The following is a 57,443-nucleotide window of genomic DNA, read 5'->3' as shown; positions in this document are numbered from 1 at the left end:
GTCACCGTCAGCGCCCGCTGACCGGCGAGTCAGGAACGAAAGGCCGAAAAAACCACGACGGGGCCGGGCCCCCAAGGCCCTGCCCCAGTCGCGGTATCCCCGTTTCTGAACGTCCCCCGTGATCCCGGCTCGGGACCCCCTGCCCCCTCACCTGGAATCGGCGCACCCCCCGGGCGCCTGGCTCGGAGCCCCCCGACTCCTCCCCTTCACGGGGTTCATCCTGACCCACTTCGCCGGCAACGCGAAGGGCAGAATGTCCGTTTACCCTCGACCCCAAGGTCCCCACCTGGTCCCGAGGACGTAGGTCCCGACACGCTGGCTGAACGGTCGCCCGCGCGTGTCGCCGGGCCACCTGCTTTCCGCCCCTCAGGAACCCGCCGGATGGACCGTTCGGGAGCGGTAGCGTTGCCCGTCATGGAGAGCCGCCCCTCGCCCGACCCCCGCGCCGCCCTCGACGCGCTGCAGGGGCACGAGGCCTGGGCGGTCATCCGGCTCCGGGACTCCGCGACGGTGACGCTCGTCGGCGGCCGCCGCACCGAGGTCGAGTCGCTGCTCGACGTACCGCTGGAGGAGGGGGCTCCCGAGCCCGGTCGCCGGTTCGACCGGCTCCTCGCCGTCCCGTTCCGCCAGGTCACCGAGCGCGGGTTCGAGGCGCACGACGACGGCGCGCCGTTGACCGTCGTGGAGATCGACACCGAGACCGAGGTGCCGCTCGCCGACCTGCTCGAGGCGCTCCCGGACGAGCCGGTCGAGTTCGAGGACCGCGGCGGCTTCGAGACCACCGACGCCGAGTACGCCGACGTGGTGCGCCGGATCATCGACGACGAGATCGGCAACGGTGAAGGGGCGAACCTCGTCGTCGGCCGCCACTACCGCGCGAAGGTCGCCGACTGGGACGCCGCCAAGGCGCTCACCGTGCTGCGCCGGCTGCTGGAACGCGAGCGCGGCGCCTACTGGACCTACTGCTTCTTCACCGGGGACCGCTACCTCGTCGGCGCCAGCCCCGAGCGGCACGTCTCCGTCCACGGCGGCGACGTGCGGATGAACCCGATCAGCGGCACCTTCCGGCTGCGTGGGGTCCCCGAGCACGAGCGCAAGCAGCGGCTGCTGGAGTTCCTCGCCGACGAGAAGGAGATCTACGAGCTCTTCATGGTCGTCGACGAGGAGCTCAAGATGATGTGCGACATCTGCAACGAGGGCGGCCAGGTGCTCGGGCCGTTCCTCAAGCCGATGACGCACCTCGTGCACACCGAGTACGTCCTCGCCGGCCGCACCTCCCGCGACGTCCGCGCGGTCCTCCGCGACACAATGTTCGCCGCCACGGTGACCGGCGCGCCGGTGGAGAACGCCTGCAAGCTGATCAAGAGGTACGAGGTCGAGGGGCGCGGCTACTACGGCGCCGCCCTCGCCCTGCTGGGCCGCGACGCCCAGGGCGCACCGACCGCCGACAGCCCGATCGTCATCCGCACCGCCGACGTCAGCCCGGCCGGCGAGCTCAAGGTCACCGCCGGCGCGACGCTGGTCCGCGACTCCGACCCCGACTACGAGGTCGCCGAGACCTGGGCGAAAGCCGGCGGCATCCTCCAGGCCTTCGGGCTCGGCGACGCCCCGTCCGCGCCGGCCGAAGGTGTCGCGGAGCTCGCCCGCGACGAGGACGTGCTGATCGCCCTGGCCTCGCGCAACCAGCGGCTCTCGAAGTTCTGGCTCACCGACCAGGGCGGGGCCCCGCCGACGCCGGAGCTCAAGGGGCGGACGGCGGCGATCCTCGAGGGCGAGGACGACTTCGTCAACATGCTCCGCCACGTCCTCGACGTGCTCGGGATGAGCTCGACGGTGGTGCAGCACGACGAGTACGTCGAGGGCGCGCTCGACGGCTACGACCTGGTGATCGTCGGCCCCGGTCCCGGTGACCCGCGCGACGGCACGAGCCCGAAGATCGCGACCTTCCGAGCCGCCACCGAGCGGCTGCTGGCGTCCGAGCGGCCGTTCCTCAGCGTGTGCCTCGGCCACCAGGTGCTCTGCGACCGGCTCGGGATCCCCCTTGCCTACAAGGACATCGTCTTCCAGGGCACGCAGTCGCGGGTGGAGCTCGCCCCACTGGTCCGCGGCCGCGGTGAGGAGGTCGTCGGCTTCTACAACACCTTCGTCGGCCGTCCGGGTCCGTCGCTGCCCGAGGGGGTCGCCGTCGCGACCGACCCCGCCAGCGGTGACGTGCACATGGTGGCCGGTCCGCACTTCCGCGGGGTGCAGTTCCACGCCGAGTCGATCCTGACCGAGAACGGCTTCGAGCTGCTCCGCGGCATGATCCTGGACCTCTTGTCACCTTGACAACCAATGTCGTCGTGGTGGACCACTACGACTCCTACACCTGGAACCTCGTCCACCTCGTCGCCTCGGTGACCGGCGTCCTCCCGACCGTCGTGGAGCACGACCAGGTCATCGTCGAGCAGCTCGCGCCCTTCACCCACGTCGTGCTCTCACCCGGCCCGGGCACCCCCGACGACCCCGCCGACTTCGGCGTCGGCCGGGAGGTGCTGCTCCGGGCGGCCACCCCGGTCCTCGGCGTCTGCCTCGGGATGCAGGGGCTCGTCTCGACGTACGGCGGACGCGTGGTCGCGGTCGAGCCGGCGCACGGCGAGGTGGCGACCGTGACGCACGACGGGGCCGGCCTCTTCTCGGGGATCCCGTCCCCGGTGCGGGTGGTGCGCTACCACTCGCTGGCCGCCGTCGAGGTGCCGCCGGAGCTGCGGGTGACCGCGACGTCCGAGGACGGTGTCGTCATGGGGGTGGAGCACCGGACGCTCCCGCTGGCCGGCGTGCAGTTCCACCCCGAGTCGGTGCTGAGCGAGCACGGGGAGCGGCTGGTGGCGAACTTCCTGGAGCCCCGGTGAACGCGCTCGCGGACGCGGCCGGCGCACCACGGGTCTTCTGGCTGCCGGGGACCTCTGCGCGGACCGGGGCGCCGCCGACGCCCTGGTCCGGGGGGTCGTCCCTGCTGGGCGTGCTCGCCGACGACGACGTGTCGCTCACCTTCGACGCTGGTCGCGGCGAGGTGCTGAGGCACCAGGGCGGCACGGCGGTGCCGGTCGGCCACGACGTCTTCGCCGTCCTCGAGGAGGAACTGGCCCGGGACGCCGGGGACCCGGAGGTGTGGTGGGTCGGCTACGTCGGCTACGGCTGCCGGACCGACCTGCCCGGACGGCCCGCCGACCCGGCGAGCGGCGTACCCGACGCGGTCTGGATGCGGCTCCGCTCGCCTCAGGTGGTGTCGAGCCGCCCCTCGTGGCGCGAAACCGCGCCACGAGGGGCGGCTCAACGACCAAACGCGCGCCACGAGGGGCGGCTCAACACCAAGGTGACCGAGGAGTACGCGGAGGCGTTCGTGGAGGTCCAGCGCCAGCTCCGGAGGGGCAACTCCTACGAGGTCAACCTGACCTACCGGGAGCAGCTCCGCACGAGCACCGACCCGGTCACGGCGTACCTCCGGCTCAGCGAGCTCAACCCCGCGCCCTACGCCGGGTACCTGCGCCACCCGACCGCCGCGGGCAGCGTGCACCTCGTCGGCTCGAGCCCGGAGCGCTACGCCCGGATCGACGCCGACCGGGTGCTCGAGGCGCGGCCGATCAAGGGCACCACACCGCGTGGCGCGACTGCTGCGGAGGACGCGCGCGAGAGGGAGCGGCTGGGGTCGGACCGCAAGTTCCTGGCCGAGAACCTGATGATCGTCGACCTGCTCCGCAACGACCTGTCGATGGTCTGCGAGCCCGGCACGGTGGCGGTGCCGTCGCTGATGACGGTGGAGTCCTACGCGTCGGTGCACCAGCTCGTGTCGACCGTGCGAGGGCGGCTGCGCGACGACGTGTCGACCGTGGAGGCGCTGCGGGCGCTGTTCCCGGCCGGCTCGATGACCGGCGCGCCGAAGCGGCGGACGATGGAGATCATCGACGCGGTGGAGAGCACGCCGCGGGGCGTCTACTCCGGCGCTTTCGGCTGGATCACCGCCGACGGGCGGGCCGATCTCGGCGTCATCATCCGGACGCTGGTGGCGACGCCGGACGGTGGGGAGTGGCGCTACGAGTGGGGGACCGGGGGCGGGATCACCGTCCGCTCCGACCTCGACGAGGAGTGGGCCGAGACGCAGTGGAAGGCCGCCCGTTTGCGGGCGGCCCTCCAGGGGTGAGCGTCAGTCGTCCTCGGAGCCGGGGCCGGTGCCCTGGTCCTGCTGCCCCTCGTCGCTGTCGAGGGTGGCCTGCAGCTCGATGGTCTCGTCGCCGCGCACGACCGTGAGCGTGACCTCGTCGTCCGGGCGGTGGCCGCGGATGGTCGCGACGAGCGACTCCGAGTCGGAGATGACGTCGTCGTCGACGCGGGTGACGACGTCGCCCTCGCGGAGCCCGGCCTCGTCGGCGGCCGACCCCTCCTCGACCCGCTCGACCGCGGCGCCGGTCGCGGAGCCCGGCTCGGTGCCGGAGTTGGACACCTCGACCCCGAGCCGCGCGTGGGTGGGCGTCTCGCCGGCGCGGAGCTGCTCGACGATCGGCAGCACCTTGCTGATCGGGATCGAGAAGCCGAGCCCGATCGAGCCGCCCTCGCCGCCGAGCCCGGAGCTGGCGGTGCGGATCGAGGAGTTGATGCCGACGACCTCGCCGGCGAGGTTGACCAGCGGGCCGCCGGAGTTGCCGGGGTTGATCGCCGCGTCGGTCTGGATCGCGGGGTACGTCGTGTCGCCGGAGTCGCCGGTGACGGTGACCGGGCGGTTCAGCGAGCTGACGATGCCGCTGGTGACCGTCGCCTGGAGGCCGAACGGCGAGCCGATCGCGACGACGTCCTCGCCCACGTCGAGGGAGTCGGAGTCGCCGATGGCCGCCGGCGTCAGGCCGCTGACGTCGTCGGCCTTGATGACGGCGAGGTCGGTGAGCGGGTCGGTGCCCACCACGGACGCGGAGGCGCTGGAGCCGTCGTTGAAGCTGACGGTGATCCGCGGCTCGTCGCCGCCCACCTCGACGACGTGGTAGTTGGTGAGGATCTCGCCGTCGGAGCTGATGATCACGCCCGACCCGGATCCGCCCTGCTGCTCCTCGCCGCCGAGCTGGGGGACGCCCGACGAGCCACCGACGACGGTGATCTTCACGACCGACGGGAGCACCTGCGCGGCGACCGCCTCGGGGGAGCCGTCGGGAGCGGGGGAGTCGTCACCGCCGCTGCGGACCGGGCTGACCGTGCGGGTGCTCGGGGACGAAGAGGTCGCGGGGTCGTCGTCGAGCGCCGCGTAGCCCGCCGCGCCGCCGACGCCACCGAGCAGCCCGAGGACGAGGGCGCCGGCGAGGATGCCCGCGCCGCGGCCGCCGCGCCCCTTGCGAGGCGGCTCCTGACCGGGCGGGGGGCCGAGGGGCGGGAGCACGGCGGTGTTCTCGTGGTCGCCGTAACGGTGGGTGAACTCGCTCATGGCTCCACGGTGCCCAACGGATCTGAAACCGAACTGAGAGGGGCCTAGGACTTGGCTTCCGATCCTGCGGTGTCCGTGACGGGCTCCGTGGCGGCCTCCTCCAGCGGCGGCAGCCACAGCCAGAACGCCGCCCCGCCGCCCTCGGCCGCACCCGCGCGCACCATGCCGCCGTGCCGCTCGGTGATCGCGCGCACGATCGAGAGCCCCAGCCCCGAGCCGGGCATCGTCCGCGACTCGCGGGAGCGGTAGAACCGCTCGAAGACGTGCGGCAGGTCCTCCTCGGCGATGCCGGGCCCCTGGTCGGCGACGTAGAGCACGCCGCGCTCGAGCCGCACGGTGACCGTCCCGCCGGGCGGGCTCCACTTCACCGCGTTGTCGAGCAGGTTGGTCACCGCGCGCTCCAGGGCGGCCGCCTCGCCGGTCACCCGCCACGGCTCGACGTGCACGTCGAGCTGCAGCCCACCGGCCCGGCGGCGTACCCGCGCCAAGGCGTGCTCGACGACGTCGGCCACGTCGACCGGCTCGAGCTGCGAGGGGATCGGCTCGTCGCGCGCCAGCTCGGTGAGGTCGCCGATCAACGTCGTGAGCTCGTCGATCTGGAACAGCACGTCGCCCATCAGCTCCGCTCGCGCAGCCTCGGAGAGCCCGCCGCGCGCGTCGGCCTGGATCAGCAGGTCGAGGTTGGTCCGCAGCGACGTGAGCGGCGTGCGGAGCTCGTGGCCGGCGTCCGCGACCAGCCGCCGCTGCCGCTCCTGGCTCGCCGACAGCGCCGCCAGCATCCGGTTGAACGTCATCGCCAGCGTGGCGACCTCGTCGTCGGTGCCCTCGACGGGGATCGGGTCGAGCTTCTGGGTCCGGGCGATCTCCTCGACGGCGTTGCTGAGCCGGCGTACCGGCCGCAACCCCTGCTGGGCGACCGCCCACCCCGCGAACGCCGCCGCGACGACGCCCGCCAGCCCGGCGAGGGCGAGCAGGAACCCGAGCTGCTTCAGGGCGTCCTGCGTCGGCTCCAGCGACTGCGCGAGGATCATCGCGGTCCCGTCGACCGGCCCCGGCACTGCGACGACGCGGTAGCGGTCGCCCGACGACGTCGCGGTCCGCGCCGACCGGTCGAGCATCCCGCGGGCCACGTCGAGCTCGGCCCGGCCCAGCTCGATGCGGTCGTCACCGCGGCCGTCCTGCGCGATCACCCGCCCCCGGTCGGCGGAGAGCACCGCGTAGTGGATGTCGGCCGCGCCGAGCAGCCACGCCGCCGTCCCGCCGTCGCTGAGGATGTCGACGTCGACGTCGGCCAGGGTCGCGGCCCGCTCGTACAGCGACGCGTCGAGCGACGCGACGAGCTGGTGCCGCACGGTGACGTACGCCGCAGCCGCGACCGAGGCCACGAAGAACCCCACGGCCAGCGTCGTCAGCAGCGCGACCCGGGCGGCGAGGCTCCCGCGGAACCGCATCAGCCTTCCCTGAGCACGTAGCCCACGCCGCGCACCGTGTGGATCAGCCGCGGCTCGCCCTCGGCCTCGGTCTTGCGGCGCAGGTACCCCACGTAGACCTCGAGGCTGTTCGCGGTCGTCGGGAAGTCGTAGCCCCAGACCTCCTCGAGGATGAACGACCGGTCGAGCACCCGCCGCGGACGGCGCAGGAACATCTCCAGCAGCGCGAACTCGGTGCGGGTCAGGTCGATCAGCCGGCCACCCCGGCGTACCTCACGGGTGACGGGGTTGAGCGTCAGGTCCGAGAACGAGAGCTGCTCGGCGTCGAGGTCGTCGCCGCCGCTCGCCGGGGCGCTGCGCCGCAGCAGCGCGCGCAGCCGGGCCAGCAGCTCCTCGAGGGCGAACGGCTTGGTGAGGTAGTCGTCGGCCCCCGCGTCCAGCCCCTCGACCCGGTCGCCCACCGAGTCGCGGGCGGTGAGGACGAGGATCGGCAGGTCGTTGCCGGCGGCGCGGAGCGCCCGGGTCGCCTCGATGCCGTCGAGCCGCGGCATCATCACGTCCATCACGACCGCGTCGGGGTTCACCTGCCCGATCGCGGCCAGGGCCTCGGCCCCGTCGGAGGCGAGCGCGACCTCGTAGCCGTTGAACTCCAGCGACCTGCGCAGCGACTCCCGCACCGCCCGGTCGTCGTCGACGACGAAGACCCGGGGACGGCTGGTGTCGGTCACGGGGTCCAGGGTGCCACCGGACCCTGAAACGGCGCTGAGCGACTCGGGGTCAGTTCACGACGCGGGCGAGCCGGTCGACCAGCGCGTCCGAGGTGCGCCGGACGATCGACATCACGTGGTCGAATCCCTCGTCGCCGCCGTAGTACGGGTCCGGGACGTCGCGGTCGCCGTCGTCCGCGAGCGGGTCGAAGTCGCGGAAGAGCCGCAGCCGCTCCTCGGTGCCGGCCAGGTCGGTGGCGAGCTCGCGCAGGTCGGCGTGGTTCTGCGCGTCCATCGCCAGGACCAGGTCGTGCTCGTCGTGCCAGGACGGCTGGAACTGCTGGGCCCGGTGGCGGGTGGCGTCGTACCCGTGGCTGGTGAGGACCGCGGCGGCCCGCCGGTCCATCGGCCCGCCGACGTGCCAGTCGCCGGTGCCGGCGCTGACCACCTCGACCCGGTCGTCGAGCCCGGCGTCCGCGATGGCGGCCGAGAGCACGACGTGCGCCATCGGCGAGCGGCAGATGTTGCCGAGGCAGACCACCGCGATCGAGTAGCTCCCCGGGTTCCTCGGCGGCGGGAGGTCAGTCATCCTGCAGCACCCCGTTGAGCACCGCGCCGACGATCGAGATCACGATCGAGCCGAGCACGGCCGACCAGAACCCGTCGACGGTGAAGTCGAGCTCGAACGCCTCCGCCAGGCGGCTGGTCAGCAGCAGCATCAGGGCGTTGATGACGAGCAGCAGCAGCCCCAGCGTCAGGATGATGAACGGCAGCGAGACCAGCTTGACCACCGGCGCGACGAACGCGTTGACGAGGCCGAAGATCAGCGCCACCACGAGCAGCGTCACGACGCGGTCGCTGGTGTCGGCCCCGCCCACCTCGATGCCGTCGAACAGCCACGCGGCGGCCGCGAGGGCGAGGGCGTTGACGACGAGACGGACCAGGAAGCTCACGCCCACGATCCTGGCACGGGGGCGGCGACGGGTGCTCCCCGACCGGTCGGCAGGATGTGCCGGTGACCCACCGCCGCCCCGGTCTGGGCTTCGCCCTCGTGAGCCTCGGAGCCCTGCTCTTCATCGTCAACGCCGGGGTGTCGCGCGTCGTCCTCCGCTCGGGGGTCTCGCCCGACGAGCTGACCACGACGCGCATCACCGGGACCGCTCTCGTGCTCCTGCTCGTCGCGCTGCTCTTCCGGCGTACGGCGCTGCGGCCGCCGACCGGGCGGATGGCGCTGCTCCTCCTGCTGCACGGCGTGGTCGGCGTCGCGGCGCTGCAGTGGACGTACTTCGTGGCGATCGACCGGCTGCCGGTCGGGCTGGCGCTGCTGCTGGAGTACCAGGCGCCGCTGCTCGTCGCGTTGTGGGCGCGGTTCGTGCAGGGCGAGACCGTGCGGCGACGGGCCTGGCTGGGGCTCGGGACCGCGATGTTCGGGCTGGCGCTGGCCACCGGGATCCTCCAGGGCGAGCTGGCCTGGGACGGGCTCGGGCTGCTCGCCGGCCTCGGGGCCGCGGTCTGCTTCGCGACGTACTTCCTCGTCGGCGAGCACGGCGTCGCCAACCTCGAGCCGCTCCGCGTCGTCCTCTGGTCCTTCGGGATCGCCGCGGTCGCGATGAACGTCGCCTCGCCGATCTGGCACTTCCCCGAGGGCGTCCTCGACGTCGACGTGTCGCTGCTCGGCCGGCTCGCCGACGTCACCGTCCCGGGCGTCCTCGCGGTCGGCTGGGTCGTGGTGCTCGGCACGCTGGTGCCGTTCGCCGTCGAGGTCGTCGCGCTGCGCCACCTCTCCGCGTCGACGGTCACGATGGTCGCGATGCTCGAGCCCGTCGGGGTGGCGCTGCTCGGGTGGCTCTGGTTCCGCGAGGACCTCGGCACCGTCGCGACCGTCGGCTGCCTGCTGGTGCTGCTCGGGATCATCGCGGCGCAGAGCGGCCGCGCCCCGCACCCGCAGGAGCCGCCGCACCTGGCTGCGCCGTAGCCCGCTCCTCAGGACACCCCCGGGGAGCCGCCGCGGGGAGCCGTAGCCTACGGACGTGAACGCCCCCCGCCCTCGTGCCGCGCTCGCCGCCGTCCCGGCCTACGTCGCAGGGCGGCCGCCGACGCCGGTGGAGGGGCTGGAGAGCTACAAGCTGTCCTCCAACGAGAACCCCTTCCCGCCGGTGCCCGAGGTGCTCGAGGCGGTGCAGGCGGCGGCGCAGACGATGAACCGCTACCCCGACATGGGGTCCACGGCGCTCTATGCCGCGCTCGCCGACCACCTCGGCGTACGCACGGAGGAGCTGGCGGTGGCGACCGGCTCGGTCGCGCTGCTCTACCACCTGGTGCAGGCGTTCTGCGACCCCGGCGACGAGGTCGTCTACGCCTGGCGGTCGTTCGAGGCCTACCCGATCGCGACCGCGGTCTGCGGCGCCACGGCGGTGCAGGTCCCGCTCACCGCGGACGGCCGCCACGACCTCGACGCGATGGCCGCCCAGGTCGGCGAGCGCACGAAGGTCGTGCTGCTCTGCACCCCCAACAACCCGACCGGCCCGGCGCTGCGCCACGGCGAGGTCGAGGCGTTCCTGGCCCGGGTGCCGTCCGACGTCGTGGTCGTGCTGGACGAGGCGTACGGCGAGTTCGTCCGCGGCGAGGACCGGCTGGACGCCCTCGCCCTGCTGCGGCAGCACGGGAACGTCGCGGTGATGCGGACCTTCGCCAAGGCCTACGGGCTCGCCGGGCTGCGGGTCGGCTACCTCGTCGGCTCGGACGTCGTGGCCGGTGCGGTGCGGGCCTGCGCGCTGCCGTTCGGGGTCTCCGGCGTGGCCCAGGCGGCCGCTGCCGAGGCGCTGCGCCACCAGGCCGCGATGGAGGGGCGGGTCGCCGCCCTCGTCGCCGAGCGCGACCGGGTGCACGCCGGGCTGCTCGAGCAGGGGTGGAGCTCCCCCGAGCCGCAGGGCAACTTCGTCTGGCTGCCGCTCGGCGCCGACACCGCGCGGTTCGCCGGGGCGGCCGAGGCCCAGGGGCTCGTCGTGCGGCCCTACGGCGAGGACGGCGTGCGCATCACGATCGGCGAGGTTCCCGCCAACGACCGGTTCCTGCGGGTCGCCGCCGAGTTCGAGCCCAAGGCCTGACGGTCAGCGTTCGGCGACCGCCCGTTCGGCGCCGGTGTCCGGGACGACCTCCTCCGCGCGCCTCCGTTCGGAGGTGATCACGATCGCCACCGAGGCGACCACGATCCCGCCGCCCACCACGGTCGCCGTGGTGATCCGCTCGTCGAGCACCAGGAAGCCGAGGACCACCGCGACCACGGGGTTGATGTAGGCGTAGGTCGCCACCAGCGAGATCGGTGCGTGCGCCAGCAGCCAGACGTACGCCGAGAACGCCACCACGGACCCGAAGACGACGAGGTATCCCCACGCCGTCCAGGTGCGCAGGTCGTGGTCGACCCGGATCGTCTCGCCGGCGAGCAGCCCGGCCACCGTGGCCATCACGCCGCCGAGGAGCATCTCCCACACGGTCACGACGAACGCGTCGTCCGGGAGCCACACCCGCGGCTGGAGGTAGGAGCCGAGCGCCCAGCAGGTGCCGGCGAAGACCACGATCAGCGACGGGCCGAGCGGCGAGCCGTGCGGGTCGTCGCTGCCGAGCAGCACCAGCACCGTGAGCCCGGCGAAGCCGCTGAGCACGCCGAGCAGCGTCTGCAGCCGGGGCACGTCGCGCTCGAGCAGCCGGAACACCACGATCGCCAGCGGCGCGACCGCGATCAGCAGCGCCGCCGTCCCCGACGTCGCGCCCTTCGACTCGCCGACCGCGACGACGCCGTTGCCGAGCAGCGGCAGCATCAGCCCGAGGAACGCGCAGCCGAGCAGCTGGTGCCGGGTCACCCGGAGCCACCGGAACCCGCGGCGGGCGGCCACGATCGCCCCGAGCAGGAGGCCGGCGGCGATGTAGCGGGTCCCCATCGCGGTCAGCGGGTCGGCGTCCTCGGTGACGATCCGGATCCCGAGGTAGGTGGAGCCCCACACGACGTAGACGATCCCGAGCGCGACCGCGACCGCCACCCACGGCGCAGAGGAGCGGGTCGTCCGGGGGTCCGTCATCAGGTTCCTTCCGCTGCGGTGTCCGTCGTCCTTCGACCGACCCGCCACGCTATCCGCGGCCTGCCTCCGGCGTCGCGCGAGTTCCCGTCGGCGTCCGTCGATCGACCGCCATCCGGGCCGTCACCCCGGCTGCAGGAGGGGTTCCGGAGCCGGTACCGTGTGCCTTGACCGGGCGCTGTGGCACCGGTCACACCGATGCGCCGGCGCACACCCACGCCGCGGGGCGGTGGCTCCAGCAAGCCGGTCGCGGAGACCCCGCGCCGACCACCCGAGGAGTGCCATGAGCAGTGCTGTCGACGGCGCCGACACCGGTGCCCTGACCACCGATCCGACCACCGACCTCCACGAGGCCGGCCCTGAGCTGGTCCAGCTCCTCACCCCCGAGGGCGAGCGCGTCGACCACGCACGCTTCACCTTCGGCGCCGGTCTGAGCGCCGAGGAGGAGGCCGAGCGGATCCGCGGCTTCTACCGCGACATGGCCCTGGTCCGCCGCCTCGACGTCGAGGCCACCGCCCTCCAGCGCCACGGCGAGCTCGGGCTGTGGGCGCAGCTGTTGGGCCAGGAGGCCGCCCAGATCGGGGCGGGACGCGCGCTCCGCCCGCAGGACTTCGTCTTCCCGACCTACCGCGAGCACGGCGTCGCCTGGTGCCGCGGGGTCGACCCCGTCGAGCTGCTCGGCCTCTTCCGCGGCGTCGACCAGGGCGCCTGGGACCCCAAGGCGAACAACTTCGGGCTCTACACGATCGTGATCGGCGCCCAGACGCTGCACGCGGTCGGCTACGCGATGGGCGTCCAGCGCGACGGCCACGTCGGCACCGGCGACCCGGAGCGGGACACCGCGGTGGTGGCCCACTTCGGCGACGGCGCCAGCAGCCAGGGGGACGTCAACGAGGCGTTCGTGTTCGCGGCGTCGTACAACGCCCCGGTGGTGTTCTTCTGCCAGAACAACCAGTGGGCGATCTCCGAGCCGATCGAGCGGCAGACCCGGATCCCGCTCTACCAGCGGGCCAAGGGGTTCGGCTTCCCCGGCGTCCGCGTCGACGGCAACGACGTCCTCGCCACCCACGCGGTGATGGAGGCGGCGCTGCAGCGGGCCCGCGACGGCCAGGGGCCGACGTTCGTGGAGGCCTACACCTACCGGATGGGCGCGCACACCACGACCGACGACCCGACCCGCTACCGGCTCTCCGACGAGCTCGAGCAGTGGAAGCTGAAGGACCCGATCGAGCGGGTCAAGGCCTACCTGACCCGCAACGGCCTCGTCGACCAGGCGTTCCTCGCGGAGGTCGACGAGGAGGCCGAGGCGCTCGGCCGTCGGCTCCGCGAGGGGTGCCACGCGCTCCCCGACCCGCACGTCCTCGACGTCTTCGACCAGGTGTACGCCGAGCAGACCGAGGAGCTCGCCGAGCAGAAGGCCGGCTACGCGGCGTACCTCGACACCTTCGAGCCGGAGGCAGCCCGATGACCACGATGACGCTGGCGAAGGCGCTCAACGCCGGGCTGCGCCGGGCGATGGAGGACGACCCCAAGGTGCTGGTGATGGGGGAGGACGTCGGCAAGCTGGGCGGCGTCTTCCGGATCACCGACGGGCTTCAGAAGGACTTCGGCGAGGAGCGGGTGATCGACTCCCCGCTCGCCGAGTCGGGGATCGTCGGGACCGCGGTCGGGCTCGCGATGCGGGGCTACCGGCCGGTCGTCGAGATCCAGTTCGACGGGTTCGTCTACCCGGCGTACGACCAGATCGTGTCGCAGGTGGCGAAGCTGCACTTCCGCTCCGGCGGCAAGATCCCGATGCCGATGGTCATCCGGATCCCGTTCGGCGGCGGCATCGGCGCGGTCGAGCACCACAGCGAGTCGCCCGAGGCGCAGTTCGCGCACACGCCGGGGCTCAAGGTCGTCGCCTGCTCGAACCCGGTCGACGGCTACTGGATGATCCAGCAGGCCGTCGCCTCGGACGACCCGGTGGTCTTCCTCGAGCCGAAGCGGCAGTACCACGCCGACAAGGCGGAGGTCGACGAGGACGCCGTCCCTGACCCGCTGCACGTCTCCCGGGTGGTGCGGGCCGGCGAGCACGCCACCCTGCTCGCCTACGGGCCGACGGTGAAGGTCTGCTACGCGGCGGCGACCGCGGCGGCTGAGGAGGGCAAGGAGCTCGAGGTGATCGACCTCCGCACCCTGTCCCCGCTCGACATGGCGCCGGTCTACGACTCGGTGAGCCGCACCGGCCGCGCCGTCGTCGTCCACGAGGCGCACGTGAACCTCGGGCTCGGCGCGGAGCTCGCGGCCCGGGTGACCGAGCGGTGCTTCTACTCGCTCCAGGCGCCTGTGCTCCGGGTCGGCGGGTTCGACACCCCCTACCCGCCGGCGCGGGTCGAGGAGGAGTGGCTCCCCGACCTCGACCGGGTGCTGGACGCCGTCGACCGCACGCTGGCCTACTGAGGAGGACGAGTGGCTGCCCACGAGTACAAGCTGCCCGACGTCGGCGAGGGGCTGACCGAGGCGGAGATCGTCAGCTGGCGGGTCAAGGTCGGGGACACGATCGCCGTCAACGACGTGGTGGTGGAGATCGAGACCGCGAAGTCGCTGGTCGAGCTCCCCTCGCCGTACGCCGGGACGGTGACGGCGCTGCTGGTGGAGGAGGGGACCACGGTCGCCGTCGGCACCCCGATCATCGCGGTCGACGACGGACAGCCGTCGGACGCCGCCCCGGAGCCGCCCGCCGAGCCGGCCGCGCCCGCGCTCGACCTGTCGAACCCGTCGGCGGGGAGCAGCGGCGGCACGCTCGTCGGCTACGGGCCCCGGTCGGGGTCGGCGCGCCGCCGCGCCCGGAAGGGGCCGGTCACGCCCTCGACCGTCGGGGCGTCGGCCGCGCAGATGCAGGTGCAGGGCTCGTTCGCGCCCGGTGGCGCGGACACCTCCGAGGTGGTGCCGGGCGACGAGCCGCCGGTGCCCGCGACGCCCGCCCGTGAGCCGGTGCGCGGCGTCTGGTCGGTCGGCGGCGTGCTGGCGAAGCCGCCGGTCCGCAAGCTCGCCCGCGACCTCGGCGTCGACCTGGCGTCGGTGACGCCGTCCGGGCCGGGCGGTGTCGTGACCGCCGAGGACGTGCAGGCCGCGGCCGGAGGCGCCGCTGCGCCGGCAGCCCCGCAGGCCCGACGGGCCGCGCCCACGCTCGAGGAGCGGCGCGAGCCGGTCAAGGGCGTGCGGAAGATGATGGCGCAGGCGATGGTGCGGTCCGCCTTCACCGCCCCACACGTGACCGAGTGGGTGACCATTGACGTCACGCGCACAAGAAAGCTCCTCGAGCAGCTGCGGGCCGACCGTGCCTACGAGGGGCTGACGGTGTCGCCGCTCCTGATCGCGGCGAAGGCGGTGTGCCTGGCGGCGCGTCGTACGCCGGAGGTCAACGCGCACTGGGACGACGCGACCGACGAGGTCGTCTACTCCGGGCAGGTGAACCTCGGGATCGCGGCGGCCACCTCGCGCGGGCTCGTCGTCCCCAACGTCAAGGGCGCGGACACGCTGACCCTGCCGGAGCTGTCCAAGGCGCTGAACGAGCTGATCGCCACCGCGCGCGAGGGGCGCACCCAGCCCGCCGACATGGCCGGCGGCACCTTCACGATCACCAACATCGGCGTCCTCGGCGTCGACGCGGGCACCCCGATCATCAACCCGGGCGAGGGCGCGATCCTCGCGCTCGGCGCGGTGAAGAAGCAGCCGTGGGTGCACAAGGGGAAGGTGCGGCCGCGCGACGTCACGACGCTGGCGCTGTCGTTCGACCACCGGTTCATCGACGGGGCGAAGGGATCGCAGTTCCTCGCGGACGTGGCCTCGATCCTCCACGACCCGGCGCGGGCCCTGACCTTCTGAGGTGACCGTGGTGCCGAGGACCGTCCCCGAGGTGGTCGAACGGCTCCGCGCGATCGACGCTGCGCTCCCGGCGGACGACGGGGTGGCGGTGTTCAACCGGATGTACCTCACCGTCACCGAGCGGATCGGCGCGCTGCTGGGCTCTGACGCCTCGGCCTTCGTCGACCCGCCCCTCGTGGCGGAGCTCGACGTGGTCTTCGCGCGGCTCTGGATCGAGGCGTACGACGAGGTGGCCGGCGGGCGCCGCGCTCCGGTCGCCTGGCGGCCGCTGTTCGAGGCCCGGCACGGCGGCCGGTGGCCGGTGCAGTACGCCCTCGCCGGGATGAACACCCACATCGAGCACGACCTGCCGCTCGCCGTCGTCGCCACCTGCGAGTCGCGGGACGTCGCGCCCGAGGCGATGCACCGGGACTACGAGGCGGTCAACGCGGTGCTCGCCGAGGTGGAGGCGGAGGTCCGTCGCGGGTTCCTCACCTCGGTGGGCCAGCGGGTCGACGACCACGTGGGCCCGGTCGTCCACCTGGTCAGCTCGTGGCACATCGACAAGGCGCGCGACCTGTCCTGGGTGACCGCGGAGACGCTCTGGGCGCTGCGGGGGACGAGCCTGCTGAAGGGCCGGTTCCTCGACGCGCTGGCCCACACCGTCGGGATGACCAGCCGGACGCTGCTCGCGCCCTGCCGGTAGCTCAGCGGGCGATCGCGGCGGTGGTCGCGTCGGTGGCGGCGACGAGGTCCTCCGGTGCGAGCTCGATCTCCAGGCCGCGCCGGCCGCCGGAGACGTTCACGGTCGGCCAGTCGAGGGCCGAGACGTCGACGACCGTGCGGTGGCGACGGCGCTGGCCGAACGGGGAGATGCCGCCGACGACGTACCCCGTCGCGCGCTCGGCCGCAGACGGGTCGGCCATCGCGGCGCGCTTGCCTCCGACGGCGGCCGCGAGGGCCTTGAGGTCCAGCTGACCGGTCACCGGGACGATCCCGACGACGAGCTGCCCGTCGACGTCGGCGAGCAGCGTCTTGAAGATGCGTGCCGGTTCGACGCCGAGCGCCTCCGCCGCCTCCAGCCCGTAGGAGGGCGTCGCGGGGTCGTGCTCGTAGCTGTGCACGGTGTGGGCGATCGACGCCGCCGTCAGCGCGGTGACGGCGGGCGTGGCGCCCCGTGCGGCCTTGCGTCCCATGAGGTCATCCTGGTGCCGGCGCCCTTGGAACCGTGAGCGGGGAGTCCTTGACGCACCTGGTGGATCAGGGGCTCCCCGTTGATGCTCGGGTCAGGACTTCATGGCGACGCCGATGCGCCAGTACCCCATGAACGCCACCTGCTTCCGGTCGAGCCCGGCGTCGCGGACCAGGTGGCGGCGGAGCCGGGTCACCATCGCGGCCTCGCCGGCCACCCAGGCGTACAGCCCGCCGGCCGGCTCCGAGCCCGGCTCGATCTCCTCGCCGGAGGAGGAGTACGTCGGCGTCTCCCACAGGTCCGGGTCGATGACCTCGACCTGCTCGTCGGCGTCGTACTGCAGGTTGAACAGCGCGAGGACCGCCTTGCAGGCCCGCTCGCCGTGGCGGGCGCCGTTGCGCGGCAGCCAGGCCAGCTGGACCCCGGCGGGGACGCGGAGGTCGAGGACGTCGCCGTCGGAGGGCACCTCGAGGTACACCTTGCCGGCGGCGTCGTCGGGAAGGTCCTCGAGGATGCTCGCGACCGCGGGGACGGCGGTCTCGTCGCCGACCAGCAGCAGCCGCTGGGCGACGCCGGGAGCGAACTCGATGCCGCCGTAGGGGAATCCCTTCCGCGGGGCGAGCAGCCCGATCCGGTCGCCGATCTTCGCCTCCGCCGCCCAGAGCGACCCGGGGCCGGTGGCGCCCTCGGCGAGGTGGAGGACGAAGTCGACGACGATCCGGGTGTCGGTGCCGGTGCCGACCACGTCGCGGATGGTGTACGTGCGGACGCAGCCGCGGGTCTCCTCCGGCATCGCCTGCCACGCCTGCCACCAGCCCGGGCCCTGGAGCGCCGGGTCGTTGAGGTCGGGGAGCCCGTGGGGGCCGGGGAAGAGCAGCTTGATGCGCTGGTCGTAGAGCGGCCCGTCGACGCCGAAGTCGGCGAGGGCGTCGGCCCCCAGCTCGATCCGGACGAACGCCGGGGTCAGCCGCTCGACACGGCGGACCTCGACCTCGGCGAGGATCAGCGGGAGCACGGGGGTGCCGGTCTCGGAGGTGGTGGCGGTCATTGGGGCGCTCCTCTGTGGTGGCGGCCGATGGGCAGGATCAAGGGGGTCCCGGAGACCGGGTCGACGACGACGCGGCTCTGCAGCCCGAAGACGTCGGAGACCATCGCCTCGGTGACGACCTCGGCGGGCCGCCCCTCGGCGTAGACCTCGCCGCCGCGGATCGCGACGAGGTGGTCGGCGTAGCGGGCGGAGAGCCCGAGGTCGTGCAGGACCATGACGACGGTGGTGCCGCGGGTGCGGTTGAGGTCGACGAGCAGGTCGAGGACCTCGACCTGGTGGGCGATGTCGAGGTACGTCGTCGGCTCGTCGAGCAGCAGCAGGTCGGTCTCCTGGGCTAGCGCGAGGGCGAGCCACACGCGCTGCCGCTGGCCGCCGGAGAGCTCGTCGACGTTGCGGTCGGCCAGGTCGACGGTGTGGGTGAGGGTCAGCGCGTCGACGACCGCTTGCTCGTCCTCCTTCGACCAGCGCCCGAAGACCCCCTGGTGGGGGTGGCGGCCGCGCGAGACGAGGTCGACGACGGTGACGCCGTCGGGGACGACCGGGCTCTGCGGCAGCAGCCCGAGCTTCTTGGCGACCTGCTTGGTGGGGAGCGTGTGGATCGCCTCGCCGTCGAGGACCACCGAGCCGGAGGTCGGCTTCAGCAGCCGGGCGAGCCCGCGAAGCAGCGTGGACTTGCCGCAGGCGTTGGCCCCGACGATCACCGAGACCTGGCGGTCCGGCACGGACAGGCTCAGCTCCTTGACGACGGCGCGCTCGCCGTACCCCAGGGTGACCTGGCCGGCCTCGAGCCTCGAGGTCGTGGTGGGTCGGTGGCGCACGGGCCGGGTCTCGGTCATGCTCAAGAGCCACTCCTTCCGGTGCGGCCGCGGGTCAGCAGCCAGAGCAGGAACGGGGCACCGACGGCGCCGGTGACCACGCCGACGGGATAGTTCCCGCCCGGCATCCAGTAGTCGGCCGCGAAGTCGGAGCCGACGACGACGATCGCGCCCACGAGCGCGGAGCCGAGCAGCGTGGTCGCGCCGGCGTTGACGGCCCGCGCGATCGGGGCGGCGAGGAACGAGACGAAGGCGACCGGCCCGGCGGCGGCGACCGCGACCGCCACCACCGTCACCCCGATCAGCAGGAGCACGTCGCTGCGCACCGGGCGGACACCGAGCCCCGTCGCGGCGTCGGCGCCCAGCTCGACCACCGGAAGCGACCGGGCCGCCCAGGCGACCAGCGGCACGGCGACCACGAGGAGCAGGGTCAGGACCCGGACCGTCTCCCAGTCGGCGGCGCTCACGCTGCCGGTCAGCCAGCGGAGCACCAGCTGGGCGTCGTGGACGTCGGTGCGGGTGAAGAGGTACTGGATCACCGACTGCAGCGCGGCCGCCGCCCCGACCCCGACGAGCACGAGCCGGTACCCGGCGCCCGTCGGTCCCTGCCGGTTGCCGGCCGCCCAGCGGACGAGGAGCGCGACCCCGATGCCGCCGAGGACCGCCGCCACCGAGAGGGCGACGCCGGCCATGTCGAGGACGACGATCGCGAAGACGGCTGCGGCGCTCGCGCCGAGGTTCATGCCGAGGATGTCGGGGCTGGCGAGCGGGTTGCGCAGCGTCGCCTGGAAGATCGCGCCGCCGACGCCGAACGCCATCCCGGCCAGGAGGCCGAGCAGCGCCCGCGGGAGCTTCACCTCCATGACGATGTACGACGCCCCCGGGATCGTCTCGCCGAACAGGATCCGGAAGAAGTCCGGGATCGTGACCGTGAAGTCGCCGAGCAGCACGCGGGCCGTGAGCACCCCGAGGAGCAGCAGGGACAGCCCGGCGATCACCAGGGCGTGGCGACGACGGGGCCGGCGCCGGGCCGTGCGGACCAGCGTCACGGCGTCGGGGCGGACCGCCTCGAGCGTGGCCATCAGAGGGAACCCAGCCGGCTGCGGCGGATCAGGGCGACGAACACCGGGACGCCGACGACGGCGGTCATGATGCCGACCTGCACCTCGGTCGGCGGGAGGACCACCCGGCCGACGGTGTCGGCGAGGGTCACCAGCGAAGCGCCGTACACCGCGCTCAGCGGGAGGAGCCGTGCGTGCGCCGGGCCGACGAGGGTCCGCGCGACGTGCGGGACGACAAGCCCGACGAAGACCACCGGCCCGGCGAGCGCGGTCGCACCGCCGCACAGCAGGACCACCGCGGCGCCGACGAGGAGCCGGTCGCGGGCCGGGTGACGGCCGAGCCCGGAGGCCATGTCGTCGCCGAGCGCCAGGGAGTCCAGCGCCCGGACCGCGACCACCGCGATGAGCGCCCCGAGGACCAGCAGCGGCAGGACGGGGAGGAGCACGTCGTACCCCCGGCCGCCGACGGTGCCGACCTGCCAGAACCGGAAGGTCTCCATCGTCCCGCGGTCGGTGAGCAGGACCCCGGAGATCCAGCTGGTGAGCGCCGCGGTCACCGCGGCGCCGGTGATGACCACCTTGACCGGCGTCGCGCCGTCGCGGCCGAGGCTCGCGACGGCCTGGACGAGCAGGAGGGTGAGGGCGGCGCCGATGAAGGCGAACCAGAGGTACGCCGAGAGGTCCGAGAGCCCGAGGTAAGTGATCGCGACGATCATCGCGAACGAGGCGCCGGCGTGGACCCCGAGGATCCCGGGGTCGGCCAAGGGGTTGCGGGTCAGCCCCTGGAGGCAGGCCCCGCCGACACCGAGGGCGGCGCCGACGGTGACCGCGACGAAGGTCCGCGCGAGCCGCGCCCCCGCGACCGCGTGGCCCGGGTCGTCGGCGTCGAGCAGCGCGTTCCAGGAGACCGAGGTGGAGCCGACCAGGATGGAGAGGACGACGCACGCCGCGAGCAGCAGCAGCCCGACGCCGGCGGCCGTGGACAGCCCCGTGCGCCCGCCCGACGCCACGGGGCGTCGGACGGGCGACGGAAGCTGTGCGGTGCTCACGCGCGGGAGGCTCAGTTCCCGTCGACCGCGGCGGCGACCTGCGGGATGAACGTCTCCATCGCGTAGGGCAGCGACAGCGGCGAGGGCGAGGACATGCCCAGCGCGTCGGTCTGGTCCGTCGAGGCCAGGACGTTGCCCGACTTGATCGCCGGGATCTGGCCGAGCAGCGGGTCCTTGGTGAACGTCTCGAGGTCCTTGTCGGTCTCGGCGTAGGTGATGAAGACGTCCGACTCCATCTCCGGCGCGCGCTCGGCGGAGACGGTCCCGTAGAACTGCCCCGGCTCGGCGAGCTCCTCGATGATCGGGGCGTTGACCATCCCGAGGTCGACCAGGATGTCCGGCCGCGCGTCGCCCGGCAGGTAGAAGTCGATCTTCGAGGTGTCCGTGGTGGTCAGGTACGCGAAGATGAAGCTCTTCCCGACGATCTGCGGGTTGTCCTCGGCGGCCTGGTCGAGCGCCGCCTCGGTCTCCTCCTGGACCTCGTCCGCGAGGTCGTTGCGGCCGGTCGCCTGGCCGACCATCTCGAGGGAGTCCTCCCAGTCGGTGAGCCACGGGTCGTCCGGGTAGGCGACGACCGGCGCGATCTTCGAGAGCTTCTTGTACTCCTCGTCCGTGATCCCGGAGTTCGTCGCCAGGATCAGGTCGGGGGTGAGCTTCGCGATCTCCTCGACCGGCGCGCCGTCGGCGTCGCTGTACCGGGTCGGCTGCTCCCCGCCGAGCTCCTCGAGCTTCTCGTCGAACCACGGCGTCGACATCTGGTCGTTTCCGCCCCAGCTGATCTCGAGGGCCCCGACCGGCACGATCCCGAGCGCAAGCAGGTGGTCCTGGTCGACCCACCCGAGCGTGGCGATCCGCTTCGGCTCCTCCTCGATCGTCGTCTCGCCGAACGCGTGCTCGATCGTCACCGGGAAGGCGTCCTCGTCGACGGCGCTCTCCGCCTCCGAGCCCGAACCGCCCTCCTCCGGGTCGCTGGTGGAGGTGGTGCTGCAGGCCGCGAGCGCGACGGCGCTGACGGCCGCGGCGAGCGGCAGGCCGACGCGGCGCCCGAGAGCACGTCGGAGGGGAAGTCGGGTCATGGCTCCTCTTCAGGTTAGGCGTACCTAAGTGAGGCTAACCTCGCCTACCCTGGTCCCCGCAAGCCGGTGTGCCCGCCGTCTCAAATCCGTGACGTGACGCGGGACCTGTGGCGAACCGCCCCTCGTGGCGCGAGGGGCGGTTCAACTAGAGAGGCCCGCCACGAAGGGCGGCTCAACACCCTCAGGGGCGGGCGCGGGTCGCCTTGAGGCCGCGGACGTCCTGCCGCCGCAGCCACGCCAGCTCGTGCCGGAGCACGTCACCCATCCGCTGGCAGAACGCCTCCGGCTCGTCCGCTGCGTCCGGGAGCTCGGGGACGACGATGTCGACGATGCCGGCCTCGAGCAGGTCGAGGGAGCGCACCCGCTGCGACCGGGCGAGCTCGGCGGCGTGGTCGAGGTCGCGGTGGACGATCGCGCTCGCCCCCTCCGGCGGGAGCGGGGAGAGCCAGGCGTGCTGGGCGGCGACGACCCGGTCGGCCGGGAGCAGCGCGAGCGCGCCGCCGCCCGTGCCCTGGCCCAGGATGAGCGAGAGCGTCGGGGCGTCGAGCCGCACCAGGTCGGCCAGGCACCGCGCGATCTCGCCGGCCAGCCCGCCCTCCTCGGCCTCCACCGACAGCGCGGCGCCGGGGGTGTCGATGATCGTCAGCAGCGGCAGCTGCAGCTCCGCAGCGAGCCGCATCCCCCGCCGAGCCTCGCGGAGGGCGCCGGGACCGAGGGGTGCGAGCTCGGTCTGGCCGCGCCGGTCCTGGGCGAGGAGCACGCACGGGGTCTCCCCGAACCGCACGAGCGCGAGGATCAGCCCGGGGTCGCGCTCCCCCTGGCCGGTGCCGTTGAGCGGGACGACGTCGGTGGCGGCGTACTTCAGCAGCCGTCGCACGCCGGGCCGGTCCTCCCGCCGCGAGCGGGTGACCGACTCCCAGGTGTCCACGTCGGTGACCGGGGGGAGCGGCGCGGCCGGCACGACGACGTCGCCCTCGGCGGTCAGGATCGTGAGCGCCCGGTCGAGGACGTCGGCGATCTCCTCGGGCTCGACGATCGCGTCGATGATGCCGTGGGCGTACAGGTTCTCCGAGGTCTGCACCCCCTCGGGGAACGGCTGCTGGTAGATCGCCTCGTAGACCCGCGGACCCAGGAACCCCAGCAGCGCCTGCGGCTCGGCGACCGTCACGTGGCCCAGCGACCCCCACGACGCCATCACGCCGCCGGTCGTGGGGTGGCGGAGGTAGACGAGGTACGGAAGTCCCGCCTCCTTGTGCTGCGCGATCGCCGCCGAGATCTGCGCCATCCAGACGAACGCGGGGGTGCCCTCCTGCATCCGGGTGCCGCCGGAGACCGGTGCGGCGACGAGCGGCAGCCCTTCCGCGGTCGCCCGTCGTACGGCGGCCACGACCCGGCGTGCGGAGGCGACGCCGATCGAGCCGGCCAGGAACCCGAACTCCCCGACGACCACCGCGATCCGGCGCCCCCGCATGGTCGCCGACCCGGTCAGCACCGACTCGTCGACCCCCGACTTCTCGGCCGCCCGGGCCAGCTCGGCGGCGTACCCCTCGCTCACCGCGCCGCGGTCGGGCGGCGTGTCCCAGGACTCCCACGAGCCGTCGTCGAGGACGAGGTCGATGAGGTCGTGGGCGCTGAGCCGCTTGCGGCCGCTCACCGGAGCGCCCCGCTCGTCAGCGGCAGCTCGAGCATCGTCACCTGGTTGCCCGGGTCCCCGCGGCGACCGACCTCGACGAAACCGCGGTCGCGGTGGAACGCCAGCGACGGCTCGTTGGGCGGGTCGATGTTCACCTCGAGCGCGAGCCGTCCGTACGCCGCAGCCACCGACTCGACCTCGTCGTAGATCGCCGCCGCGACCCCTCGCCTCCGCATCGTCGGCTCCACCGCCACCCGGTCGAGGTAGTAGAAGGCGGTGCCGAAGTGGTCGACGAACCAGCGGTAGTTCGCCGAGTCGTACGGCGTGTCCGGGCCGAACGTCATCACGAACCCGGCGAAGCGGCCGTCGACCTCGGCGACCGTCAACCGGTCGGCCCAGGAGGTCAGCAGGGACAGCCGTTCGGCGTCCATCGCGGACACGAGTGGCACCTCGAGCGCGTTGAGCCGGACGATCGCGTCGGTGTCGTCGGCGGTGGCCGGGCGGAGCGTCACGGCGGAGTTGGCCATGCGCAGAGGATGCATGATCGCCGAAGGATCGGCATCGCGTGGGGCTTTCTGAGACTTTTCCGAAACCGGTTGGACCAATTCCCGACATGCTCGCCCAGAGCGGCCCGAATGCGTACATTGGCGTTACCAGATGGTTTCCGGCTCGTTCTCCCAGGTACGCGAGTCCGGATGCCTCGGGAGGGTGAGGGATGGAACTGCTGGACGTGTCGCTGACCGAGCTTCAGCGACGGAACCGCGCCGCCTTCGTGGCGTGCGCCGAGCTCGACGGTGAGCTGTCGCCGGGCGAGCGGGTGGTGCTCCGTGACGACGAGGGCGAGTACTTCTCGGCCTCGGTGGTCGACACCGACGAGTTCGCCGGTGAGGACCGCTACCTGCTCAAGGTGGGCGTGCGGCTCCCGGAGGAGCACGCCATGCGACGGCTCGGACGGGTGCTGCCCTCGCCGCGCAGCGCCGTCGACGACGACATGGACGAGCTGCTCGACCTGCTCGCCGACGCCCGGGCGATGCTCGCCGGTGCGTCGGTCCCGCCGCAGCGCCGCGGCTGACCGGGCGTCATCCAGTGCAGCTGGGCTGATCTCCGCGCGCCGGAGGGCCCATCTGCACAGGATCAGGGTCAGAGCCGGTGCAGCACGACGGGCAGCCCGTCGGCCGGACTGGGCAGTGAGGTCATGTCCCAGCGCACGTCGTACCCCTCCGGTACGGCGACCCGGTGGGTGAGCAGGACCCGGTGCACCAGCGCCTTCACCTCGGCGCGGCCGAAGTTCATCCCGATGCACTTGTGGACGCCGCCGAAGGGCATCGACGCGTAGCGGTGCTGCTTGTCCTCGCGTCGCGGCTCGTCGAAGCGGGTCGGGTCGAAGGAGTCCGCGGCCGCCCACAGGTGCGGGAGCAGGTGCGAGGCCCAGCCCGAGACGTTCACCACCGTCCCGGCGGGGACGTAGTGGCCGAGGATCTCGGTGTCCACGACCGCGCGGCGGGCCATGCCCGGCACTGGCGTCACCAGCCGCATCGCCTCCTCGAACACCAGGTCGAGCGACTCGAGCTTCTCGGTCCCCGGCAGGTCGATCGGGCCGTCGCCGTACGCCCGTGACTCCTCGCGGCACCGCTCCTGCCAATCCGGGTGCTTGGCCAGGAAGTAGAGCGTCGCGGTCGTGGTGATCGTCGAGGTGTCGTGGGCCGCCATCATGAGGAAGATCATGTGGCTGACGACGTCCTCGTCGGTGAACGCGTGCCCCTCGTCGGTCTCGACGTGGCAGAGCGCCGCGAAGAGGTCCTGGTCGTCGGAGGCGCGCTTGGCGGGGATGCGGGCCCGGAAGTACTCCTCGAGCAGCGCCCGTCCCCTGAGCCCCCGGTGCCACCGGAGCCCCGGCACCGGTGCGCGCACCACGGCCAGCCCCGCACGGACGCAGTCGACGAAGGCTTGCGCGACCTCTGCGGTCTCCGGGCTCCGCCGCTCCTCCTCGTCAGCACCCATGAACACCGCCGCAGCCACGTCGAGGGTCAGCTGCTTGAGCGCCGGGTAGAGCAGGAACGGCTCGTCGGTCGGCCACGCCGGGACCTGCGCGTCGATGATCGGGGTCAGCTGCTCGACGTACGCCTCGAGACGGGGGCGGGTGAACGCCTCCTGCATGATCCGGCGGTGGTACTTGTGCTCGTCGCCGTCGAGCAACATCAAGCCCCGCTTGAAGAACGGGCCGATGAACCACTCCCAGCCGTCCTGCGAGAACGCCTTGTCCTTGTTGACCAGGACCGCCTGTGACGCGTCCGGGCCGATCGCGGAGACCACCTTCATGCCGAGCACCCGGGTCCACGAGACCGGCCCGAACCGCTCGTACTGCTCCAGCGAGAGCTCGGGGCCGCGGCTCATCATCGCCAGCGTCTTGCCGACGACCGGCAGCCCGCCCTCCCCCATGACCGGCTTGAGCCCGGAGCCGGCGGGCGGCTCGGCGAGCGGTTCGACCTTGCCGGGAAACCTGTCCTGCAGGGCGAGGACGTACTTGTCGCCCGGATAAGAACTGAACGTCGGACGGTGCTGCCTCGCCACGTCGAGCAGCCGGGACATCAGAACACCTTCTTCGTCAGCCACTTCTTCCAGGGCTTGTACGGCGGGCGCAGGATCGGTGCGTCGATCGACCGGGACGGCTTGCGTAGCACCGCCTTGCGGTGGCTGAACGTCTCGACGCCCCAGCGGCCGTGGTACGCGCCGTAGCCGCTCGCGCCCACACCGCCGAAGGGGAGGTTCGAGACGCCGACGTGCAGCATCACGTCGTTGACGCAGAAGCCGCCGGACGAGGTCTCGTCCCGGAGCCGGTCGGCCACCTCGTCGGAGGAGGTGAAGACGTACAGCGCCAGCGGCTTGTCGCCGGACACGATCGCCTTGATCGGCTCGTCGAGGTCGTCGTACACGAGCACCGGCAGGACGGGGCCGAAGATCTCCTCGCCCATCAGCGCCGCTCCGGGATCGGTCACCCGGGCCACCGTCGGGGCGACGTACCGGGCGTCGAGGTCGACGTCGCCGCCGCAGACCAGGTCGTAACCGCCGGCGTCGAGCAGCGTCCGGATCCGCTGCGTGTGGCGGCTGTTGACGATCCGGCCGAAGTCCTTGCTGCTGCGCGGGTCCGCGCCGTAGCGGTCGGTGATCTCGTCCTCGACGAGCCGCAGCAGCTCGTCTGCCACGTCACGGTGCACCCACAGGTGGTCGGTCGCGATGCAGGTCTGGCCGGCGTTGACGAACTTGCCGTACGCGATGCGGGCCGCGGCGTACTTCAGGTTCGCGTCGGAGTGGACGATGACCGGGCTCTTGCCGCCGAGCTCGAGAGTGACCGGGGTCAGGTGCCTCGCGGCGGACGCGGCGACGATCCGCCCGACGGTGCCGTTGCCGGTGTAGAGGATGTGGTCCCACGGCCTGTCGAGCAGCGCGGTGGTCTCGTCGACACCGCCCTCGACGACGGCGACGGCGGCCGGATCGACGTACTCCGGGATGAGCCGGGCCATCGCGGCCGAGGTGGCCGGCGCGACCTCCGACGGCTTGCAGACCACCGTGTTGCCGGCGGCGATCGCCGCAGCCAACGGGGCGACCAGCAGCTGGATCGGGTAGTTCCAGGGCGCGATGACCAGCACGGTGCCGAGCGGCTCGCGGACCACCTGGGCACGGGCCGGCTGGAAGAGCATCGGCACCTTGACCTTCTCCGGCGCGAGCCACGACTCGAGGCCGGAGACCAGCTCCCCGATTTCGCGGGCGGTGAGCCGGAGGTCCATCGCCCACCCCTCGAAGGGCGGGCGGCCCAGGTCGGCGGCGAGCGCGGCGACCAGCTGGTCCTCGTTGTCCTCGAGCATCCGCACCAGCGCGGCGAGCTGCTGCTTGCGCCACTCCAGCGGGCGGGTGCGACCGGAGGCGTACCCGGCCCGGACCCGGGCGACCGCGGCGTCGATCTCCTCCCTCGAGGTGCTGGGGGTCGGATCGACGTCGGACGCAGCCGTCTGGGTCATGGCACCTCCACCGCCGGCGGACCGGCGCGGCCGGTCACGGCCCGGGGGCCGCGACGTTGACAGTGAGACTGTCAGCGTGCCGTCCGCCGAAGGTCCTGGCAACCCCGACCCGTCGCATCTTCACGCCGGATCCCCGCCGAGCCGTCGCATCTTCACGCCGGATCCCCGCCGAGCCGTCGCATCTTCACGCCGGCTCGGCGCCAGAACAGCGTGAAGACGCGACGACTCGACCCTCAAATGGCGTGAAGATGCGACGGCTCGACCCTCAAATGGCGTGAAGATGCGACGGCTCGACCCTCAAATGGCGTGAAGATGCGACGGCTCGGCGCTAGGACGGCGTGAAGATGCGACGGGTCGGCGGGGCAGGCGACGGCGGGGTCAGGCGACGGCGGTGCCGGTGCTGGCCGCGCCGGAGGCCGATCGGGTCGAATCGGTGGACGTTCCGATCGCGCCGGAGGTCGCGGCCTCGACGAAGGTGACGATCTCCTCGAGGGCCAGCCGGGACTCGGGGGTGAGCTCGGTGAGGACCGGGAACGCGTGCACCTGGCCCTCCCAGATCTGCAGCGTGCAGGGGACGCCGGCCTCGGCGAGCCGGTCGGCCATCAGCTCGGCGTCGACGCGGAGCACCTCGCCCTCGGCGCAGATGATCAGCGACGGCGGCATCCCGGCGAGGTCGGCGTTGACAGGGGAGTGGTGCAGCTCGGGGTGGTCGCCGACGACCATCCGGCCGACCCGGCGGAGCCGGCGGGCGGGGATGTAGGCGTCGCGGCGCGAGTTGTGGTGGCGGACCTTCGCCATATGGTCGAAGTCGAGCCACGGCGACAGCCCGACGACGCCGGCGGGCTGCGGCTGGCCGTCGTCACGGATCCGTAGCGCGGTGGCGAAGGCGAGGTGGCCGCCGGCCGAGTCGCCGGCGAGCACGACCTTGTGCGGCGGGTGGCCCTGGCGGAGCAGCCAGCGGTAGGCGTCCTCGCAGTCCGAGACGCTGTCGTCGAGCCGCCCCTTCGGCAGCTGGCGGTAGTCGACTGCGAGCACGGTCATGCCGGTGCGCTCCGCGAGCCGCTCGACGATCCGGCGGTGGGTGCCCATGCCGCAGAGCAGGAACGCCCCGCCGTGGAAGTAGACGATCGCGCCGTCGCTGGTCGGGCCGTCGATCGGTGTGACGAGCTCGCCGCGCCAGGTGCGCCCCTGGACGGGGCGGTGGACGGTGGCCGAGAGCCGCGGGAGGAGTGCCGCCGTACGGTCGACCAGCGGCATCAGCCGGGCGGCGGGGCCGCAGAGCGGGTAGTAGCGCAGCACCGGACGGGCCACGACCTTCGCGACGGTGTGGACGACGGCCGAGTGGCGGCTCGCGCCGATCCGGTGCTCGATCATCGCCGCCCCCTTCGGATCCCGTGTGTAACCCGGCGTCCGGGTTGATACCCCTTTGTGACGCCGATCATGCCTCCGGGGTTCCCGTCCCCCGACGAGCCGTGCCCCCACAGCGCGACCGCGTGCGAGCAGTGTGCACCCCGGAAACCCCTCCGGGAAGGGTCCAACGCGCCGGATTCCGTGCAGGACAAGGGGTTTCCGCGATTGGATCGGTCGAACGCCGGGCTGGGCGGCGGCCGGGCCGCTCGTGGTCGTAGGGTCGGCCCCATGAGCGCCGGCCTCAACCTGCCGCCCGCCCCGGTCGTCGAGGGGGCCGAGCACCTGCACTCCGGGAAGGTCCGGGACCTCTACCGGCTCCCCGACGGCAACCTGCTGATGGTCGCGAGCGACCGGATCTCGGCGTACGACTTCGTGCTCAGCACCCCGATCCCCGACAAGGGCGCGATCCTGACCCGGATGTCGCTGTGGTGGTTCGAGCGGCTGGCCGACCTCGTGCCCAACCACGTCGTCTCCACCGACGTCCCCGAGCAGCTGCGGGGCCGCGCGGTCGTCTGCGAGCCACTGTCGATGTACCCGGTCGAGTGCGTTGCGCGCGGCTACCTCACCGGGTCGGGGCTGCTCGACTACCGGGAGACCGGCGAGGTCTGCGGGATCCCGCTGCCCGCGGGGCTGGAGGACGGCAGCCGGCTCGACGAGCCGCTGTTCACGCCGGCCACGAAGGCCGAGCTGGGCGACCACGACGAGAACGTCTCGTACGACGCGGTCGTGGCCACCGTCGGGGAGGAGCGCGCCGAGGAGCTGCGCGCGCTCACGCTCGAGGTGTACGCGCGGGCCGAGGGGCTCGCCCGGGAGCGCGGGATCATCCTCGCCGACACGAAGCTGGAGTTCGGGGCGCGGCCCGACGGCACGACGGTGCTCGGGGACGAGGTGCTCACCCCGGACTCGTCCCGGTTCTGGCCGGCGCAGTCGTGGGAGCCCGGTCGGCAGCAGCCGTCGTACGACAAGCAGTTCGTCCGCAACTGGCTGACCTCGCCGGCCAGCGGGTGGGACCGCACGTCGGGAGAGCCGCCCCCGCCGCTGCCGGAGGAGGTCGTGGCGCAGACTCGGGAGAAGTACGTCGAGGCCTACGAGCGGCTCACCGGCGAGAGGTTCTGAGGTGGCGCGCTTCTCGGTCCGGGTCGCGGCGCCGGTCCCGGAGGTCTACGAGTACCTCGCCGACCCGCGCCACCGCCCGGAGTGGCAGTCGAGCCTCCGCTCGGTCGACCTGCTCACCGACGGCCCGCCGCGGGTCGGCACGGCGTGGATCGACCGCACCACCGCCGGCGTGAACCCGCGGATGGAGATCATCGGGCTGGTCCCGCCGGGCAGCGGGTCGTCCGAGCCGGTCACCTGGAGCGAGGCGGGTGAGTGGCGGGGCATCCGGGCGATGCTCACGCTGACCTTCGAGCCGGCCGCCGAGGACCCGCAGGAGACCTGCGTCTGGGTCGTCGTCGACATCATCTCCGGCCCGGTGTGGCTGCTCCCGGTCCGGTCGGTGCTCCGGCTGCTCGCCCCCACGGCGGTGCGCAGCGACCTGCGCCGGGCGGCGCGGATCATCGAGTCCCGCTAGCACCGGGCGGGCGACCGCTCTGGATCCGTGATTACCGGCCGGTTACCTTGTGCGCCTACATGCGCGCCTGCGCCGGCACCCGGGAGGTCTCCGTGCTCAACCTGTCCGTCGTCCTCGAGGACTCCGCCCGCAAGCACCCGGACCGGGACGCGGTCGTCCTCGGGGAGACCCGGCTGACCTACGCCCAGGTAGACGGGTTGGCGAACCAGGTCGCGAACCTCCTGGTGGCGCGAGGGATCGAGCCCGGCGACAAGGTGGCGCTGTCGTGCCCGAACCTGCCGTACTTCCCGATCGTCTACTTCGGCATCCTCAAGGCCGGCGCCGTCGTCGTGCCGCTCAACGTGCTCCTCAAGGGCCGCGAGATCGCTTACCACCTCGACGACTCCGACGCAAAGGCGTACGTCTGCTTCGAGGGCACCCCCGAGCTGCCGATGGCGGCCGAGGGTCACAAGGGGTTCCAGGACGCCGCGCGGTGCGAGCACTTCTTCGTGATCACCGCCCAGCTCGGCGCCCCGTCGCCGATCGAGGGCGTCGAGACGCTGGTCGAGGGGATCGGCGGCCACCCGCAGCAGTTCTCGTCGGTGCAGACCGCGGAGACCGACCCGGCCGTCATCCTCTACACCTCGGGCACGACCGGGCAGCCCAAGGGCGCCGAGCTGAGCCACTCCAACCTCGTGCTCAACGCCCTCGAGTCCTGCCGGATGCTCGGCGTCTCGCCGACCGGTGAGCGGCACCTCGTGACCCTGCCGCTGTTCCACTCCTTCGGCTCGACGGTGCAGATGAACGCCGGCTTCGCCAGCGGCTCCACGCTGGTGCTGCTGCCGCGGTTCGAGGCGGAAGCGGCCGTCAAGCTCCTCGAGGCGGAGGAGATCACGTTCTTCGCGGGCGTCCCGACGATGTACTGGGGGCTGCTCGGCGCGCTGGACGACGCGGGTGTCGACGTCGACCGCATCGCGTCGAACCTCAACGTCGCGGTGGCCGGGGGTGCGAGCCTCCCGGTCGAGATCCTCCGGGAGTTCAAGGCCCGGTTCCACGTCGACATCTTCGAGGGCTACGGCCTCTCCGAGACCTCGCCGGTGGCGACCTTCAACCAGAAGGACCGTCCCGCCAAGCCCGGCTCGATCGGCTACCCGATCTGGGGTGTCGAGGTGAAGCTCATCGACGCCGAGTGGAACGAGGTCAACGCCGACGGCTCCGACCCCGACGCGGTCGGTGAGGTCGCGATCCGCGGCCACAACGTCATGCGCGGCTACTACAACCGCCCCGAGGCGACCGCCGAGGTCATGCGCGACGGCTGGTTCCGCACCGGCGACCTCGCTCGTCGCGACGAGGACGGCTACTACTACATCGTCGACCGGGCGAAGGACATGATCATCCGCGGCGGGTTCAACGTGTACCCGCGCGAGATCGAGGAGCTCCTCCTGACCCACGAGGCCGTCTCGCTCGTCGCCGTCGTCGGGGTGCCGCACGAGTCCCACGGCGAGGAGATCAAGGCGATCGTCATCAAGGCGCCGGGCGCCGAGGTCACCGAGGACGAGCTCGTCGCGTGGTCGAGGGAGCGGCTGGCGTCGTACAAGTACCCGCGGATCATCGAGTTCCGCGACGCCCTCCCGATGACCGCGACCGGGAAGATCCTCAAGCGCGAGCTCTGACGTCGACAGGCCGGCGAAAGCGGGCTGAAAGAGACTGCTCCTAGCGTCGCCGGCATGACGAGCACAGCAGAGAAGCCAGTCCAGCTCCCCGACGCCGAGAACGCCGACGCCTTTGCGGAGCGGCTCTTCTCCTCCGCCCTCGGGGCGATGGAGCTGCTCAGCGTCTACCTCGGCGACCACCTCGGGTGGTACGACGCCCTCGCCGCCGACGGGCCGCTCACCTCGGCCGGTCTCGCCCGCCGGGCCGGCACGGACGAGCGGTACACCCGGGAGTGGCTCGAGCAGCAGGCGTCGTTCGGGATCCTCACGACCGACCCGTCGCTGCCGCCGGAGGAGCGCACCTTCGCCCTCCCGGAGGGCGCCCGCGAGGTCCTCACCGACCGGTCGAGCCTCGCCTTCCTCGGCCCCATCGGCCGGCTGGTCGTCGCCCCGGCACGCCGGATGCCCGAGCTCCTCGAGGCCTACCGCACCGGGGGCGGCGTCAGCTGGGACCAGCTCGGCGACGACGCCCGCACCGCGCAGGCCGACATCAACCGGCCGTGGTTCGAGCACCGGCTCGCCGACGCGCTGGCCTCGGCGCCGGGGCTCCACGAGGTCCTGTCGCGGCCGGGCGCGCGCATCGCCGAGGTGGGGTTCGGCGGCGGGTGGGCGTCGATCGCCCTGGCCCGTGCGTACCCCCAGGCGCGGGTCGACGGCTACGAGGTCGACGGACCGTCGGTCGAGATGGCCCGGCGCAACGCCGCCGAGGCCGGCGTCGACGACCGGGTGAGCTTCCACCTCGTCGACGGCGCGGACATCGCCGAGCGCGACACCTTCGACGCGGCCTTCGCCTTCGAGTGCGTCCACGACATGGCCCAGCCCGTCTCCGTCCTGGACGCGCTGCGCAGGGCGGTCAAGGCCGACGGGGCGGTCGTGGTCATGGACGAGGCGGTCGGCGAACGGTTCTCCGCGCCGGGCGACGACCTCGAGCGGTTCATGTACGGCTGCAGCATCCTGGTCTGCCTCCCCGACGGCCGCTCGCACAGCCCGTCGGAGGCCACCGGCACCGTGATGCGGCCGGGGATCCTCGAGGGGTACGCACGGCGGGCCGGGTTCGACCGGGTCGAGGTGCTCCCGATCGAGGAGTTCAGCTTCTTCCGGTTCTACCGGCTGCACCACTGAGCCGATCGGGCCCGACGGCGCCGGTGACCCCGGTCCCGTCGGGCTCCTCCGCCAGCTCGGCGAGCACCCAGGCGACCAGCCCGTCGTCGCTCAGCCGGGCTCCAGAGCGCGCGGCCTCGTCGTACGTCCGACCCCCCAGGATGGCGACGAGGCCGTCGCGCGTCTCACGCATCCGCACCGCCTCCGCGCCGGAGGGACGTGCGGTGGTGGCGCGGGACGCGAGCGCGCCGTCGACGAGCGCGGCCTCCCGGTGCCGGCCGAGCCGGGCCAGGAGGACCACGACGTTGCGGAGCGTCGTCCACTGGTGGGTCCAGTTGCCCGCCCGGTGCCAGTGCTCGACCGCCCGTCGGAAAAGCGAGCACGCCGCCTCGGGGTCGCCGTGCCGGCTGCGCGCCGAGGCCAGCGAGACGAGCGTGACGCCGACGAGGTAGCGGTCCTCGTTCGCGCTCGCCCGTTCCAGCGCCGCGGCGAGCAGCGGCTCGGCAGCCCCCGGGTCCTCCTCCAGCAGGCACTCGCCGCGGGTGTAGAGCGCCCACCCGGCGACCACCTCCTCGCCGGCCCGCTCGGCCTCGACCTGCGCCACGGCGGCGGCCCGCTCGCCGGCAGGCCCGTCCCCGGAGTACGCCGTCGCGAGCGCCTCGGTCACGCTGACCATCCGGGCGAGCCCGGGCATCCCGCAGTCCTCGGCCTCCTCGCGCAGCCGCAGCATCAGCTCGAGGGACCGCTCCCGGTCGCCCTCGAACATCGAGGTCTCGGCGGCGAGGTAGTTCGCGTAGCACCGCTCCCGCGGCGACGCGGCCAGCTCGACGGCGAGGGCGCACAGCTCCTTCGCCCGCTCCAGGTCGCCGGCGAACCGGGCACCTGCCGCCGCGACACCGGCCACCCAGCTCCGCTCGTCGCGCGAGGTCGTCCCCACCAGCCGCGGGTCGTCGAGCAGCGGGACCAGCGTGTCCGCCCAGTGCGCCACCTCGGCCGTCATCCGGTGCTCGAGCAGCAGCCCCGACCCGCGGACGATCCGGACGGCGACGCCGAGGTCGTGCTCCAGCGCCCACCCGAACGCGGCGCGCAGCTCGTCGAGCACGCTGGCGACCTTCGCGGCGGAGGAAACATGTCGCGGTGACCAGAAATCGTTGGCGGTGCTCGCGACCATGTCGGCGAACAGCTCCGCGTGGGCGCGCCGGGCGTCGTCGGCGTACGTCCGCTCGGCGAGCCGCTCGCGGCCGTACGCGCGCAACGTCTCCAGCAGGTGGTACGTCGTGGGGGCGCCCGGGACCGCCACCACCAGCGAACGGTCGACCAGCGCCAGCACGTGGTTGCCGGTGTCGGGCGGGCCCCCGGCCCCCAGGACCTGCTGGACGAGCTGCTCGGCCTGGCCCAGCGTGAACCCTCCGGCGAAGACCGCCAGCACCTCGAACACCTGCTTCTCCTCGGAGGAGAGCAGCTCGTAGGACCAGTCGACGAGCGCCCGCAGGGTCCGGTGCCGCTCCCGGGCCGTCCTGCTGCCGCCGTGCAGGAGCCGGAACCGCCCGGAGAGCCGGTCGGCGAGCTCCGCCGGGCTCATCGCACGCATCCGGGCGGCAGCCAGCTCGATCGCCAGCGGCAGCCCGTCGAGGCGCCGGCAGACCTCGGCCACGGCCTCCTGGGTGGAGGCGTCGGCTGCGAAGGCCCGGTTGTGCCGTCGCGCCCGCTCGACGAACAGCCGGGGGGCCGCCCCGGGTCCGTCGCCGTCGGTGACCGGCAGCGGCGCGACGGCGTACACCTGCTCGCGCTCGGTGCCCACCGGCATCTGCGAGGTCAGCAGCATCGTGACGCGCGGGGCGCCGTGCTCGACCGCCGCGACGAGCTCCGCGACGGCGTCCGGGACGTGCTCGCAGTTGTCCAGCAACAGCAGTGCCCGCTGGTCGGCCAGCCACTCGACGATGCGGGCGGTCGTGGAGGTGCCCTGCCGGGCCGGGACGTCGAGGGCGGTCGCCACGGCGCGCGCCACCGAGCCGCTGTCGGCGACGGCCGCGAGCTCGACGACGTGGACGCCGTCCGGGTACCGGTCGACGACAGCCACGGCCACCGCCGTCGCGAGCGCGGTCTTGCCCACCCCGCCCGGGCCGACGAGCGTCACGACCCGCTCCTCCTCCAGCAGCCGGGCCAGCTCGTCGAGCTCGTGGTCGCGGCCTACGAGGGGTGGGGCCTGCGGTGGCGGCGCGGTCCGCCGGGGCTCGGCCCGCGGGGCGCTCGACCGGGGAGGTTGCCAGTCGAGCGACGGGTCGCCCCGCAGGATCGCGGTGTGCAGCTGCTGGAGCTGGTCGGTGGGGTCGACGCCGAGCTCCTCGTCGAGCAGCGCGCGGAAGGTGCGGTACCCCTCCAGCGCCTCCGCCTGCCGGCCGGCCCGGTACCTCGCCAGCATCAGCTGGGCCTGCCGGCGCTCGCGCAGCGGCTCGGCGGCGACGAGGGGCTCGAGCCGGGCGGCGACCTCGTGGTGCCGGCCGAGGACGAGGGCTGCGTCGATCCGGTCGTCGACGACCGTGGCGTGCAGCTCGGAGAGCCGGCTGGCCTCCGCGCGTACGAACTCCTCGTCGGCGAGCTCGGCGTAGGCGTCCCCGCTCCACAGGGCCAGCGCCTCGTCGAGCAGCGCGACGGCACCGGCCGGGTCGGTGGGCAGGGCCGCGGCGCCCCGGGCCGCGAGGTCGGCGAAGAGGTGGGCGTCGAGGGCGCCCGGGTCCAGCCGCACCAGGTACCCGGGCGGCCGGGTCAGCAGCTCCACCCCGTCGACCCCGGCGAGCAGGGTGCGCAGCCGCGAGACCTGCGTCTGCAGGGCGGCCGGGCCGTGGGCGGGCGGCTCGTCGGCCCACACCGCCTCCACCAACCAGTCCGCCGACGCGACCTCGCCGGCGCGCACGCAGAGCGCGGCGAGCAGCCGGCGGGCCCGGGCCGACGACGGCTGGCGGAAGGCACCCGGCTCGGCCGGGTCCGCCACCTCGATCGCCCCGAGGACGCGTAGTCGGACCACGTCTGCCGACGCTAGTCGCGACCGGCGTCCCGGCCACGGGACTTCGGTCCGTCGGTCGGCGGTGCGCTCGGTAGACTCGCGGCGCCCCACCGATCGAGCCAAGGAGCAGCGGGTGGCCCGCGTCGTCGTCAGCGTCATGCCCAAGCCGGAGATCCTCGACCCCCAGGGCAAGGCGGTCCACGGTGCCCTGCCGCGGCTGGGGTTCACCGGCATCACCGACGTCCGCCAGGGCAAGCGGTTCGAGCTCGAGGTCGAGGGCGAGCTCACCGAGCAGCGGCTCGCCGAGATCCACGACCTCGCCGAGCGGCTGCTGTCGAACCCGGTGATCGAGGACTACACGGTCACGGTGGAGCCGGGGGTCGTCGCATGAAGATCGGTGTCGTCACCTTCCCCGGCTCGCTCGACGACGTCGACGCCCAGCGCGCGGTCCGGCTCGCCGGCGGTGAGCCGGTCGCCCTCTGGCACGGCGACCACGACCTGCGCGGGGTCGACGCGGTGGTGCTCCCCGGCGGCTTCTCGTACGGCGACTACCTCCGGTGCGGGGCCATCGCCCGGTTCGCGCCGATCATGACCTCGGTCGTCGAGGCGGCCGGCGGTGGCCTCCCGGTCCTCGGCATCTGCAACGGCTTCCAGATCCTCTGCGAGTCCCACCTCCTGCCGGGCGCGCTGATCCGCAACGACCACCGTAAGTTCGTCTGCGTCGACCAGCGGCTCCGGATCGAGAGCAACCGCACCGCGTGGACCTCCGCCTACGACGAGGGCCAGGAGGTGACGATCGTGCTCAAGAACGGTGAGGGCGGCTTCGTCGCCGACCAGGAGACCCTCGACCGGCTCGAGGGGGAGGGCCGGGTCGTGGCCCGCTACCTCGACCGCAACCCCAACGGCTCCATGCGCGACATCGCCGGGATCGCCAACGAGCGCGGCAACGTGGTCGGGCTGATGCCCCACCCCGAGCACGCCGTCGAAGAGCTCTGCGGCGTCGGCACCGACGGGCTCGGCTTCTTCACCTCCGCCCTGAAGGCCCTCACCTCCGCCTGACCACTCCCTGGGCGATCGCGGTCACCCGGTGCCTGAGATCGCCCAGGGATGCCTCCGGGTCGCCCCCTTCGTCTCAGGCTGCGAGAAGGCGAGGACGGCGCCCACGCCCGGGCTAGCGTCGCCACGGATCACCGCCGACCTTCGACCGCAGGAGCATCCATGACCTACCGCCCCGAGACCCTCGCCGTGCACGCAGGGCAGGAGCAGGCCGACCCGGCGACGAACGCCCGCGCCGTGCCGATCTACCAGACCACGTCGTACGTCTTCAACGACACCGAGCACGCCGCGAACCTCTTCTCGCTGGCCGAGCCGGGCAACATCTACACCCGGATCATGAACCCGACCCAGTCGGTGTTCGAGGAGCGCATCGCGCAGCTCGAGGGCGGCGTCGGTGCGCTGGCCACGGCGTCGGGCTCGGCGGCCACGACGTACGCCGTGCTCAACCTCGCGGGCGCCGGCGACAACATCGTCGCGCTCTCCACGCTGTACGGCGGCACCTACGCGCTCTTCGCCCACACGCTCCCGCAGTTCGGGGTCGAGGTGCGGTTCGTCGACCCCGACGACCCGGCCGCCCTCGCCGCCAGCGTCGACGACCGCACCAGGCTGGTGTTCGCCGAGACGATCGGCAACCCGAAGGTCAACGTCGTCGACATCGCCGCGTGGGCCGAGGCCGCGCACGCGCAGGGGCTCCCGCTGATCGTCGACAACACCGCGCCGACGCCGCTGCTCTGCCGGCCGTTCGAGCTCGGTGCGGACGTGATCGTGCACGCCGCGACGAAGTACATCGGCGGCCACGGCACCTCCATCGGAGGCGTGATCGTCGACTCCGGCAACTTCGACTGGAACGCCCACAAGGAGCGGTTCCCCGGGCTGACCGGCCCGGACGGCGCGTACCACGGCGTGGTGTGGACCGAGGCCGTCGGCAACCTCGCCTACATCATCCGGGCGCGCACGGTGCTCCTCCGCAACACCGGCGCCGCGGTCGCGCCGATGAACGCGTGGCTGTTCCTCCAGGGGCTCGAGACGCTGCACCTCCGCATGGAGCGGCACAGCGAGAACGCGCTCGCGGTCGCGAAGTACCTCAAGGGCCACGACAACGTCTCGTGGGTCAGCTACCCGGGTCTCGACGACGACCCGTACAAGGAGGTCGCGGACCGCACGCTCAAGGGCGGCTACGGCGGCCTGGTCAGCTTCGGGGTGAAGTCGGGGCGCGACGGCGGCAAGCGGTTCATCGAGTCGCTCGAGCTCTTCAGCCACCTCGCGAACATCGGTGACGCCAAGTCGCTGGCGATCCACAACGCCACCACGACGCACTCGCAGCTCACGCCGGAGGAGCTCGAGGCGGCCGGTGTGCCCGAGGACATGGTGCGGCTCTCGGTCGGCATCGAGCACGTCGACGACATCATCGCCGACCTCGAGCAGGCCCTCACCGCGGCGAAGTGACCCGCGGGTGACACCATCCCTCCGGTGACCGGCACCGACACGACGACGCAGCGGGTCGTCCTCTTCACCGAGGACGACCCGCTGCGGCTCGTCGGTGGCCGCACGCTCGCCCCGGTCGAGGTCGCCTACGAGACGTACGGCGTGCTCAGCCCGGCCGCCGACAACGCGGTCCTCATCTGCCACGCCCTGACCGGGGACGCCCACGCCGCCGGCCCCGGCGGTTGGTGGGACAACCTCATCGGCCCGGGGAAGCCGGTCGACACCGACCGGTTCTTCGTGGTCAGCGCGAACCTGCTCGGCGGCTGCCAGGGCACCACGGGGCCGGCCTCCACCGACCCGGCGACCGGGAAGCCCTACGGGCTCACCTTCCCGCTGCTCGACATGGGCGACTTCGTGACCGTCCACCGGGCCCTGGTGCGCCACCTGGGGATCGAGCGGCTGCTCGCGGCGGTGGGCGGCTCGCTCGGCGGGATGCAGGTGCTCCAGTGGCTCGCGGAGTCCCCCGAGGAGGTCGCCAACGGCGTGGTGGTGGCGGCGAGCAGCCGGCTCAGCGCGCAGAACATCGCGTTCTCCGCCGTGGCCCGCGAGGCGATCATGCGCGACCCCGACTTCGCGGAAGGGCGCTACCTGGAGACCGACCGGTCGCCGTCCATCGGGCTGGCGATCGCCCGGATGATGGCGCACATCACCTACCTCTCCGACGAGGCGTTCACCGAGAAGTTCGACCGCCGGCTGCAGAACGGCGAGACGCCGGCGAAGGGGTTCGGCATCGACTTCCAGGTCGAGTCCTACCTGCGCCACCAGGGCGAGTCGTTCCTCGACCGGTTCGACGCCCTGTCGTACCTCTACCTCAGCCGGGTCATGGACTACTTCGACCCGTTCGCCGACCCCACCGCCGTACCGAGGATGGCGGAGGCCGGCAGCCAGGCCCTCGTCGTCTCCTTCGACACCGACTGGCGGTTCAGCACCGCCCACTCCCGCCGGATCGTCCGGATGCTGGAGCAGGGGCGCGTGCCGGTGACGTTCCGCGAGATCCGCTCGCCGTGGGGCCACGACTCGTTCCTCCTCGAGCCGCCGGGCTACCACGAGACCGTCCGCGCCTTCCTGGACCGGGCGTACGACGAGCGGGCTACCACGAGACCGTCCGCGCCTTCCTGGACCGGGCGTACGACGAGCGGGGGACCATCGACCGGGAGGCCGCCGGTGCGGCCTGACCTGACCGTCGTGGCCGGCCTCGTGCCACCGGGCTCCAGGGTGCTGGACCTCGGGTGCGGCGAGGGGGAGCTGCTGGCCCACCTCTTCGCCGAGCGCGGCTGCACCGGCACCGGCGTGGAGATCGACGACGCCGCGGTGGTGGCCGCGATCCGTCGTGGCGTGCCGGTCATCGAGGTCGACGTGGACACCGAGCTCACCGAGTTCGCCGACGACTCCTACGACGTCGTGGTGCTGTCGCGGACCCTGCAGGCGCTGGCCCGGCCCGACCGGGTGCTCGCCGAGATCAAGCGGATCGGCCGCCGCTCGGTCGTCTCGGTGCCGAACTTCGGGCTCTGGAAGCACCGGGCCTCGCTCGCGCTGACCGGGCGGATGCCGGTGTCCGAGGAACTCCCGCACCCCTGGTTCCAGACCCCGAACATCCACCTCTCGACCCTCGCCGACCTCGAGCAGCTCCTCGGCGAGCTCGGCATGGAGGTCGAGTCCCGGCTGCTCCTCGACGAGCAGGGGCGTTCGCTGGCCCGTCAGCGGTGGGGGAACCTCCGGGCCGGCGCCGCGGTGTACCTGCTCTCCCACTGACCGTTCCTGACAGCTCTCAGCCACGCGGTGACTGAAAGCTGTCATCGTCCGGCGTTTTCCACAGGGGCGGCAGCGACCACCTCACAGGCGGATGCGGATGACCTTGTCGTTGCTGCCGTTGCTCGTGGTGATCCAGAGCGACCCGTCGGGAGCCTGCTGGACCGTGCGGATCCGACCGAACCGGCCGTGGAGGTGGCGCCGCTTCCGGCCGGCGTTCCGACCGGTCAGCCGGACGGAGTAGAGCGACTCCCCGGCCAGCGCGCCGACCCAGGCGTGACCCTTCGCGATCGCGAGGCCGCTGGGGGAGCAGGACGAGGTCGGGCTCCAGGTCACGAACGGGTCGGCGTACGGGCCGCTCCCGTCGCCGCCCTCCACGTCGGGCCACCCGTAGTTCCGACCGGGCCGGATCCGGTTCAGCTCGTCGCGGGTGCTCTGCCCGAGCTCGGTGGCCCACAGCCGGCCGCGGCGGTCCCAGTCGAGCCCCTGCACGTTGCGGTGGCCGTAGCTCCAGACCAGCGTCCCGAACGGGTTCCCGGAGGGCACGCCGCCGCGGGGGGTCATCCGGAGGATCTTCCCGGCCAGCGAGCCACGCCGCTGCGCGAGCTCGCCGTTGCCCGTGTCGCCGGTCGCGACGTACAGCAGCCCGTCGGGGCCGAACGCGATCCGGCCGCCGTCGTGGATCTGCCCCTTCGGGATCCCGCCGAGGACGACCTGCCGCCCCTCGAGCTGCCCGCCGACGAACCGCCGGCGCACCACGCGGTTGTCGTTCGCCGTGGTCACGTAGAAGTAGACCCACCGGTTGCGCTTGAACGCCGGGTGGAGCGCGGCACCGAGCAGCCCGCCCTCACCGCCGCCCGGGGTCGCCACGCTGCCGATCCGGCGCCGGCCGCCGCGCCGCCGGACGCGGTGCACGTCACCCTCGCGCTCGGTGACCAGGGCGTCGCCGTTCGGCAGGAACGCGAGCCCCCACGGGATCTGCAGCCCGCGGGCGAGGACCTTGCCCGGTCTCGGTGCGGCCTCGGCGGGCGAGGGGACCACCAGGGTGGCCGCCCCGGCGGCGGAGGTGGTCAGGAGGATACGGCGGTCCAGCATGGGCACTCCCGCGGGTGGACGGTGTGGCCGTCCATCGTGGCACCGACCGGGCGGCGGGCACGACCCCTGGAAGTAGATTGGGCCCGTGGCAGCCCCCCTCGACACCGTCGCCCACGCCTCCACCGACCCCGACCGCCAGCAGCCCTGGGCGGAGCTCGGGCTGAAGCCGGACGAGTACGCCAACATCCGTGAGCTGCTCGGTCGCCGGCCGACGAGCTCGGAGCTGGCGATGTACTCCGTGATGTGGAGCGAGCACTGCTCCTACAAGTCCTCCAAGGTGCACCTGCGCCAGTTCGGCGAGAAGGTCACCGACGAGATGCGCGAGCGGCTCATGGTCGGGATGGGCGAGAACGCCGGCGTCGTCGACATCGGCCAGGGCTACGCGGTCACGTTCAAGGTCGAGTCGCACAACCACCCGTCGTACGTCGAGCCCTACCAGGGCGCCGCGACCGGCGTCGGCGGCATCGTCCGCGACATCCTCTCGATGGGCGCCCGCCCGGTCGCGGTCATGGACCCGCTGCGCTTCGGGCCGCTCGAGGCCGACGACACCCACCGGGTGCTGCCCGGGATCGTCGCCGGGGTCGGCGGCTACGGCAACTGCCTCGGGCTCCCGAACATCGGCGGCGAGGCGGTCTTCGACCCGTCGTACGCCGGCAACCCGCTCGTCAACGCTCTCTGCGTCGGCGTGATGCGCCACGAGGAGCTCCACCTCGCCAAGGCGTCCGGCGTCGGCAACGCCGTCATCCTGTACGGCGCCCGCACCGGCGGCGACGGCATCGGCGGTGTCTCGGTGCTGGCGAGCGAGACGTTCGAGGCCTCGACAGGCTCGACCGCCTCAGGACCGGCCAAGCGGCCCAGCGTGCAGGTCGGCGACCCGTTCATGGAGAAGCTGCTGATCGAGTGCACCCTCGAGGTCTTCGCCGAGGGGCTGGTCGCCGGCATCCAGGACCTCGGCGGCGCCGGGCTCTCCTGCGCCACCTCCGAGCTCGCCTCCGCCGGCGACGGCGGCATGCGGGTGTGGCTCGACCGGGTCCCGCTCCGCGACTCCACCCTCTCGCCCGAGGAGATCCTCATGAGCGAGTCGCAGGAGCGGATGATGGCCGTCGTCGAGCCGGACAAGGTCGAGCGGTTCCTCGAGATCTGCCGCAAGTGGGAGGTCGACGCCACCGTCATCGGCGAGGTCACCGAGGTCACCGAGGAGGAGCGCGCCGCCGGCGGCCGGCTCGTCGTGGAGTGGCACGGCGAGGTCGTCGTCGACGTGCCGCCGCGGACCGTGGCCCACGACGGACCGGTGTACCAGCGCCCGTTCGCCCGCCCGGCGTGGCAGGACGAGCTGCAGGCCGACGTCGCCGAGAAGCTGCCGCGCCCATCGGCCGGCGAGCTCCGCGACACCCTGCTCCGGATGGTCGCCTCGCCGAACCTGTGCGACAGGTCCTGGATCACCGACCAGTACGACCGCTACGTCCTCGGCAACACCGTCCTCGCCCAGCCCGAGGACGCGGGGATGGTCCGGGTCGACGAGGAGACCGGGCTCGGCGTCGCGCTGGCCACCGACTGCAACGGCCGGTTCGCCAAGCTCGACCCGTACGCCGGGGCGCAGCTCGCGCTCGCGGAGGCCTACCGCAACGTCGCCGTCACCGGAGCCCGGCCGATCGCGGTGAGCGACTGCCTCAACTTCGGCTCGCCCGAGGACCCGGACGTGATGTGGCAGTTCGCCGAGGCGGTCCGCGGGCTGGCCGACGGCTGCCAGGTGCTCGGGATCCCGGTCACCGGCGGCAACGTCAGCCTCTACAACCAGACCGGCGAGACCGCGATCCTGCCGACCCCGGTGGTGGCCGTGCTCGGCGTCGTCGACGACGTCCGCCGCCGCACCCCGGTGGGGTGGACCGAGGGGCAGGAGCTGTTCCTGCTCGGCACCACGAGCGAGGAGCTCTCCGGCTCGGAGTGGGCCCACGTGGTGCACGGCCACCTCGGCGGGCTGCCGCCGCAGGTCGACCTGGCCGCCGAGCGCGCGCTCGGTGACCTGATGGTCGAGGCCGGGGCCGCCGGGCTGGTGTCCGCCGCCCACGACGTCTCCGACGGCGGGCTGGCGCAGACGCTGGTCGAGGGGTCCCTCCGCCGTGGCGTCGGCGTGCAGGTCTCGATCGAGGGCGACCCGTTCGTCGGGCTCTTCGCGGAGTCGGCGGGCCGGGCGGTCGTCGCCGTCGCCCCGGAGAACCGCGAGGCGTTCCTCGAGGCGGCCGGCCGCCACGGGGTCCCGGTCACGCCGCTCGGCACGACGGGCGGCTCGGCCCTCCAGGTCGCCGGCGTGCTCGACGTACCCCTGGAGGAGCTGCGCGAGGCCTGGACCGGCACCCTGCCGGCGGCCCTGGCCTGAGCGGACACCGTCGGTTCCCGGTCACCAGCAGGTGACCGGGAACCGCGGGACGGTCAGGCGCGACCGCTGCGGAGCCGGCTCCACATCGTCGGCGTGACGACGCCGGTCACCGGCAGCCCGAGCCGGGCCTGCGAGCGGCGGACCGCGGCGGTGGTGGTGGCCTCGAAGACGCCGGTGATCGCGAGCTGCTCCGACGAGGCGGCGTTCAGCGCGCGCTGGAGGCGGCGGACCCGCTCACCGGTGCCGCCGTACTTCACGACGCTGGTCTTGACCTTGTGCGAGTGCAGGGCGACCCAGACCCGCGGGCCGACGATCCGGTTCTTCTTGATGCCGAGCGAGGCGCGGAACCGCTTGACGGCCTCGCCGGTCGCCGGCGTCATCGTGCCGTTGAGCCGGCCGGCGTAGTGGCCGCTCTTCTTCAGCAGGCACTGGGCCGCGGTGACGGTGGCGCCGCTGGCACCCTTCCGCAGGGTCGGGTACGTCGGGAAGTCCACCCGGGTCCCGCTGCACCACGCGGCCGACCGGCGGGCGACCGAGCCCTTGCCGAGGTCGATGAAGTTGCTGTCGATGTTGATCCGGACGCCGCCGTGGACCTCGTCGTGGCCGCCGCGGTACTGCTTCATCCGGCCGCCCGGACGCCAGCCGTCCTCACGGATGTAGTCGGTGGAGGTGTTGGCGACGCCGTCCCAGCGGGCGATCCAGATCCGGTCGGGCATCAGGAAGGTGCCGGGGCGCTGCACGCGGGCGTCGTCCATCGCCTTGATGTGCGAGCCGGCGCTGGAGTAGACGCCGGAGACGTAGCCGAGGGCGCGGATCCGGCTGGTCCAGGCCGAGGTGAAGTAGAGCGCGGACTCGCGGCAGGCGGTGTTCGCGGTGTTGTAGGCCTCGAGGTCGTACCAGAGCGTGCTGCCCTTCGGGATCCCGAGCCGCTGCGCGGCGGCCACGGCGTCCGCGGCCTCGGCGCGGCCCTGCTTGCGGGCCTTGCGGTAGCGGTGCGCCGCCTTCGGGTTGATCGTCTCGTCGTTGCCGTAGCGCGGGAACCGGTCGCTGCACGAGGCCTGCGGGCCGAGCGTGATGGGGAGCAGCCTCCACCCCTTCTTCAGCTGGGTGCTCACCCACGTGGGGGTGAGGTTCGGCTGGTTGCGGCAGGCGCGGGAGTCGCCGGAGATGTAGATGCCGACGGCCCAGAACGGTGAGTGCAGCAGCCACGCGTCCATCGCGGACTGCGTCGGCGTCAGGCACTGGTCGAAGCCGTAGCCGGTGAAGTCGCCGGGGGTCGGCTTGGCGGCTGCGGCGGGCGCGGCGGGGGCGAGCGTGAAGGCGAGCAGCACGGCGGCTGCCACTGCGACGAGCCGTCGCAAGGCCGGGGGGTGCGTGGCCATGGCGGTGATCCTCCTGGGAAGCGAGTGCGTCACTCTAAGCACAGGAGTCACAGCAGTTGCACCAAAAGGCCGAATATTCTGGTCGACACGCCGACGGAGTCAACGCGACACGCCGTGGTGCGGGGTAGGAACCCCGGCGGGGGTATCGGTCCGGCCGGGCCCACAATGGAGGGGTGCCCGCCCGCCTCCGCCTCGTCGACCCCGCCGTCGTCGGACCCGCGGTCGAACGGTTCCGCGACGGCCTCGCCGACGGCGACGACCTCCGGCTGCTCACCAAGCACTTCCTCGCGGTGCTGAGCAAGAAGGCCCCCGGGGGCGCGGTCGAGCTCCGGGTGCCGCCGTACGCCGCGGTGCAGGTGGTCGGCGGCACCACCCACAAACGGGGCACCCCGCCCGCGGTGGTCGAGGTCGACGCCCCCACCTGGCTGCGGCTCGCGCTCGGGTACGCCGACTGGGCGACCGTCGAGCGGGAGGGCGGGCTGTCCGCCTCGGGGGAGCGGTCCGACCTCTCGGCGTACCTCCCCCTCGTCTGAGCGGCCCGGGCAGCCCCGGCCTAGATTGACCGGCATGGACCACCCCCACGACTCCCTCCGTGCCCGCGTCGAGGCCGTGCTGCCCTCCGTCCGCGCCGACCTCGAGGCGCTGGTGCGGATCCCGTCGGTGAGCGCGCTCCCCGCGCACGAGCAGGACGTACGCCGGAGCGCCGAGGCGACGGCCCGGCTCTTCGAGGCGGAGGGGTTCGACGTCGAGCTCCTGCAGGTCGAGGGCGGTGCACCGGCCGTCGTCGCGACCCGGCCGGGGCCGGAGGGTGCGCCCACCGTGCTGCTCTACGCCCACCACGACGTGCAGCCCGTCGGGCGCCGCGAGGACTGGGAGAGCGAGCCGTTCGAGCCGACGGAGCGGGGCGACCGGCTCTACGGCCGCGGCGCCGCCGACGACAAGGCCGGGATCGCGGCCCACCTGGCTGCCGTCCGCGCGCACGGCGACGACCTGCCCGTCGGGGTGACCGTGTTCGTCGAGGGCGAGGAGGAGGTCGGCTCGCCGACGCTCGAGCGGTTCCTCGCCGAGCACCGCGAACGGCTCCGCGCCGACGTGATCGTGATCGCCGACAGCGCCAACTGGGACGTCGGCGTGCCCGCCCTGACCACCAGCCTCCGCGGGCTGGTCGACTGCGTCGTCGAGCTCCGCACCCTCGAGCACGCCGTCCACTCCGGCATGTGGGGCGGCGTGGTGCCCGACGCGCTCACCGCGATGAGCCGGCTGCTCGCGACCCTCCACGACGACCGTGGCGACGTCGCGGTCGAGGGGCTGCTCTCCGGCCGGGCGGCGGACGTGGACTACCCCGAGGAGCGGGTCCGGACCGAGGCCGGGGTCGCCGAGGGCGTGGAGCTCTTCGGCACCGGCTCGTTCGTGGACCGGCTCTGGACGAAGCCCGCGCTGAGCGTGATCGGGATCGACGCGACCTCGGTCGACGACGCCAGCAACACGCTGCTCCCGGTCGTGCGGGCGAAGATCAGCGTCCGCGTCGCGCCCGGGGACACCCCCGACAACGCGATGGCGTGCCTGACCCGCCACCTGCAGGCCCACGCCCCGTGGGGCGCGCGGGTCACCGTGCACGAGGGCGACAAGGGGGCGCCGACCGAGATCGACGCGCAGGGGCCGGCGTACGACGCCGCCCGCGCCGCCTTCCGCGAGGCCTGGGACGGCACCGACCCGGTCGACGTCGGCATCGGCGGGTCGATCCCGTTCATCGCCGCCTTCCGCGAGGCGTACCCGGAGGCGGCGGTGCTGGTGACCGGCGTGGAGGACCCGGACACCCGCGCCCACGGGGCGAACGAGGGGCTCCACCTGGCCGAGTTCGCGCGGGTCTGCCTCGCCGAGGCGCTGCTGCTCCACGACCTCGCGCCCGGAGAGCGTTGAGCCGCCCCTCGTGGCGCGCCACGAGGGGCGGCTCGACACGTGAGCCGGCTCACGACGCGGGACGCGGGCTGGGGGTCAGGGGCCGTGCGCCCGTACAGTGGCGACCGTGCCTTCCTTGCGCTCTGGCGACGGCCGTCTGACCCACGACCTGGATCCGCAGGAGAAGGGACCCCAGGACGCCTGCGGTGTCTTCGGGGTCTGGGCGCCCGGTGAGGACGTCGCGAAGCTGACCTACTTCGGGCTCTACGCCCTCCAGCACCGCGGCCAGGAGTCCGCGGGGATCGCGGTCAGCAACGGCCGTCAGATCCTGGTCTACAAGGACATGGGGCTGGTGTCGCAGGCCTTCGACGAGGCCACGCTCGAGTCGCTCAAGGGCCACGTCGCGATCGGTCACACCCGGTACTCGACGACCGGCGCGAGCACCTGGCACAACGCCCAGCCGACCTTCCGCCCGACGGCGAACGGCTCGATCGCGCTCGCGCACAACGGCAACCTGACCAACACCTCCGAGCTCGCGCGCCGCGTCGACGAGCTCCCCACGGTCGCCGGCGAGCTGGACCTCCCGTCGCGGCAGAGCAACCACGTCGTCCCGACCAACGACACCAGCCTGGTCACCACGCTGCTGGCAGCCGACCCCGACCGCACCATCGAGCAGTCCGCGCTCGAGCTGCTGCCGACGGTCCGCGGCGCCTTCTCGTTCGTCTTCATGGACGAGCAGGCGCTGTACGCCGCCCGCGACCCCCAGGGGATCCGGCCGCTCGTCCTCGGCCGGCTCGAGAACGGCTGGGTCGTCGCCAGCGAGGACGCCGCGCTGGCCACCGTCGGCGCCCGCGTCGTGCGCGAGATCGAGCCCGGCGAGCTGGTCGTCATCGACGGCAACGGGCTGCGCAGCCACCGGTTCGCGGAGCCCGCGCCGAAGGGGTGCGTCTTCGAGTACGTCTACCTCGCCCGCCCGGACGCCACCATCGCCGGCCGCAGCGTCCACGAGGCGCGCGTCGAGATGGGGCGCCGGCTCGCGAAGGCGTTCCCGGTCGAGGCCGACCTGGTGATCCCCGTGCCCGAGTCCGGCACCCCCGCCGCGGTCGGGTACGCCGAGGCCAGCGGCATCCCCTACGGCCAGGGGTTCGTGAAGAACTCCTACGTGGGCCGCACCTTCATCCAGCCCTCCCAGACGCTGCGCCAGCTCGGCATCCGGCTGAAGCTCAACGCGCTCGAGAGCGTGATCCGGGGCAAGCGGCTCGTCGTGGTCGACGACTCGATCGTGCGCGGCAACACCCAGCGCGCCCAGGTGCGGATGCTCCGCGAGGCCGGCGCCCGCGAGGTGCACGTGCGCATCTCCTCGCCGCCGGTGAAGTGGCCCTGCTTCTACGGCATCGACTTCGCCACCCGCGCCGAGCTCATCGCCAACGGGCTCGGGGTCGAGGAGATCCGGGCGAGCATCGGCGCCGACAGCCTCGGCTACATCTCCTCCGACGACATGGTCGGCGCGACCGGCCAGCCGCGGGAGAACCTCTGCTCGGCCTGCTTCGACGGTGCCTACCCGATCCCGCTGCCCGACGAGACGCTGCTCGACAAGCACCTGCTCGAGCGGGTGATCCCGGTCGAGCCGGTCCGCCACCGCCACCACCGTGACGTGGAGGGCGTGACCGTCGGGCTCCCCGGCGGCGCGTCCGACGCCCTCGGTCGACCCTGAGCGCGCGGCGATGACCAGCTACGAGGAGGCCGGCGTCTCGATCGAGGCCGGCGACAAGGCCGTCGAGCTCATGAAGGTGTGGGTCGAGAAGGCCCGCCGCCCGGAGGTCCTCGGTGGCATCGGCGGGTTCGCCGGGCTCTTCGATGCCTCGGCGCTCAAGGGGTACGACCGGCCGCTGCTCGCCTCCAGCGCCGACGGCGTCGGCACCAAGGTCGCGATCGCGCAGGCGATGGACGTCCACCACACGATCGGGTTCGACCTGGTCGGGATGCTCGTCGACGACCTCGTGGTCTGCGGCGCCGAGCCGCTCTTCCTCACCGACTACATCGCCACCGGCCGGGTCGTGCCGGAGCGGATCGCGGCGATCGTCCAGGGCATCGCCGAGGCGTGCGTCCAGGCGGGGTGCGCGCTGATCGGTGGCGAGACCGCCGAGCACCCGGGGCTGCTCGGCCCCCACGAGTACGACGTGGCCGGCTCGACGACCGGCGTGGTCGAGGCGACCCGCCTCCTCGGCCCCGGACGGGTCCGCCCCGGCGACGTCGTCGTCGCGATGGCGAGCAGCGGGCTGCACAGCAACGGCTACTCGCTGGTGCGCCACGTGCTCCTCGACCGGGCCGGCTGGGCGCTGGACCGCGACGTCCCCGAGCTCGGCAGGACACTCGGTGAGGAGCTCCTCGAGCCGACCCGGATCTACGCCAAGGCGTGCCTCGCGCTCGCCCGGGAGACCCGCACCCACGCGATGTCGCACGTCACCGGCGGCGGGCTCGCGGCGAACCTCGCCCGGGTGCTGCCCGAGGAGGTCGCGGTGCGGATCGAGCGCGCCACCTGGACCCCGCCCCCGGTCTTCGGGCTGGTGGGCCAGGTGGGCGGCGTACCCCTGCCCGACCTCGAGGCGACGCTCAACATGGGTGTCGGGATGGTCGCGGTCGTGGACGCCGACGACGTCAGCCGGGTGCTGGCCACGCTCGAGGAGCACGACGTCCACGGCTGGGTCTGCGGCGAGGTCGTGAGCGCGGCCGACGACGCCGACCGGGCCGGCGGCACGGTCGTCCTGGAGGGCAGCCACCCCGGCTGGTGACGCCGGCGTGCGCGAGTTGGGACGGGGCGGGTAGCCTTGGCACCACGAGACGACCATCAGTAGACCGGACGCATGGCTCCTCGGCCGCACCGCCATCCACCAGGGCGGGGTGACCGAGGTTTCCTGACGCCGGCCAAGTTGCGAGGGGGTCGACCCTATGGGGCGCGGCCGTGCGAAGGCGAAGCAGACCAAGGTTGCCCGCGACCTGAAGTACCGCACTCACGAGACGGACTTCGGAGCGCTGGCTCGCGAGCTGCACGGGGGGGCGGGGAGCTTCGACAACACCCCCGACGACTCCCTCGACGACGACAGCGACGAGTGGGCCGACGCGGGCCCGCCCGGCGAGCGCGACTGACGATCGCGTCGGGCGGCCGCGACGGCCGCCCGACGCCGGGTGCCCGGTGACCGGGTGACCCGCTCCTAGCGGATGTTGCGGAGCCGACCGACCGCGGCGATCCGCCGTTCGGCGATCCTGTCGGCCGCGACCGACGGCGGCACACCGTCCGCCTCGGCGACCCGGAACACCTCCAGGGTGGTCTCGTGGATGCGGGCGGCCTTGGCGCGCGCCCGCTCGAACGAGAACCCGCGGAGCTCGTCGGCGACCTGGATCAGCCCACCGGCGTTGACCACGTAGTCGGGGGCGTAGAGCACGCCCCTGTCGGCGAGCACCTTGGCGATGCCGGGGTGCGCGAGCTGGTTGTTCGCCGCGCCGCACACGACACGGGCGCGGAGCACCTCCGCCACGTCGTCGTCGAGGGCGCCGCCGAGCGCGCACGGGGCGTACACGTCGAGCTCCTCGGCGACCAGCTGGGTGGTGCTCGCCGCCCGGCGCACGGCGGGGTTGCGGTGCTCGACCTCGGCGACCGCCCGCGGGTCGACGTCGGTGACCACCACGTCGGCGCCGTCCTCGACCAGGTGCTCGACGAGGTGGCGGCCGACCTTGCCGACGCCCGACACCCCGACGGTCCGGTCGCGCAGCGTCGGCCAGCCCCAGGTGACGAGGGCCGCGGCGCGCATCGCCTGGAAGACGCCGTACGCGGTGAGCACCGAGGAGTCCCCGGCGCCGCCCTCGGCCTCGGTGCGCCCGGTGACGAACTGGGTCTCCCGGGCGATCAGGTCCATGTCGGTGCTGCGGGTGCCGACGTCGCAGGCGGTGATGTAGCGGCCGCCGAGCCCCTGGACGAACCGGCCGTAGGCGCGGAACAGCGCCTCGCTGCGCAGCTGCTCCGGGTCGCCGATGATGACCGCCTTGCCGCCGCCGAGGTCCAGACCGGCGACCGCGGCCTTGTAGGTCATGCCGCGCGACAGGGCGAGCGCGTCGTCGAGCGCGGCCCCCTCGTCGGGGTAGGTGTGGAACCGGGTGCCGCCCAGGGCGGGGCCGAGCCTGGTGGAGTGGATCGCGATGATCGCGCGGAGCCCGGTCTCCTCGTCGGCGCAGTGGACGACCTGCTCGTGGCCGCCGAACCGGGCGAAGATGCTCGCGCCGGTGTCTCGGCGGCGGCCGGGGAGGGGTGGTGCGGTGAACGACTCGGTCACGGTGGTGACCCTTCCGTCTCGGCCCGCGGGGGTGGTGCGGGCAGGTGTGGCGCCCCGCTCGCGCGGGGGCTCGGGCCGGTCGCGAGGGTGTGCGACCTGTGCTCCATGCTAGGCCGCGGGGCCGGTGGCGGGGCGTTTCGCGGGCGGCGGGACGGAGGGCCTGACGGCTGGGCTTATGGTCCCCTCTTCCCCTTCATGAGGTATCGACCCATTGTCCTAGTTTTCCTTTCTGACTTAGGCTGAGGGACGCGTTGACGGGTGATAGGGGTCGCTCGCCAGCGAATCGGGGAAACCAACACATAGGGGATGCTCGCCAATGAACACCCGCCCACCTGAGTCCGAGGCTCTGCTCACTCCCGCCGAGGTCGCGTCGATGTTCCGCGTCGACCCGAAGACCGTCACCCGTTGGGCGAAGGCGGGCAAGCTCAGCTCGATCCGCACCCTCGGTGGCCACCGCCGCTACCGGGAGTCCGAGGTCCGTGAGCTGCTCTCCGGGATGCTCCCGGAGCAGCGTCGCGGCGACGAGCTCGGCTGACCGACCACGCGAGCGGCGGGCAGGGGGACTGCCCGCCCTTCGGCATGCCCTGATCCGGGCCCGCGACAGGCACTGCGACCTGCACTGACCGGCGCCGGGGCAGGGCCCCGACGCCTCCTCGTCAGCGAAGCCCGCGCACGTAGCCGGCCACGGCCCGGGCGTCGCGGAGCCGCTGCTCCCACGTCATGCCCAGCGCGATCAGCACCGCGCCGGCGCCACCGATGAGCGCCCAGCGGGGCACCCCGGTGCCCAGGTAGGACCCCGCCTCGCGGAGCACCAGCGCCAGCCCCACGGCAGCGCCGAAGGTGAGCGGGGCCGCCCACCGCCGCGTCGCGCCGGTGACGACCAGGGCGAGGCAGCCGAGGCCGAGCAGCAGGGCCCGCAGCGAGACCGGCTCCTCGAGGACGACGAGCAGGGACGGCACGAGGGCCAGCCCGAGCCCGGCGCCGAGCGCGCGGAAGGTGGAGAGCTCCCGGTCCCGGCGCATCGCGACCGCGCCGACCACGAGCAGCGCGACCGCCGACGGCAGCGTGTAGGCCTCGACGACGTCCACGCCCGCGTCGGCGAGCCGGACCCAGGTGGCGCTGACCAGCAGCAGCCCGCCGAGCCAGCCGACGCGGCGGCGGTCGCTGCGCAGCAGCGCGACGAGGGACGCGGTGACGCCGGCGGCGGTGAGGTATCCGGCCAGCCAGTCCGGCGATCCCTGCTCGACGTCCAGGCCGGCGCCGATCAGCCCGGTCATGGCGACGACGGTGGCGAGCTCGACCGCCACGACCGGCGGGGAGGAGGGCCGCGCCGCGGCCTGGACGTACGGGCGGCCCAGGACCACGGCCGCCGTCACGAGCAGGCCGACCAGCGCCACCGGACCACCACGGAGCCCAGCGACGGCACCCGCGGTCCAGACCAGCGCGGCGCCGAGGAGCGGGACCAGCGCGCCGGCCACCACCGCGACCTCGAGCGTGCGGTGACGCAGGTGGAGGGCGGCAGCCGCGGGCACCGTGACGACCAGGGCGGCCAGCGACAGCACCTCGTGGTGGAGGGCGAACGGCGCCGCGGCGATCGCGGCGACCGCGCCGGTGGCGACCGCTGCCCCGCGCAGCCGGTCCGGGCCCACCAGGGCCCCGACGGCACCGCCGGCCACCAGGACGAGCAGCACCGCGAGCGGCACCGCGACCGGAAGGTCGGTGAGCGCCAGGGTGCCGAGCGCTCCGACGGCCAGCGCGCCGCCGACGACCGTGGTCCCGGAGCGCCGGCCGACCTCGGCCCCCAGCCACGAGACCAGCGCGACCCCGGCGACCGCCAGCGCGGTCAGGGCGACCGGCAGCAGCCAGGCGTCCGCGATCGCCTCGCCGCCCGCGACCGGCAGCCGGCCGTCCGCCGAGCCGCCCCACACCGGGGTGGCGGCGTCGACCGCGGTGATCCCGACCAGCATCGCGAGCAGCGCGGCCTGGGCGCCGACCACGACGGCGGCGAGCCCGGCGGCGCCGAGCCCGACGGCGCCCCACGGCCGCGGGACGGCGACCAGGAGGGCGACCCCGACGAGCACGACCAGCACCGCGACCACGGTCGCCGGCGTCTCCGGCTCGTCGAGGACCGGCGCGACGACCGCGAGGGTCGCGACGAGGAACGCCGCACCGCCGGCGACGACCCGGCCCGCGAGCGGCAGCGGGCGGAGGGCGGCCACGCCGACGGCGAGGAGCGCGGCCGCGACCAGGGGCCACCCGTCGGCGTCGCCCACGACCGAGCCGATGCTCGGTGTCAAGCCCAGGTGGTCGAGGCCGGCGAGGACGAGGGCGAGCCAGGTGAGGACGGTGACGCAGGCCGCGCCGACGAGCGCCACGAGGAGCGGAGTGCGGCGGCGCAGCACCCAGGCCACCCCGGTGACAGCGCCGGCCACGAGCACCGCGACGAGCAGCCGCAGCTCCGCCGTACCGGAGGAGAGGGCGGCGATCCCGCCGGACAGGAGCGCGGCGCCCAGGGCGGCCGCGGCCTCGCCGACCGTGAGGCGGCGGGTGGCGGTGCGGGCGGCGGCGAGGGAGGCGAGGAGGCCGAGCGGGACCAGCAGCGCGCCGATGACGGCCACGAACGCTGCATCGCCCGGGGAGCCGAGCCACCCGGACGAGCGTGCGCCGACGAGGTCGAGCACGAAGAGGCCGGCGGCGACCGAGCCGAGCGCCTCGGCGGTGCCGCGGAGCCCGCGGCGGAGGGCCCAGGCCGACATCACGCCCGCGGCGGCGGTGAGGAGCACCAGCACCGCCGTACGACCGCCGACGCCGAGGCGGGACCAGGTGACCGCGAGGAAGACGAGCGCCGCGACGACGACGCAGACCGCGCCGAGCCCCAGCAGCAGCTGCGGGGCCCGACTCGGGCGCAGCACGTCGCGCGGCGGCGGGGGAACCGTCGGGGGTGCCGGGGGGAGCGACGCCGTGCTCGGTGCCGGCGCGCTCCCGGCGGCGACCGGCTGGCGTACGGCGGCCCGGAGCCGGGTCACGAGCGAGTCGGCGTGGACGAGGGTCGCGAAGAGCTCGCGGCCCAGGGGTCCGGAGAGGTCGACCCCGCAGGCGCCGCAGAGCGCGGACCCCGGAGCGAGCGGGGTGCCGCAGCTCGGGCAGCGGGTCGGGTCGGCGAAACGGCTCATGGCTCCATCGTTCCGTTTGCCGGCCCCGCGGGCCTCGGGAACCGCACTCATGCGCGGTGAGTAGCAGTACTCAACTCATTTTCCGGGCCCTCTGGACCTGTTCCGCGCCGATGTCCCGATCGGGACCTTCTCCGGTTGTCGCCGGCCCGACCCCGGTTCAGCCTCGAAGGTGCGGGGGCCGCGCGAGAGGACGACGACGTGACCAACATCCGCATCTCGGACGTGGGCCGGCTGGCCTGGCTGCCCAGCGGGCGGAGGACCAAGTGGGTCGTGGCCGTGTTCTGGCTGCTCGTGGTGGCCGCCGCGATGGCGCCGGCGAGCAAGCTGACGGAGGTCCAGTCCAACGACAGCTTCGCCTGGTTGCCGCAGGAGGCCGAGTCGACGCAGGTGCTCGACCGGATGGCGCCGTTCCAGTCCCAGAACGAGATCCCGACGCTGATCGTCTACGAGCGCGAGGGCGGGGTCACCCCCGAGGACCTGGCCGCGGTGGAGGAGCAGGTCGCGGAGATCGACGCTATCGACGCGGTGCTCCGCGACTCGGTCGGGCCGATCCCGTCCGAGGACGGCGAGGCGATCCAGGTCATCGTGCCGATCGACGCCGGCGACGGCGGCTGGGAGACCCTCGGCGAGGTGGTCGACGAGGTGCGGGCCGTCGTCGAGGCGGGCCCGGAGGGGCTCGACCACTACATCACCGGCCCGGGCGGCTACGCCGCCGACTCGGCCGAGGCGTTCTCCGGCATCGACGGCCGGCTGCTCGGCATCGCCGCCTCGGTCGTCGTGGTGATCCTGCTGTTCACCTACCGCAGCCCGGTGCTGTGGATCCTGCCGCTGGTCTCGGCGGGGGTCGCTCTGTTCGCGGCGCAGGCGGTGGTCTACTTCGCCGCGGAGTACGCCGACCTGACCGTCAACGCCCAGTCGCAGAGCATCCTCACGGTCCTGGTCTTCGGGGCCGGGACGGACTACGCGCTGCTGCTGGTCGCCCGCTACCGCGAGGAGCTGCGCCGCCACCGGGACCGCCACGAGGCGATGGCGTTCGCGCTGCACCGCGCCGGTCCGGCGATCTGGGCCTCCGGCGCCACCGTCATCGCGGGGATGCTCTGCCTGCTGCTGGCGAGCATGAACTCCACCTCCGGCCTCGGCCCGGTCTGCGCGATCGGCATCGGCGTCGGCCTGCTCGTGATGCTGTCGCTGCTCCCGGCGCTGCTGGTGATCTGCGGCCGCTGGGTGTTCTGGCCGAAGCGTCCGGCGTACGGCTCGCAGGACCCGGCCGAGCGCGGGCTCTGGGGCCGCGTCGGCCGCACGATCGCCCGCCGCCCGCGGGCCACCTGGGTGACGACGTCGGTCGTGCTGCTGCTCGCGACGTTCGCGGTCGTCCAGCTCGACGCGACGGGGCTCCGGCAGCAGGACCAGTTCTACGGCAAGCCGGAGGCGGTGCAGGGCGAGGAGGTCGTCACCGCCCACTTCGACGCCGGCTCGGGGCAGCCGGTCGACGTGGTGACCACGCCGCAGGCGGCCGAGGAGGTCGCCCGGGTCGTCGCCGACACCCCGGGGATCGCCTCCGTGGCGCCGCCGGTGGAGAAGGAGGGCACCGCCTGGATTGCGGCCACCCTCGCCGACCCGGCCGACACCGAGGCCGCCCGCGACACCGTGCTCCGGGTCCGGGACCGGATCCACGACGTCGAGGGCGCGAACGCCCAGGCCGGCGGCGGCACCGCGATCACCGAGGACATCCTCCAGGCGGCCGACCGGGACAACAAGGTGATCATCCCGGCGGTGCTCGTCGTGGTGTTCCTGATCCTGGCCGGGCTGCTCCGGGCGGTCGTCGCGCCGGTGCTGCTGATCGCGACCGTGGTGCTGTCGTTCTTCGCGGCGCTCGGGCTGTCGGCGCTGCTGTTCAAGCACGTCTTCGGGTTCGCGGGCGCCGACCCCGGGCTGCCGCTGTTCGTCTTCGTGTTCCTGGTCGCCCTGGGCATCGACTACAACATCTTCCTGATGACCCGGGTCCACGAGGAGGCCAAGGAGCTCGGCACCCGGCGCGGTGCGCTGGTGGGGCTCTCCGCGACCGGCGGCGTGATCACCTCCGCCGGGCTGGTGCTCGCCGGCACCTTCCTGGCGCTGGCGACCCTGCCGGTGGTCGCGTTCGCCGAGATCGGGATGGCGGTCGCGCTCGGCGTGCTGCTGGACACGATCGTCGTCCGCGCGGTCCTCGTCACCGCGCTGAACCTCGACGTCGGCCGGTGGATGTGGTGGCCGAGCGCGCTCTGGCGGCGCGAGGGCGAGACCCCCGAGCCGCCACCCCCGGTCGAGGAGGAGCGCGAGCTCGCCGCGCAGCAGTAAGGGGCGCCTCATCCGGTGCGGTCGGGCTGGTTCGCGAGCCCAGGACAACCCGACTGCACCGGAGGACGTCCAACAACCCAGGAGGTCATCATGCACCGTCGCACTGCACCCGCCACCCGTCTCGGCGCCGCCCTCGCCACGGCGGTCGCCGTCGGCTCGCTCGGGCTCGTCGCCCCGGCCGAGGCCGCCCCCGCGTTCGGCACCGACCCCGTCGTCGTGGAGAAGCCACGTGCCAAGGTCGCGAAGGTCGTCGACCTGCGCTGGGCCGAGCACCCCACGTTCGACCGCGTCGTCGTCGACCTGAGGGGACGGAGGAGCCCGGGGTACCACGCCTCCCACGTCCGCACGCTCGTGCGCGACGGCTCCGGCGAGACCGTGCGGATCCGTGGCC

General features: G+C 73.3%; 50 protein-coding genes (2 of these 50 cut by a window edge). 28 read left to right on the top strand and 22 right to left on the bottom strand.

The genetic code is table 11. The features are described 5' to 3' along the window. From FIP57_RS08680 to FIP57_RS08665, 4 genes are all read left to right on the top strand, one after another. Positions 1–21, top strand: partial view of a HelD family protein gene (locus tag FIP57_RS08680; protein ID WP_338039899.1) — the final stretch only. It extends 2,211 nt beyond the left edge of the window; the window shows 21 of its 2,232 coding nt (coding positions 2,212–2,232); its start codon lies off the left edge, out of view; it ends in the stop codon at positions 19–21. A gap of 393 nt (positions 22–414) precedes the next feature. Further along, a complete protein-coding gene (locus FIP57_RS08675; RefSeq protein ID WP_148573146.1) occupies positions 415–2,328 on the top strand; it encodes an anthranilate synthase family protein in 1,914 nt (637 codons plus the stop codon). Beyond that, positions 2,325–2,891 (top strand): anthranilate synthase component II, encoded by a 567-nt coding sequence (locus FIP57_RS08670; protein ID WP_148573145.1) that lies wholly within the window; start codon positions 2,325–2,327, stop codon positions 2,889–2,891. The genes FIP57_RS08675 and FIP57_RS08670 overlap by 4 nt, the downstream gene beginning before the upstream one ends. Then, positions 2,888–4,180, top strand: a complete 1,293-nt coding sequence (locus tag FIP57_RS08665; protein WP_203231137.1) for an anthranilate synthase component I family protein — start codon at positions 2,888–2,890, stop codon at positions 4,178–4,180. The genes FIP57_RS08670 and FIP57_RS08665 overlap by 4 nt, the downstream gene beginning before the upstream one ends. Positions 4,181–4,183: 3 nt before the next feature. Here FIP57_RS08665 and FIP57_RS08660 read toward each other — a convergent pair whose 3' ends face one another. Genes FIP57_RS08660 through FIP57_RS08640 form a run of 5 tightly spaced genes read right to left on the bottom strand, consistent with a single transcriptional unit; the run spans position 4,184 to position 8,536 of the window. Continuing rightward, the gene (locus tag FIP57_RS08660) at positions 4,184–5,446 is read right to left on the bottom strand and encodes a S1C family serine protease (protein ID WP_148573144.1); all 1,263 of its coding nucleotides are present in this window, start codon (positions 5,444–5,446) and stop codon (positions 4,184–4,186) included. 44 nt (positions 5,447–5,490) lie between these two features. Beyond that, on the bottom strand, positions 5,491–6,897 hold the full coding sequence (locus FIP57_RS08655; protein WP_148573143.1) for a sensor histidine kinase: 1,407 nt from the start codon (positions 6,895–6,897) through the stop codon (positions 5,491–5,493). Further along, positions 6,897–7,604, bottom strand: a complete 708-nt coding sequence (locus FIP57_RS08650) for a response regulator transcription factor (RefSeq protein ID WP_148573142.1) — start codon at positions 7,602–7,604, stop codon at positions 6,897–6,899. Before FIP57_RS08650 ends, FIP57_RS08655 begins: the two co-directional genes overlap by 1 nt. A 49-nt stretch (positions 7,605–7,653) precedes the next feature. After that, positions 7,654–8,172: a low molecular weight protein-tyrosine-phosphatase gene (locus FIP57_RS08645; protein WP_148573141.1), complete on the bottom strand. Its 519-nt coding sequence runs from the start codon at positions 8,170–8,172 to the stop codon at positions 7,654–7,656. Then, the gene (locus tag FIP57_RS08640; protein ID WP_148573140.1) at positions 8,165–8,536 is read right to left on the bottom strand and encodes a phage holin family protein; all 372 of its coding nucleotides are present in this window, start codon (positions 8,534–8,536) and stop codon (positions 8,165–8,167) included. Before FIP57_RS08640 ends, FIP57_RS08645 begins: the two co-directional genes overlap by 8 nt. A gap of 62 nt (positions 8,537–8,598) precedes the next feature. Between FIP57_RS08640 and FIP57_RS08635 the strand changes: the two genes are divergently transcribed. Beyond that, the gene (locus FIP57_RS08635; RefSeq protein ID WP_162529729.1) at positions 8,599–9,558 is read left to right on the top strand and encodes an EamA family transporter; all 960 of its coding nucleotides are present in this window, start codon (positions 8,599–8,601) and stop codon (positions 9,556–9,558) included. Between the two features lie 55 nt (positions 9,559–9,613). Then, positions 9,614–10,690, top strand: a complete 1,077-nt coding sequence (gene hisC / locus FIP57_RS08630) for a histidinol-phosphate transaminase (RefSeq protein WP_148573138.1) — start codon at positions 9,614–9,616, stop codon at positions 10,688–10,690. A gap of 3 nt (positions 10,691–10,693) precedes the next feature. Here hisC and FIP57_RS08625 read toward each other — a convergent pair whose 3' ends face one another. Continuing rightward, positions 10,694–11,659 (bottom strand): EamA family transporter, encoded by a 966-nt coding sequence (locus FIP57_RS08625; RefSeq protein WP_148573137.1) that lies wholly within the window; start codon positions 11,657–11,659, stop codon positions 10,694–10,696. A gap of 280 nt (positions 11,660–11,939) precedes the next feature. Here FIP57_RS08625 and pdhA point away from each other — a divergent pair, with 280 nt between their 5' ends. The 4 genes from pdhA to FIP57_RS08605 are packed head-to-tail and all read left to right on the top strand — an operon-like array spanning position 11,940 to position 16,211. Next, a complete protein-coding gene (gene pdhA / locus FIP57_RS08620; RefSeq protein WP_148573136.1) occupies positions 11,940–13,124 on the top strand; it encodes a pyruvate dehydrogenase (acetyl-transferring) E1 component subunit alpha in 1,185 nt (394 codons plus the stop codon). After that, positions 13,121–14,098 carry an alpha-ketoacid dehydrogenase subunit beta gene (locus FIP57_RS08615; protein WP_148573135.1) on the top strand — a complete coding sequence of 326 codons (978 nt, stop codon included), beginning with the start codon at positions 13,121–13,123 and terminating at the stop codon, positions 14,096–14,098. Before pdhA ends, FIP57_RS08615 begins: the two co-directional genes overlap by 4 nt. Positions 14,099–14,107: 9 nt before the next feature. Continuing rightward, positions 14,108–15,526, top strand: a complete 1,419-nt coding sequence (locus FIP57_RS08610; protein ID WP_148573134.1) for a dihydrolipoamide acetyltransferase family protein — start codon at positions 14,108–14,110, stop codon at positions 15,524–15,526. A 10-nt stretch (positions 15,527–15,536) separates the two neighbouring features. After that, positions 15,537–16,211, top strand: a complete 675-nt coding sequence (locus tag FIP57_RS08605) for a DUF5995 family protein (protein WP_203231136.1) — start codon at positions 15,537–15,539, stop codon at positions 16,209–16,211. Position 16,212: 1 nt separating this feature from the next. Here FIP57_RS08605 and ybaK read toward each other — a convergent pair whose 3' ends face one another. The 8 genes from ybaK to FIP57_RS08565 form a co-directional block, all read right to left on the bottom strand. Then, positions 16,213–16,701, bottom strand: a complete 489-nt coding sequence (gene ybaK / locus FIP57_RS08600) for a Cys-tRNA(Pro) deacylase (RefSeq protein WP_148573132.1) — start codon at positions 16,699–16,701, stop codon at positions 16,213–16,215. A gap of 90 nt (positions 16,702–16,791) precedes the next feature. Continuing rightward, entirely contained in the window at positions 16,792–17,745 is a 954-nt protein-coding gene (locus FIP57_RS08595) for a siderophore-interacting protein (protein ID WP_148573131.1), read from the bottom strand. Continuing rightward, positions 17,742–18,581 (bottom strand): ABC transporter ATP-binding protein, encoded by an 840-nt coding sequence (locus tag FIP57_RS08590; RefSeq protein WP_148573130.1) that lies wholly within the window; start codon positions 18,579–18,581, stop codon positions 17,742–17,744. Before FIP57_RS08590 ends, FIP57_RS08595 begins: the two co-directional genes overlap by 4 nt. Positions 18,582–18,583: 2 nt before the next feature. After that, positions 18,584–19,642 (bottom strand): FecCD family ABC transporter permease, encoded by a 1,059-nt coding sequence (locus FIP57_RS08585; RefSeq protein ID WP_148573129.1) that lies wholly within the window; start codon positions 19,640–19,642, stop codon positions 18,584–18,586. Further along, entirely contained in the window at positions 19,642–20,670 is a 1,029-nt protein-coding gene (locus tag FIP57_RS08580) for a FecCD family ABC transporter permease (RefSeq protein ID WP_238993363.1), read from the bottom strand. The genes FIP57_RS08585 and FIP57_RS08580 overlap by 1 nt, the downstream gene beginning before the upstream one ends. A gap of 11 nt (positions 20,671–20,681) precedes the next feature. After that, positions 20,682–21,746, bottom strand: coding sequence for an iron-siderophore ABC transporter substrate-binding protein (locus FIP57_RS08575; RefSeq protein ID WP_148573128.1), 1,065 nt, complete (start codon positions 21,744–21,746; stop codon positions 20,682–20,684). 181 nt (positions 21,747–21,927) lie between these two features. Then, entirely contained in the window at positions 21,928–23,400 is a 1,473-nt protein-coding gene (locus tag FIP57_RS08570; protein ID WP_148573127.1) for a carboxyl transferase domain-containing protein, read from the bottom strand. Beyond that, positions 23,397–23,906 carry a GNAT family N-acetyltransferase gene (locus FIP57_RS08565; protein WP_162529728.1) on the bottom strand — a complete coding sequence of 170 codons (510 nt, stop codon included), beginning with the start codon at positions 23,904–23,906 and terminating at the stop codon, positions 23,397–23,399. The genes FIP57_RS08570 and FIP57_RS08565 overlap by 4 nt, the downstream gene beginning before the upstream one ends. Positions 23,907–24,094: 188 nt before the next feature. Here FIP57_RS08565 and FIP57_RS08560 point away from each other — a divergent pair, with 188 nt between their 5' ends. Further along, a complete protein-coding gene (locus FIP57_RS08560; RefSeq protein ID WP_148573125.1) occupies positions 24,095–24,451 on the top strand; it encodes a hypothetical protein in 357 nt (118 codons plus the stop codon). 68 nt (positions 24,452–24,519) lie between these two features. On the opposite strand, the gene FIP57_RS08555 is transcribed toward FIP57_RS08560, so the two are convergent. The 3 genes from FIP57_RS08555 to FIP57_RS08545 form a co-directional block, all read right to left on the bottom strand. Further along, entirely contained in the window at positions 24,520–25,968 is a 1,449-nt protein-coding gene (locus tag FIP57_RS08555) for a cytochrome P450 (RefSeq protein ID WP_148573124.1), read from the bottom strand. Then, entirely contained in the window at positions 25,968–27,395 is a 1,428-nt protein-coding gene (locus tag FIP57_RS08550) for an aldehyde dehydrogenase family protein (RefSeq protein ID WP_148573123.1), read from the bottom strand. Before FIP57_RS08550 ends, FIP57_RS08555 begins: the two co-directional genes overlap by 1 nt. Before the next feature lie 378 nt (positions 27,396–27,773). Continuing rightward, on the bottom strand, positions 27,774–28,769 hold the full coding sequence (locus FIP57_RS08545; protein ID WP_148573122.1) for an alpha/beta hydrolase: 996 nt from the start codon (positions 28,767–28,769) through the stop codon (positions 27,774–27,776). Positions 28,770–29,033: 264 nt separating this feature from the next. Here FIP57_RS08545 and FIP57_RS08540 point away from each other — a divergent pair, with 264 nt between their 5' ends. From FIP57_RS08540 to FIP57_RS08525, 4 genes are read left to right on the top strand one after another with little or no spacing between them, the layout of a single operon-like run. Next, positions 29,034–29,921: a phosphoribosylaminoimidazolesuccinocarboxamide synthase gene (locus tag FIP57_RS08540; protein WP_148573121.1), complete on the top strand. Its 888-nt coding sequence runs from the start codon at positions 29,034–29,036 to the stop codon at positions 29,919–29,921. 1 nt (position 29,922) lies between these two features. Further along, positions 29,923–30,375 carry an SRPBCC family protein gene (locus tag FIP57_RS08535; protein WP_148573120.1) on the top strand — a complete coding sequence of 151 codons (453 nt, stop codon included), beginning with the start codon at positions 29,923–29,925 and terminating at the stop codon, positions 30,373–30,375. 59 nt (positions 30,376–30,434) lie between these two features. Beyond that, positions 30,435–32,027, top strand: coding sequence for a long-chain-fatty-acid--CoA ligase (locus FIP57_RS08530; RefSeq protein WP_203231135.1), 1,593 nt, complete (start codon positions 30,435–30,437; stop codon positions 32,025–32,027). 54 nt (positions 32,028–32,081) lie between these two features. Then, on the top strand, positions 32,082–33,188 hold the full coding sequence (locus tag FIP57_RS08525; protein ID WP_148573119.1) for a class I SAM-dependent methyltransferase: 1,107 nt from the start codon (positions 32,082–32,084) through the stop codon (positions 33,186–33,188). Here the strand turns inward: FIP57_RS08525 and FIP57_RS08520 are convergent. Beyond that, positions 33,154–36,192, bottom strand: a complete 3,039-nt coding sequence (locus FIP57_RS08520; RefSeq protein WP_162529727.1) for an ATP-binding protein — start codon at positions 36,190–36,192, stop codon at positions 33,154–33,156. The two genes, FIP57_RS08525 and FIP57_RS08520, sit on opposite strands and share 35 nt — an antisense overlap. A gap of 112 nt (positions 36,193–36,304) precedes the next feature. Here FIP57_RS08520 and purS point away from each other — a divergent pair, with 112 nt between their 5' ends. From purS to metX, 4 genes are all read left to right on the top strand, one after another. Continuing rightward, positions 36,305–36,562 carry a phosphoribosylformylglycinamidine synthase subunit PurS gene (gene purS, locus FIP57_RS08515; protein ID WP_148573117.1) on the top strand — a complete coding sequence of 86 codons (258 nt, stop codon included), beginning with the start codon at positions 36,305–36,307 and terminating at the stop codon, positions 36,560–36,562. After that, positions 36,559–37,230, top strand: coding sequence for a phosphoribosylformylglycinamidine synthase subunit PurQ (gene purQ / locus FIP57_RS08510; RefSeq protein WP_148573116.1), 672 nt, complete (start codon positions 36,559–36,561; stop codon positions 37,228–37,230). The genes purS and purQ overlap by 4 nt, the downstream gene beginning before the upstream one ends. Before the next feature lie 159 nt (positions 37,231–37,389). Beyond that, positions 37,390–38,673, top strand: a complete 1,284-nt coding sequence (locus FIP57_RS08505) for an O-acetylhomoserine aminocarboxypropyltransferase/cysteine synthase family protein (RefSeq protein ID WP_148573115.1) — start codon at positions 37,390–37,392, stop codon at positions 38,671–38,673. 24 nt (positions 38,674–38,697) lie between these two features. Next, positions 38,698–40,464 (top strand): homoserine O-acetyltransferase MetX, encoded by a 1,767-nt coding sequence (gene metX, locus FIP57_RS24485; RefSeq protein ID WP_148573114.1) that lies wholly within the window; start codon positions 38,698–38,700, stop codon positions 40,462–40,464. An 81-nt stretch (positions 40,465–40,545) separates the two neighbouring features. On the opposite strand, the gene FIP57_RS08495 is transcribed toward metX, so the two are convergent. Next, positions 40,546–41,556, bottom strand: coding sequence for a PQQ-dependent sugar dehydrogenase (locus FIP57_RS08495; protein ID WP_148573113.1), 1,011 nt, complete (start codon positions 41,554–41,556; stop codon positions 40,546–40,548). An 85-nt stretch (positions 41,557–41,641) separates the two neighbouring features. Between FIP57_RS08495 and purL the strand changes: the two genes are divergently transcribed. Beyond that, on the top strand, positions 41,642–43,933 hold the full coding sequence (gene purL / locus FIP57_RS08490) for a phosphoribosylformylglycinamidine synthase subunit PurL (RefSeq protein ID WP_148573112.1): 2,292 nt from the start codon (positions 41,642–41,644) through the stop codon (positions 43,931–43,933). A gap of 53 nt (positions 43,934–43,986) precedes the next feature. On the opposite strand, the gene FIP57_RS08485 is transcribed toward purL, so the two are convergent. After that, positions 43,987–45,315, bottom strand: coding sequence for a glycoside hydrolase domain-containing protein (locus FIP57_RS08485; RefSeq protein ID WP_148573111.1), 1,329 nt, complete (start codon positions 45,313–45,315; stop codon positions 43,987–43,989). Between the two features lie 173 nt (positions 45,316–45,488). On the opposite strand from FIP57_RS08485, the gene FIP57_RS08480 reads away from it, so the two are divergent. The 5 genes from FIP57_RS08480 to FIP57_RS08460 all read left to right on the top strand — a co-directional run bounded on the left by FIP57_RS08480 (position 45,489) and on the right by FIP57_RS08460 (position 50,361). Beyond that, the gene (locus FIP57_RS08480) at positions 45,489–45,848 is read left to right on the top strand and encodes a sterol carrier family protein (protein ID WP_148573110.1); all 360 of its coding nucleotides are present in this window, start codon (positions 45,489–45,491) and stop codon (positions 45,846–45,848) included. Positions 45,849–45,882: 34 nt separating this feature from the next. Then, positions 45,883–47,235 (top strand): dipeptidase, encoded by a 1,353-nt coding sequence (locus tag FIP57_RS08475; protein WP_148573109.1) that lies wholly within the window; start codon positions 45,883–45,885, stop codon positions 47,233–47,235. Between the two features lie 115 nt (positions 47,236–47,350). Beyond that, entirely contained in the window at positions 47,351–48,928 is a 1,578-nt protein-coding gene (purF, locus tag FIP57_RS08470) for an amidophosphoribosyltransferase (protein WP_148574100.1), read from the top strand. 10 nt (positions 48,929–48,938) lie between these two features. Beyond that, entirely contained in the window at positions 48,939–50,006 is a 1,068-nt protein-coding gene (gene purM / locus FIP57_RS08465) for a phosphoribosylformylglycinamidine cyclo-ligase (RefSeq protein WP_148573108.1), read from the top strand. A gap of 157 nt (positions 50,007–50,163) precedes the next feature. Beyond that, complete coding sequence (locus FIP57_RS08460; RefSeq protein WP_148573107.1) at positions 50,164–50,361, top strand: DUF3073 domain-containing protein; 198 nt, start codon at positions 50,164–50,166, stop codon at positions 50,359–50,361. 65 nt (positions 50,362–50,426) lie between these two features. On the opposite strand, the gene FIP57_RS08455 is transcribed toward FIP57_RS08460, so the two are convergent. Continuing rightward, positions 50,427–51,542, bottom strand: a complete 1,116-nt coding sequence (locus FIP57_RS08455) for a Glu/Leu/Phe/Val family dehydrogenase (RefSeq protein ID WP_275266151.1) — start codon at positions 51,540–51,542, stop codon at positions 50,427–50,429. A gap of 316 nt (positions 51,543–51,858) precedes the next feature. On the opposite strand from FIP57_RS08455, the gene FIP57_RS08450 reads away from it, so the two are divergent. After that, entirely contained in the window at positions 51,859–52,077 is a 219-nt protein-coding gene (locus tag FIP57_RS08450; RefSeq protein ID WP_148573106.1) for a BldC family transcriptional regulator, read from the top strand. Between the two features lie 121 nt (positions 52,078–52,198). Here FIP57_RS08450 and FIP57_RS08445 read toward each other — a convergent pair whose 3' ends face one another. After that, positions 52,199–54,715, bottom strand: a complete 2,517-nt coding sequence (locus FIP57_RS08445) for a zinc ribbon domain-containing protein (protein ID WP_148573105.1) — start codon at positions 54,713–54,715, stop codon at positions 52,199–52,201. 198 nt (positions 54,716–54,913) lie between these two features. On the opposite strand from FIP57_RS08445, the gene FIP57_RS08440 reads away from it, so the two are divergent. Then, positions 54,914–57,052: an MMPL family transporter gene (locus FIP57_RS08440; protein ID WP_238993362.1), complete on the top strand. Its 2,139-nt coding sequence runs from the start codon at positions 54,914–54,916 to the stop codon at positions 57,050–57,052. Positions 57,053–57,142: 90 nt separating this feature from the next. Then, a protein-coding gene (locus FIP57_RS08435; RefSeq protein WP_148573104.1) for an AMIN-like domain-containing (lipo)protein crosses the window boundary here: on the top strand, positions 57,143–57,443 show its 5' portion. It continues 236 nt past the right edge of the window; 301 of the gene's 537 nt are visible here — the first part of the coding sequence; the start codon lies at positions 57,143–57,145; its stop codon lies off the right edge, out of view.

Source organism: Nocardioides caldifontis (assembly GCF_008087345.1).
GTDB classification, from domain to species: Bacteria; Actinomycetota; Actinomycetes; order Propionibacteriales; family Nocardioidaceae; genus Marmoricola_A; species Marmoricola_A caldifontis.
Note: the sequence above shows the minus strand (reverse complement) of the source record. Positions and strands in the feature narration are given on the sequence as shown.

Excerpts from the sequence above, each read along its gene's own strand:
- FIP57_RS08675 (WP_148573146.1), top strand. The coding sequence starts at position 415 with ATGGAGAGCCGCCCCTCGCCCGACCCCCGCGCCGCCCTCGACGCGCTG.
- FIP57_RS08660 (WP_148573144.1), bottom strand. The coding sequence starts at position 5,446 with ATGAGCGAGTTCACCCACCGTTACGGCGACCACGAGAACACCGCCGTG.
- FIP57_RS08655 (WP_148573143.1), bottom strand. The coding sequence starts at position 6,897 with ATGCGGTTCCGCGGGAGCCTCGCCGCCCGGGTCGCGCTGCTGACGACG.
- FIP57_RS08645 (WP_148573141.1), bottom strand. The coding sequence starts at position 8,172 with ATGACTGACCTCCCGCCGCCGAGGAACCCGGGGAGCTACTCGATCGCG.
- FIP57_RS08625 (WP_148573137.1), bottom strand. The coding sequence starts at position 11,659 with ATGACGGACCCCCGGACGACCCGCTCCTCTGCGCCGTGGGTGGCGGTC.
- pdhA (WP_148573136.1), top strand. The coding sequence starts at position 11,940 with ATGAGCAGTGCTGTCGACGGCGCCGACACCGGTGCCCTGACCACCGAT.
- FIP57_RS08615 (WP_148573135.1), top strand. The coding sequence starts at position 13,121 with ATGACCACGATGACGCTGGCGAAGGCGCTCAACGCCGGGCTGCGCCGG.
- ybaK (WP_148573132.1), bottom strand. The coding sequence starts at position 16,701 with ATGGGACGCAAGGCCGCACGGGGCGCCACGCCCGCCGTCACCGCGCTG.
- FIP57_RS08595 (WP_148573131.1), bottom strand. The coding sequence starts at position 17,745 with ATGACCGCCACCACCTCCGAGACCGGCACCCCCGTGCTCCCGCTGATC.
- FIP57_RS08590 (WP_148573130.1), bottom strand. The coding sequence starts at position 18,581 with ATGACCGAGACCCGGCCCGTGCGCCACCGACCCACCACGACCTCGAGG.
- FIP57_RS08585 (WP_148573129.1), bottom strand. The coding sequence starts at position 19,642 with ATGGCCACGCTCGAGGCGGTCCGCCCCGACGCCGTGACGCTGGTCCGC.
- FIP57_RS08575 (WP_148573128.1), bottom strand. The coding sequence starts at position 21,746 with ATGACCCGACTTCCCCTCCGACGTGCTCTCGGGCGCCGCGTCGGCCTG.
- FIP57_RS08565 (WP_162529728.1), bottom strand. The coding sequence starts at position 23,906 with ATGGCCAACTCCGCCGTGACGCTCCGCCCGGCCACCGCCGACGACACC.
- FIP57_RS08560 (WP_148573125.1), top strand. The coding sequence starts at position 24,095 with ATGGAACTGCTGGACGTGTCGCTGACCGAGCTTCAGCGACGGAACCGC.
- FIP57_RS08555 (WP_148573124.1), bottom strand. The coding sequence starts at position 25,968 with ATGTCCCGGCTGCTCGACGTGGCGAGGCAGCACCGTCCGACGTTCAGT.
- FIP57_RS08550 (WP_148573123.1), bottom strand. The coding sequence starts at position 27,395 with ATGACCCAGACGGCTGCGTCCGACGTCGATCCGACCCCCAGCACCTCG.
- FIP57_RS08545 (WP_148573122.1), bottom strand. The coding sequence starts at position 28,769 with ATGATCGAGCACCGGATCGGCGCGAGCCGCCACTCGGCCGTCGTCCAC.
- FIP57_RS08540 (WP_148573121.1), top strand. The coding sequence starts at position 29,034 with ATGAGCGCCGGCCTCAACCTGCCGCCCGCCCCGGTCGTCGAGGGGGCC.
- FIP57_RS08530 (WP_203231135.1), top strand. The coding sequence starts at position 30,435 with ATGCGCGCCTGCGCCGGCACCCGGGAGGTCTCCGTGCTCAACCTGTCC.
- FIP57_RS08525 (WP_148573119.1), top strand. The coding sequence starts at position 32,082 with ATGACGAGCACAGCAGAGAAGCCAGTCCAGCTCCCCGACGCCGAGAAC.
- purQ (WP_148573116.1), top strand. The coding sequence starts at position 36,559 with ATGAAGATCGGTGTCGTCACCTTCCCCGGCTCGCTCGACGACGTCGAC.
- FIP57_RS08505 (WP_148573115.1), top strand. The coding sequence starts at position 37,390 with ATGACCTACCGCCCCGAGACCCTCGCCGTGCACGCAGGGCAGGAGCAG.
- FIP57_RS08495 (WP_148573113.1), bottom strand. The coding sequence starts at position 41,556 with ATGCTGGACCGCCGTATCCTCCTGACCACCTCCGCCGCCGGGGCGGCC.
- FIP57_RS08485 (WP_148573111.1), bottom strand. The coding sequence starts at position 45,315 with ATGGCCACGCACCCCCCGGCCTTGCGACGGCTCGTCGCAGTGGCAGCC.
- FIP57_RS08475 (WP_148573109.1), top strand. The coding sequence starts at position 45,883 with ATGGACCACCCCCACGACTCCCTCCGTGCCCGCGTCGAGGCCGTGCTG.
- purM (WP_148573108.1), top strand. The coding sequence starts at position 48,939 with ATGACCAGCTACGAGGAGGCCGGCGTCTCGATCGAGGCCGGCGACAAG.
- FIP57_RS08460 (WP_148573107.1), top strand. The coding sequence starts at position 50,164 with ATGGGGCGCGGCCGTGCGAAGGCGAAGCAGACCAAGGTTGCCCGCGAC.
- FIP57_RS08450 (WP_148573106.1), top strand. The coding sequence starts at position 51,859 with ATGAACACCCGCCCACCTGAGTCCGAGGCTCTGCTCACTCCCGCCGAG.
- FIP57_RS08445 (WP_148573105.1), bottom strand. The coding sequence starts at position 54,715 with ATGAGCCGTTTCGCCGACCCGACCCGCTGCCCGAGCTGCGGCACCCCG.